General features: G+C 25.0%; 49 protein-coding genes, 3 tRNA genes, 1 rRNA gene and 2 pseudogenes (2 of these 55 running past the window's edge). 29 read left to right on the top strand and 26 right to left on the bottom strand.

All coding sequences use genetic code 11. The annotated features are described in order from the left end of the window. The 4 genes from D9V60_RS01345 to mnmA form a co-directional block, all read right to left on the bottom strand. Nucleotides 1-400: the 5' portion of an enoyl-ACP reductase gene (locus tag D9V60_RS01345; RefSeq protein ID WP_158360563.1), read on the bottom strand. Its footprint begins 383 nt before the window's first position; the window shows 400 of its 783 coding nt (coding positions 1-400); the start codon lies at nt 398-400; the stop codon falls past the left edge of the window. A 91-nt stretch (nt 401-491) separates the two neighbouring features. Continuing rightward, nucleotides 492-1,103, bottom strand: a complete 612-nt coding sequence (locus tag D9V60_RS01340; protein ID WP_158360562.1) for a transglycosylase SLT domain-containing protein — start codon at nt 1,101-1,103, stop codon at nt 492-494. 37 nt (nt 1,104-1,140) lie between these two features. Beyond that, complete coding sequence (purB, locus tag D9V60_RS01335; protein WP_158360561.1) at nt 1,141-2,514, bottom strand: adenylosuccinate lyase; 1,374 nt, start codon at nt 2,512-2,514, stop codon at nt 1,141-1,143. Between the two features lie 94 nt (nt 2,515-2,608). Beyond that, nucleotides 2,609-3,712, bottom strand: coding sequence for a tRNA 2-thiouridine(34) synthase MnmA (gene mnmA, locus D9V60_RS01330; protein WP_158360560.1), 1,104 nt, complete (start codon nt 3,710-3,712; stop codon nt 2,609-2,611). Nucleotides 3,713-3,962: 250 nt separating this feature from the next. Here mnmA and lepA point away from each other — a divergent pair, with 250 nt between their 5' ends. From lepA to acpS, 5 genes and pseudogenes are all read left to right on the top strand, one after another. Beyond that, complete coding sequence (gene lepA, locus D9V60_RS01325; protein WP_158360559.1) at nt 3,963-5,753, top strand: translation elongation factor 4; 1,791 nt, start codon at nt 3,963-3,965, stop codon at nt 5,751-5,753. A 13-nt stretch (nt 5,754-5,766) separates the two neighbouring features. Next, nucleotides 5,767-6,698: pseudogene (gene lepB, locus D9V60_RS01320) on the top strand (signal peptidase I). Nucleotides 6,699-6,806: 108 nt separating this feature from the next. Continuing rightward, nucleotides 6,807-7,487 (top strand): ribonuclease III, encoded by a 681-nt coding sequence (rnc, locus tag D9V60_RS01315; RefSeq protein ID WP_158360557.1) that lies wholly within the window; start codon nt 6,807-6,809, stop codon nt 7,485-7,487. Continuing rightward, nucleotides 7,484-8,320, top strand: a complete 837-nt coding sequence (gene era, locus D9V60_RS01310; RefSeq protein WP_158360556.1) for a GTPase Era — start codon at nt 7,484-7,486, stop codon at nt 8,318-8,320. Before rnc ends, era begins: the two co-directional genes overlap by 4 nt. A 105-nt stretch (nt 8,321-8,425) precedes the next feature. After that, a complete protein-coding gene (gene acpS, locus D9V60_RS01305; RefSeq protein ID WP_158360555.1) occupies nt 8,426-8,806 on the top strand; it encodes a holo-ACP synthase in 381 nt (126 codons plus the stop codon). Nucleotides 8,807-8,815: 9 nt separating this feature from the next. On the opposite strand, the gene tadA is transcribed toward acpS, so the two are convergent. Together tadA and smpB are read right to left on the bottom strand one after the other, a co-directional pair. Further along, nucleotides 8,816-9,274, bottom strand: coding sequence for a tRNA adenosine(34) deaminase TadA (gene tadA, locus D9V60_RS01300; protein WP_158360554.1), 459 nt, complete (start codon nt 9,272-9,274; stop codon nt 8,816-8,818). A gap of 9 nt (nt 9,275-9,283) precedes the next feature. Next, nucleotides 9,284-9,784, bottom strand: coding sequence for an SsrA-binding protein SmpB (gene smpB, locus D9V60_RS01295; RefSeq protein WP_158360553.1), 501 nt, complete (start codon nt 9,782-9,784; stop codon nt 9,284-9,286). A 112-nt stretch (nt 9,785-9,896) separates the two neighbouring features. Here smpB and D9V60_RS01290 point away from each other — a divergent pair, with 112 nt between their 5' ends. Then, the gene (locus D9V60_RS01290) at nt 9,897-10,193 is read left to right on the top strand and encodes an RnfH family protein (protein ID WP_158360552.1); all 297 of its coding nucleotides are present in this window, start codon (nt 9,897-9,899) and stop codon (nt 10,191-10,193) included. Nucleotides 10,194-10,277: 84 nt separating this feature from the next. On the opposite strand, the gene D9V60_RS01285 is transcribed toward D9V60_RS01290, so the two are convergent. The 5 genes from D9V60_RS01285 to dnaQ all read right to left on the bottom strand — a co-directional run bounded on the left by D9V60_RS01285 (nt 10,278) and on the right by dnaQ (nt 12,947). Next, nucleotides 10,278-10,814 carry a nucleotide exchange factor GrpE gene (locus tag D9V60_RS01285; RefSeq protein ID WP_158360551.1) on the bottom strand — a complete coding sequence of 179 codons (537 nt, stop codon included), beginning with the start codon at nt 10,812-10,814 and terminating at the stop codon, nt 10,278-10,280. Between the two features lie 71 nt (nt 10,815-10,885). Next, nucleotides 10,886-11,350, bottom strand: coding sequence for a xanthine phosphoribosyltransferase (gene gpt / locus D9V60_RS01280; RefSeq protein WP_158360550.1), 465 nt, complete (start codon nt 11,348-11,350; stop codon nt 10,886-10,888). A 90-nt stretch (nt 11,351-11,440) separates the two neighbouring features. Further along, complete coding sequence (gene lpcA, locus D9V60_RS01275; protein WP_158360549.1) at nt 11,441-12,025, bottom strand: D-sedoheptulose 7-phosphate isomerase; 585 nt, start codon at nt 12,023-12,025, stop codon at nt 11,441-11,443. A 54-nt stretch (nt 12,026-12,079) separates the two neighbouring features. After that, nucleotides 12,080-12,153, bottom strand: a tRNA-Asp gene (locus tag D9V60_RS01270). A 71-nt stretch (nt 12,154-12,224) separates the two neighbouring features. Then, nucleotides 12,225-12,947: a DNA polymerase III subunit epsilon gene (dnaQ, locus tag D9V60_RS01265; RefSeq protein WP_158360548.1), complete on the bottom strand. Its 723-nt coding sequence runs from the start codon at nt 12,945-12,947 to the stop codon at nt 12,225-12,227. Between the two features lie 36 nt (nt 12,948-12,983). Between dnaQ and rnhA the strand changes: the two genes are divergently transcribed. Both rnhA and gloB read left to right on the top strand, forming a co-directional pair. Beyond that, nucleotides 12,984-13,475 (top strand): ribonuclease HI, encoded by a 492-nt coding sequence (gene rnhA / locus D9V60_RS01260; protein ID WP_158360547.1) that lies wholly within the window; start codon nt 12,984-12,986, stop codon nt 13,473-13,475. Next, the gene (gene gloB / locus D9V60_RS01255; RefSeq protein WP_158360546.1) at nt 13,472-14,239 is read left to right on the top strand and encodes a hydroxyacylglutathione hydrolase; all 768 of its coding nucleotides are present in this window, start codon (nt 13,472-13,474) and stop codon (nt 14,237-14,239) included. Before rnhA ends, gloB begins: the two co-directional genes overlap by 4 nt. Here the strand turns inward: gloB and D9V60_RS01250 are convergent. From D9V60_RS01250 to D9V60_RS01240, 3 genes are all read right to left on the bottom strand, one after another. Then, nucleotides 14,221-14,293: transfer RNA gene (locus D9V60_RS01250), tRNA-Ala, on the bottom strand. The two genes, gloB and D9V60_RS01250, sit on opposite strands and share 19 nt — an antisense overlap. A gap of 37 nt (nt 14,294-14,330) precedes the next feature. Further along, a tRNA-Ile gene (locus tag D9V60_RS01245) sits at nt 14,331-14,407 on the bottom strand. Nucleotides 14,408-14,465: 58 nt separating this feature from the next. After that, a 16S ribosomal RNA gene (locus D9V60_RS01240) occupies nt 14,466-16,011 on the bottom strand. 415 nt (nt 16,012-16,426) lie between these two features. Here D9V60_RS01240 and argS point away from each other — a divergent pair. Then, complete coding sequence (argS, locus tag D9V60_RS01235; protein WP_158360545.1) at nt 16,427-18,169, top strand: arginine--tRNA ligase; 1,743 nt, start codon at nt 16,427-16,429, stop codon at nt 18,167-18,169. 100 nt (nt 18,170-18,269) lie between these two features. Here the strand turns inward: argS and flhA are convergent, their stop codons facing one another. Further along, the gene (gene flhA, locus D9V60_RS01230; RefSeq protein WP_158360544.1) at nt 18,270-20,360 is read right to left on the bottom strand and encodes a flagellar biosynthesis protein FlhA; all 2,091 of its coding nucleotides are present in this window, start codon (nt 20,358-20,360) and stop codon (nt 18,270-18,272) included. Then, nucleotides 20,353-21,504, bottom strand: coding sequence for a flagellar biosynthesis protein FlhB (gene flhB, locus D9V60_RS01225; protein WP_158360543.1), 1,152 nt, complete (start codon nt 21,502-21,504; stop codon nt 20,353-20,355). The genes flhA and flhB overlap by 8 nt, the downstream gene beginning before the upstream one ends. A 217-nt stretch (nt 21,505-21,721) precedes the next feature. Here flhB and D9V60_RS01220 point away from each other — a divergent pair, with 217 nt between their 5' ends. Then, the gene (locus D9V60_RS01220) at nt 21,722-23,434 is read left to right on the top strand and encodes a proline--tRNA ligase (RefSeq protein ID WP_158360542.1); all 1,713 of its coding nucleotides are present in this window, start codon (nt 21,722-21,724) and stop codon (nt 23,432-23,434) included. 38 nt (nt 23,435-23,472) lie between these two features. Here D9V60_RS01220 and dnaE read toward each other — a convergent pair whose 3' ends face one another. From dnaE to rpsB, 9 genes and pseudogenes are all read right to left on the bottom strand, one after another. After that, nucleotides 23,473-26,931 (bottom strand): DNA polymerase III subunit alpha, encoded by a 3,459-nt coding sequence (dnaE, locus tag D9V60_RS01215; RefSeq protein ID WP_158360541.1) that lies wholly within the window; start codon nt 26,929-26,931, stop codon nt 23,473-23,475. Between the two features lie 28 nt (nt 26,932-26,959). Next, a pseudogene (fabZ, locus tag D9V60_RS01210) lies at nt 26,960-27,417 on the bottom strand (3-hydroxyacyl-ACP dehydratase FabZ). Between the two features lie 92 nt (nt 27,418-27,509). Continuing rightward, nucleotides 27,510-29,903, bottom strand: coding sequence for an outer membrane protein assembly factor BamA (gene bamA, locus D9V60_RS01205; RefSeq protein ID WP_258013333.1), 2,394 nt, complete (start codon nt 29,901-29,903; stop codon nt 27,510-27,512). A 180-nt stretch (nt 29,904-30,083) separates the two neighbouring features. Then, nucleotides 30,084-30,830, bottom strand: a complete 747-nt coding sequence (uppS, locus tag D9V60_RS01200) for a polyprenyl diphosphate synthase (RefSeq protein ID WP_158360539.1) — start codon at nt 30,828-30,830, stop codon at nt 30,084-30,086. A 60-nt stretch (nt 30,831-30,890) separates the two neighbouring features. After that, nucleotides 30,891-32,087 carry a 1-deoxy-D-xylulose-5-phosphate reductoisomerase gene (ispC, locus tag D9V60_RS01195; protein WP_158360538.1) on the bottom strand — a complete coding sequence of 399 codons (1,197 nt, stop codon included), beginning with the start codon at nt 32,085-32,087 and terminating at the stop codon, nt 30,891-30,893. A gap of 78 nt (nt 32,088-32,165) precedes the next feature. Next, nucleotides 32,166-32,723 carry a ribosome recycling factor gene (frr, locus tag D9V60_RS01190; RefSeq protein ID WP_158360537.1) on the bottom strand — a complete coding sequence of 186 codons (558 nt, stop codon included), beginning with the start codon at nt 32,721-32,723 and terminating at the stop codon, nt 32,166-32,168. A 98-nt stretch (nt 32,724-32,821) separates the two neighbouring features. Beyond that, nucleotides 32,822-33,547, bottom strand: a complete 726-nt coding sequence (pyrH, locus tag D9V60_RS01185; protein WP_158360536.1) for a UMP kinase — start codon at nt 33,545-33,547, stop codon at nt 32,822-32,824. A gap of 71 nt (nt 33,548-33,618) precedes the next feature. Further along, nucleotides 33,619-34,434 carry a translation elongation factor Ts gene (tsf, locus tag D9V60_RS01180; protein ID WP_158360535.1) on the bottom strand — a complete coding sequence of 272 codons (816 nt, stop codon included), beginning with the start codon at nt 34,432-34,434 and terminating at the stop codon, nt 33,619-33,621. Nucleotides 34,435-34,474: 40 nt separating this feature from the next. Continuing rightward, on the bottom strand, nt 34,475-35,206 hold the full coding sequence (gene rpsB, locus D9V60_RS01175) for a 30S ribosomal protein S2 (RefSeq protein ID WP_158360534.1): 732 nt from the start codon (nt 35,204-35,206) through the stop codon (nt 34,475-34,477). 294 nt (nt 35,207-35,500) lie between these two features. Between rpsB and map the strand changes: the two genes are divergently transcribed. Both map and dapD read left to right on the top strand, forming a co-directional pair. Then, on the top strand, nt 35,501-36,295 hold the full coding sequence (gene map / locus D9V60_RS01170) for a type I methionyl aminopeptidase (protein ID WP_158360533.1): 795 nt from the start codon (nt 35,501-35,503) through the stop codon (nt 36,293-36,295). Between the two features lie 54 nt (nt 36,296-36,349). Further along, on the top strand, nt 36,350-37,174 hold the full coding sequence (gene dapD / locus D9V60_RS01165; RefSeq protein WP_158360532.1) for a 2,3,4,5-tetrahydropyridine-2,6-dicarboxylate N-succinyltransferase: 825 nt from the start codon (nt 36,350-36,352) through the stop codon (nt 37,172-37,174). Nucleotides 37,175-37,225: 51 nt separating this feature from the next. Here the strand turns inward: dapD and degP are convergent, their stop codons facing one another. Further along, entirely contained in the window at nt 37,226-38,656 is a 1,431-nt protein-coding gene (degP, locus tag D9V60_RS01160; RefSeq protein ID WP_158360531.1) for a serine endoprotease DegP, read from the bottom strand. Between the two features lie 269 nt (nt 38,657-38,925). Between degP and D9V60_RS01155 the strand changes: the two genes are divergently transcribed. From D9V60_RS01155 to ftsZ, 17 genes are all read left to right on the top strand, one after another. Further along, nucleotides 38,926-39,963, top strand: a complete 1,038-nt coding sequence (locus D9V60_RS01155; protein WP_158360530.1) for an FAD:protein FMN transferase — start codon at nt 38,926-38,928, stop codon at nt 39,961-39,963. Between the two features lie 234 nt (nt 39,964-40,197). After that, nucleotides 40,198-41,916: an acetolactate synthase 3 large subunit gene (locus D9V60_RS01150; protein WP_158360529.1), complete on the top strand. Its 1,719-nt coding sequence runs from the start codon at nt 40,198-40,200 to the stop codon at nt 41,914-41,916. Between the two features lie 5 nt (nt 41,917-41,921). Further along, a complete protein-coding gene (ilvN, locus tag D9V60_RS01145; RefSeq protein ID WP_158360874.1) occupies nt 41,922-42,395 on the top strand; it encodes an acetolactate synthase small subunit in 474 nt (157 codons plus the stop codon). A gap of 134 nt (nt 42,396-42,529) precedes the next feature. Beyond that, nucleotides 42,530-43,474, top strand: coding sequence for a 16S rRNA (cytosine(1402)-N(4))-methyltransferase RsmH (gene rsmH / locus D9V60_RS01140; RefSeq protein WP_158360528.1), 945 nt, complete (start codon nt 42,530-42,532; stop codon nt 43,472-43,474). Next, nucleotides 43,467-43,715 carry a cell division protein FtsL gene (locus D9V60_RS01135; RefSeq protein ID WP_158360527.1) on the top strand — a complete coding sequence of 83 codons (249 nt, stop codon included), beginning with the start codon at nt 43,467-43,469 and terminating at the stop codon, nt 43,713-43,715. Before rsmH ends, D9V60_RS01135 begins: the two co-directional genes overlap by 8 nt. Nucleotides 43,716-43,796: 81 nt before the next feature. Further along, nucleotides 43,797-45,509 (top strand): peptidoglycan glycosyltransferase FtsI, encoded by a 1,713-nt coding sequence (gene ftsI, locus D9V60_RS01130; RefSeq protein ID WP_158360526.1) that lies wholly within the window; start codon nt 43,797-43,799, stop codon nt 45,507-45,509. 31 nt (nt 45,510-45,540) lie between these two features. Further along, nucleotides 45,541-47,034, top strand: a complete 1,494-nt coding sequence (gene murE, locus D9V60_RS01125; protein WP_158360525.1) for a UDP-N-acetylmuramoyl-L-alanyl-D-glutamate--2,6-diaminopimelate ligase — start codon at nt 45,541-45,543, stop codon at nt 47,032-47,034. After that, entirely contained in the window at nt 47,031-47,846 is an 816-nt protein-coding gene (gene murF, locus D9V60_RS03155) for a UDP-N-acetylmuramoyl-tripeptide--D-alanyl-D-alanine ligase (protein ID WP_258013330.1), read from the top strand. Before murE ends, murF begins: the two co-directional genes overlap by 4 nt. Beyond that, nucleotides 47,822-48,412, top strand: coding sequence for a glutamate ligase domain-containing protein (locus D9V60_RS03150; protein WP_258013328.1), 591 nt, complete (start codon nt 47,822-47,824; stop codon nt 48,410-48,412). The genes murF and D9V60_RS03150 overlap by 25 nt, the downstream gene beginning before the upstream one ends. Continuing rightward, on the top strand, nt 48,396-49,472 hold the full coding sequence (gene mraY / locus D9V60_RS01115; protein WP_158360524.1) for a phospho-N-acetylmuramoyl-pentapeptide-transferase: 1,077 nt from the start codon (nt 48,396-48,398) through the stop codon (nt 49,470-49,472). The genes D9V60_RS03150 and mraY overlap by 17 nt, the downstream gene beginning before the upstream one ends. Beyond that, nucleotides 49,462-50,781, top strand: coding sequence for a UDP-N-acetylmuramoyl-L-alanine--D-glutamate ligase (murD, locus tag D9V60_RS01110; RefSeq protein WP_158360523.1), 1,320 nt, complete (start codon nt 49,462-49,464; stop codon nt 50,779-50,781). Before mraY ends, murD begins: the two co-directional genes overlap by 11 nt. 16 nt (nt 50,782-50,797) lie before the next feature. Further along, the gene (gene ftsW, locus D9V60_RS01105; RefSeq protein WP_158360522.1) at nt 50,798-51,943 is read left to right on the top strand and encodes a cell division protein FtsW; all 1,146 of its coding nucleotides are present in this window, start codon (nt 50,798-50,800) and stop codon (nt 51,941-51,943) included. Next, nucleotides 51,944-53,005, top strand: coding sequence for an undecaprenyldiphospho-muramoylpentapeptide beta-N-acetylglucosaminyltransferase (murG, locus tag D9V60_RS01100; RefSeq protein ID WP_158360521.1), 1,062 nt, complete (start codon nt 51,944-51,946; stop codon nt 53,003-53,005). 20 nt (nt 53,006-53,025) lie between these two features. Beyond that, on the top strand, nt 53,026-54,477 hold the full coding sequence (gene murC / locus D9V60_RS01095) for a UDP-N-acetylmuramate--L-alanine ligase (RefSeq protein WP_158360520.1): 1,452 nt from the start codon (nt 53,026-53,028) through the stop codon (nt 54,475-54,477). Then, the gene (locus tag D9V60_RS01090; RefSeq protein WP_158360519.1) at nt 54,474-55,406 is read left to right on the top strand and encodes a D-alanine--D-alanine ligase; all 933 of its coding nucleotides are present in this window, start codon (nt 54,474-54,476) and stop codon (nt 55,404-55,406) included. The genes murC and D9V60_RS01090 overlap by 4 nt, the downstream gene beginning before the upstream one ends. 355 nt (nt 55,407-55,761) lie before the next feature. Further along, entirely contained in the window at nt 55,762-57,018 is a 1,257-nt protein-coding gene (gene ftsA, locus D9V60_RS01085; RefSeq protein ID WP_158360518.1) for a cell division protein FtsA, read from the top strand. A 49-nt stretch (nt 57,019-57,067) separates the two neighbouring features. Then, on the top strand, nt 57,068-57,671 hold the 5' portion of the coding sequence (gene ftsZ / locus D9V60_RS01080) for a cell division protein FtsZ (protein WP_158360517.1). The gene runs 551 nt beyond the window's last position; only the first 604 of its 1,155 coding nucleotides appear in the window; its start codon is at nt 57,068-57,070; the stop codon falls past the right edge of the window.

The following is a 57,671-nucleotide window of genomic DNA, read 5'->3' as shown; positions in this document are numbered from 1 at the left end:
TATTTTTTGATTCTCTTGCCATACTTAAAAAACTATAGGAACTAATTTCATGAGCTAAATTAAATGATTCTTTAGTGCTACTTTCAACAAAGTCTTGATGCATTTGTTCTTTAGGACAATAAGCAATTGAATGAACAAATCCATCAAACTTATTCCATATTTTTTTTAAATTAAAAAATAGTTCTTTAATGTTTTCATCACTAGAAACATCACAAAAAAAAATAGTATTAACACTCATCGAATTAATTAAATGTTTAATTTTATTAATAATTTTTTTATTTTGGCATACAAAACTTAATTCTGCTTTTTGTTTATATAAAGCCTTTGCTATACCTAATGCAATTGATCTTTCATTAGATATACCAGTTATTAAAATTTTTTTACCTTTTAAAAATCCCATATTAAATTTCCAAAAGCAAAATCTATATGCATAAATTTTTTATAATAGATAATACCTTATTTCTATTAATATATAAAAAATAAAAATATATCTAAATTAGTTTGTAAATTTTTATTACTTTTTTTAAATAATTCAATGCTTGTTTAGAAGGATGTTTCTTTATATATTGAAAAAACTTTTTTATTGTCATGGTATTTATAATTTTTATTGCGGTCTGTTTATCTTTAGAAAATATTTTTAATAACGCGCTAGTTCCATTAACATAAGAAACAATAGTTGCATATCTCATTATTTCTTTGTTTTTGATTCCAATTAGATTTCTTGTTTGTAATAAACGAAGATAAGAAGTTCCAATATTTATATTAATTCTAGGATTATATAATTCAGTTACAGATGGTTGACCTTTTTTTCCAATTAACCGATATATATCTAAACCTGCTGCAGATGGTTTAATTTGCATTAATCCAATTGCATTAGAACTGCTTTTGGCGAAAGGATTACCAGCAGACTCGACATATATAATAGATTTAATTAGTTTTTCATCGATATTATATTTATTTGATGCATTTTTAATAAAATAATTCCAGTGATAAATTCTTTTTTCGATTTGTTTTTTATTTAAAGGAAAAATTTTTTTTATATTTATAGGTTTATTACAACCTAATATAAAGATTATGGAAAAAATAAAAGCTTTTAATATCATAAAGAACAACTCCTTAAAAATAAATTTTAAAATATATTTATGCAGTTGTTTCTTCTATAATTTGAATAGCAGATCCAATATAATTTACTGGTGATATTTTTTTTAAACGTTTTTTTTCTATTTCTGGAATATTTAAACTAGAAATAAATTTATGTATATCAATTTTATTTATTTCTTTTCCTCGAGTTAGCTTTTTTAATTGTTCATAAGAACTTTTAATATTATATCGCCTCATAACAGTTTGTATTGCTTCAGATAAAATTGACCAATTTTGATTTAAATTTCTTAAAAGTTGAGCATGGTTAATTTTTAATTTTTTCATACCATTTAACACTGAATAATATGCAATTACTGAATAAGATAACGCTAACCCTATATTTCTCAAAACTGTAGAATCACTTAAATCACGTTGCCATCTAGAAATTGGTAATTTTTTTATCATATGATGCATTAAAGCATTTGATAATCCTAAATTACCTTCTGAATTTTCAAAATCAATAGGATTTATTTTATGAGGCATTACAGATGAACCTACTTCATGATCTATTGATGTTTGCTTAAAATAATTAAGAGAAATATAACCCCAAATATCACGATTAAAATCAATTAAGATAGTATTAAAAAGAGAAATACATCCAAATATTTCAGCAATATAATCATGAGGCTCAATTTGAGTTGTACACGGATTCCAAATAAGATTTAATGATGTTATAAATTCTTTGCTAATTATATGCCAATTAACATTAGGATATGCTGCTAAATGTGCATTATAGTTTCCAGTAGTTCCATTGAATTTTGCTAATATTTCTATTTTTTTTAATCTAGAAAATTGACGTTGAATACGATAATAAAAATTTAAAATTTCTTTTCCCATAGTAGAAGGAGTTGCAGGTTGTCCATGAGTCATAGATAATAAAGAACTATTTTTGTATTGAATAGAATATTTTTTTAAAAAATTAATTATTTCAGACCATAAAGGTAAAAGAACTTGATTAATAGAATCTTTTATCATTAAAGCATAAGCGACATTATTAATATCTTCTGAAGTACATGAAAAATGTATGAATTCTGATATTAATGACAATTTTTTTGATTTAGAAAATTTATATTTTAAAAAATATTCTAATGCTTTAATATCATGATTAGTTTCTTTTTCTATATTTTTAATATATATTGCATCTTTTATAGAAAAATTTTTTAAAATATTATCAATAAATAATACATCTTTACTTTCTAGCTTACGAATTTCTAATATTTCATACATACTTGTTATTTTCTTAAACCATAAAATTTCTACTTGAAGACGATATCTTAAAAAACTATATTCACTAAATATATTTCGTAATGATTGGGTTAACTTAAAATATCGACCATCAACTGGAGAAATAGCTGTTAATAAACTTAAATCCATATTTTATATTCCTGTATTTAAAAATTTTTTAAAAAATAAACTTAATTCAAATAATTTTATAATTAAAAATTTAGATTGTTTAAAATATAAAAAATTAAAGTAATGGTAATTTACATTTAATAATACCTCCACCAATGCAAGTATCGGATAGGTAAAAAACAACTGATTGTCCTGGTGTCACTGCAATTATAGGAATATCAAATAAAATTTTTATATATAAATTATCTATATATTTTATTTGACAAGAAACTTCATTTTGACGATATCTTGTTTTAGCTTTACAAAAAAATGGTAATTTAAATTTAATATTATTTATCCAATTGATTTTTTCAGCTATTAAACCTATTGACATTAAGTATGGATTACTTAACCCTTGTGCTACAATTAACGAATTTGTTTGTATATTTTTAGAAACTACATACCACGGCATGTTATATTTGTCTTTCATTCCTCCAATTTTTAAACCTTTACGTTGTCCTAAAGTGTAATAAAATAAACCATTATGGCTTCCGATGATTTCTCCATTAATTGTAACTATATTACCTTTTTTTTCTTTAATATAATAAGAAAGAAAATTATTTATATTTTTAGGGCCTATAAAACAAATACCAGTAGAATCTTTTTTTTCTGCAACTTTTAAACCTATTTTTTTTGCGATCATTCTAATTTTATTTTTTTTAAACGCACCAATAGGAAACAAGATTCTTTCTAATTGATGAGATTGCAGAGTGTATAAAAAATAACTTTGATCTTTATTACGATCTATTGCTTTTAAGAGATAATTAATTCCATTTTTTTTTAAAATACGAGCATAATGACCAGTCGCAATATAATCTGCTTGAAGATGTTCAACTGCATAATTAAAAAACAATTTAAATTTAATTTCTTTATTGCATAATATATCAGGATTAGGAGTGTTTCCTTTTTTATATTCATTTAAAAAGTTTTTAAATACTTGCTCCCAATATTCTTGAGAAAAATTTATTTTATGAAGATAGATATTTAATTTTTTGCAAACGTTTTCAGCGTCATATAAATCTTCCGCTGCATGACAATAATTTTCCTTGTCATTTTCTTCCCAATTTTTCATAAACAAACCTTCTACTAAATAATCATTTTTTTTTAAAAACCATGCAGCGACAGATGAATCTACACCTCCAGACATAGCGATTATAACTTTTTTTTTACGCGTTATCATAAAAAATGACATCTTATTTTTTATTAAAAGAAAATTAAATTCAACAACCTTTAAAATACACAATTTATGTATAGTTTTTAAAAAATTATTAAATATAATTAAATAATTAAAATATATTATATAAAAATACCAATAATAAATATATTAAATATTTATACTTTTTAAAAATATTAATATAAAATAAATTTTAAATTTAAATTTTATTAAAATTAAATATTTTTAATTCATTTTAAAATAAGTTAAACAAAAAATGAAACATATAAGAAATTTCTCTATTATTGCTCATATTGATCATGGCAAATCAACTTTATCAGATCGTTTAATTCAGGCATGTGGTGGATTATCTGAAAGAGAAATGTCTAATCAAGTATTAGATTCTATGGATTTAGAAAAAGAAAGAGGAATCACAATTAAAGCACAGAGTGTAATGATTGATTATACAGATATACAAGGAAATATTTTTCAATTAAATTTTATTGATACACCTGGTCATGTAAATTTTTCTTATGAAGTATCTAGATCTTTAGCAGCTTGTGAAGGGGCGTTATTAGTGATTGATTCTACTCAAGGCGTGGAAGCTCAAACATTAGCAAATTGCTATACTGCTTTGGAAATGAATTTATCTATATTACCTGTTTTAAATAAAATTGATTTACCTAGTTCAAATCCAGAGCGAGTTGTAAAAGAAATTGAAGATATCATTGGAATTTCAGCATTAAATGCTGTTAAATGTTCAGCAAAAACAGGTGAAGGTATACCAAAACTTATTGAAAAAATTATTACGCATATCCCTTGTCCTAATGGAAATAAAAATGATCCATTACAAGCTCTTATAATTGACTCATGGTTCGATAATTATTTAGGTGTAGTATCTTTAATAAGAGTTAAAAATGGATTTGTATCTAAAAAAGATAAAATACAAGTAATGAGTACTGGAAAAAGTTATTTTGTTGAACAATTAGGTATATTTACACCAAAAAAAATAAATAAAAATCAATTAAAATGCGGTGAGGTAGGCTGGATTATATGTGGTATTAAAAATGTTTCAGCTGCTCCAGTTGGGGATACTTTAACTAATTATCATAATCCATCAAAAAAAACATTAACTGGATTTAAACAGATCAAACCACAAATTTATGCTGGACTATTTCCCGTAACATCAGATCAATATGAAACATTTAGAGATGCATTAGAAAAACTAAGTTTGAATGATTCTTCTTTATTTTATGAACCAGAAAATTCTAATGCGCTTGGATTTGGTTTTAGATGTGGATTTTTAGGTTTATTACATATGGAAATTGTACAAGCACGATTAGAAAGAGAATATTCTCTTGATTTAATTTCGACAGCACCAACTGTTATTTATCAAATTGAATTAATTAATGGAAAAAAAATTTATTTAGATAGTCCTTCAAATTTTCCTCCTATTAATACAATTAAAAAAATTAAAGAGCCAATTGCTGAATGTAATATTTTACTGCCTCCTAAGTTTCTTGGTTCAGTAATGAAATTATGCATAAAAAAAAGAGGAATACAAATTGACTTAGTTTACCATTCAAATCAAGTTTCATTAAAATATCACATTCCAATGAGTGAAGTTGTTTTAAATTTTTTTGATGAATTAAAATCAATTTCTAGCGGATATGCATCATTGGAATATGATTTTAAACATTTTAAATCAGTTAAAATAGTTCGAATAGATATATTAATTAATTCAGAACGAGTAGATGCATTAACCACTCTTACACATTATAAAAATGCTCAATATCGAGCTCGTGAAATAGTTGATAAAATGAAAATACTCATACCTAGACATCAATTTGATATTAGTATTCAAGCAACTATCAATAACATTATTATTGCTAGAGCTACAATTAAACAATTAAGAAAAAATGTATTAGCTAAATGTTATGGTGGTGATATTAGTAGAAAAAAGAAATTGTTAAAAAAACAGAAAGATGGAAAAAAAAGAATGAAAAAAATAGGTAATGTAAACATACCAAAACAAGCATTTCTTACTATGTTAAACATTAATCATTAAAAAAGAGAAAAAAATGCCTAATATATTAACCTTATTTTTAATATTTAGTATATTATTTACTGGTTCTTTTTGGTTTTTTATTCATATACAATCAATTGCTAATTATTTTTTAAATAAAAAAAAAGAAATAAAATTCTTATAAATAAGAAAACATTTTTCGAAAATCAAAAAAATATTTTTCAATCTATATCATCTTTATTTCCAATGTTGTTTATTGTTTTTATAATACGTTCTTTTATATATGAACCATTTCAAATTCCTTCAGGATCAATGATGCCAACGTTGTTGGTAGGAGATTTGATTTTAGTAGAAAAATTTTCATATGGTATTAAAGATCCAATTACAAATACAACTTTAATAAAAAACAAATATCCAAAACGTGGAGATATAATAGTTTTTAAACATCCTATAGAATCCAATATAAATTATATTAAACGTGTAATAGGATTACCAGGAGATAAAATCGAATATAATAATAAAAAAATTACAATTTGTGTTAACTATACAAATACACATAATTGCAAAAATGTATTACCTATTAGTTATTCAAAAAAACAGTTAACTGAATTTATTCAAAGAATGTATCTATTCCAAGATAATAATCTAAAAAGAGAAAAAGTATATAATTCTATTTACTTTAAAGTAATAGAAGAAAACATTAATAATTTTAAACATAATATATTATTATTAGATGAGTTTAAGGACCAAACAGATAAGTACTATCAACAAGATAGCATATCAAAATTGACTTGGATAATACCAAAAAACAAATATTTTGTAATGGGGGATAATCGTGATAACAGTTTAGATAGTCGTTATTGGGGGTTTGTACCAGAAGAAAATATTTTAGGAAAAGCTTCAATAATATGGATGAGTTTTGAAAAAAAAGAAAATGAATGGCCGACAGGTATACGTATTAATAGAATTGGCAACAAAATACATTAAAAATAAATTATATAAATTTTTAAAATATTTTTTCTAATTCTATCAAATTTTACTGTTTTTCCTGTTATATATAAAAATCAATTAAAATATCATTGAAATTGGTATAACATGAACCACATCGTAACAAATAAAATACAGGAAGTATTAGGATACACTTTTACTCATAAAGATTTGTTAAGACAAGCACTTACACATCGTAGTGCAAGTAGTAATCATAATGAAAGACTTGAGTTTTTAGGAGATTCTATATTAAGCTTTGTAATTGCTAATGCTTTATATCAACATTTTCCATCTATTGATGAAGGAGATATGAGCCGTATGAGAGCAACTTTAGTTAAAGGTAATACTTTAGCTGAAATAGCATATGAATTTGATTTAGGAGAATATTTACAATTAGGTCAAGGAGAATTAAAAAGCGGAGGATTTCGTCGTGAATCTATTCTAGCAAATACTGTAGAAGCATTGATTGGAAGTATTTATTTAGATAGTAACATTAAAACAGTTGAGGAATTAATACTTAAATGGTATGAAAAACGTTTAGAAAAAATAAGCCCTGGAAATATACAAAAAGACCCAAAAACAAGATTACAGGAATATTTACAATCCAAACATTTATCACTACCTACATATTTTATAGTAAAAGTATGTGGAGAGGCACATAATCAATTATTTACTATTCATTGCGAAATAAGCATTAATTCAAAAATGTTTATTGGTAAAGGAACAAGCAGAAGAAAAGCCGAACAAGACGCAGCTAAAAAAGCATTAATTCAATTAGGTGTAGAGTGAACAAAAAACAAGAATATTGTGGATATATAACTATTGTCGGAAAACCAAATGTTGGAAAATCAACTTTAATCAATGAAATAGTTGGAAAAAATATCTCTATTACTTCAAAAAAGAAAAATACAACACAAAGTAATATCATAGGTATTAAGAATAATGAAATTTATCAAGCTATTTATATAGATACACCTGGAGTATATTGTCATGATATAAAAAATTTAAAAATGATAAAAAATACAAATTTAATTTTGTTTATTATAGATCGAAATATATGGGAAAAAACAGATGAATTTATTTATAATCAAATAAAAAAAACTAATATTCCAATAATTTATGTTATCAATAAAATGGACAAATTATCAAATAAAAAAAATATTTTATTATATATTGATATGCTTTCAAAAAAAACTAATTCAACAGAAATTATTCCCATTTCAGTAAAAAAAAGACAAAACATTATTTCATTAGAAAAAATTGTACAAACATATTTAACAAAAAATAAACATATTTTTCCTAAAAGCTATATCACTACAAATTCTTTTTATTTTTCTATATCTGAAATTATTCGTAGACAATCAATATTTTTTTTAAGAGATGAATTACCATCAATATTACAAGTAAAAATAGAATCAATTAAGTACGATGATAAAAAACTACATATTAATGCAATTCTTTATGTAAATAATAAAAGACAAAAAAAAATTGTTATCGGCGAGCAAGGGAGAATAATTAAACAAATTAGCATGTCATCTAGATATTATTTAGAAAAAGAAAATAATAAAAAAATACATTTATTAATATGGGTAATAGAAAAACCACAAATTAGAAAAAATTAAAAATAACTTTATTTTTTAAAATTAGTTAAAATACTTAAAATATTTTAACTAATTTTAAAAATAAAATTATATTTTTTATTAAAAATATTAAAGGAAAGTTAGCTAATGACTATTATAGGTATAGGAACAGACATTATAGAAATTTCACGTATTAAAAGAATTTTTTTTAAATTTGGAAATAAGCTAGCTAAAAAAATTTTATCCATACAAGAATGGAAAGAATATATTATATCTAAAAATAAAATTCATTTTATTGCTAAAAAATTTGCAGCTAAAGAAGCTGCTTCAAAAGCATTAGGAACTGGTATAAATTATGGGATAACCTTTAAACAATTAGAATTATATAATAATTCTCTAGGAAAACCGTATTTACGTTTTTTAGATCATGCTTTTAAAAAATGTAAAGAAATAGAATGTAAATTTATACATGTTAGCATAACTGATCAAAAATTATATGCACATGCTATAGTAATTTTAGAAAGTTAAGTGGTAAAATTATTTTCTTTTATTTTTAAAAAAATCAATTAATATTCGAGAACATTGAGGTTCCATAATATTTTTTTGGACTTTTAGTTTATATTTTTTTTGTAATTCTAAAAAAATATTCTTAAAAGGGCATTTTTTGTCTTTTTTATAACCAGCTCCGAACACTAATCTTTCAATACGACTATGTATAATCGCTCCAAAACACATTATACAAGGTTGTAATGTAACATATAATGTAGTGTTTTTTAATCTATAATTTTTTATATGTTGTCCAGCTTCACGTAAAGCTAAAATTTCAGCATGAGCAGTTGGATCATTTTGACCAATAGAACTATTCCATCCTGTTCCAATAATTTGTTTTTTTAAAATTAATATTGCACCTATAGGTATTTCTCCTTTTTTTTCAGCATAATATGCGTTTTTTAGAGCAATTTTCATCCAATATTCATCTTCATCATTAGTTTTCATGAAATATTTTTAATTTATATTAGTTTTTTTTAATATTCTTAGTTTTTCTTTTTTCCATGTGTTTTGTTTATTTTCTTCTCTTTTATCTATTTTATTTTTACCTTTTGCTAATCCAAAACTTAATTTACACCAAGATTTTTTCCATAACAAAGAAAGTGCAATTAAAGTATATCCTAATTGATTTTTTTTTAAAGATAAATAATTTATTTCATTTTTATGTAAAAGTAATTTTCTTTTTCTTGTTGAATCACAAGAAAAATGATTTGAAGTAGTTTTTAAAGGTTGAATAATAGAATTACAAAGATACATCTCATTAGAATGATTATTATTTGGATAATTACTAATATAACTTTCGGAAATATTTATTTTACCTAATCTAATAGATTTAATTTCCCATCCCTTTAATACTAATCCCGATTGAAAAATTTCTTCTATAAAATAATTATAATATGCTTTTTTATTTGTACAAATTATAGATAATTTTAAATTATTTTTTTTTTTATTTAACATAATAAGATATAACCCAAAAATTTGTTTAAATATTTTTTAATAAATTATAGATTGATTTTTTAAGAAAATTTTGTTAATACACTTTTATGAATAATATAAAATTTAAATTTTCATGGAAATAATTCAAGTAACAGTAATTTATGCTTTATCAGAAGTACAATATATTAAAAAAGTTCGCATTAAATCCAACTCTACTGTAAAAGATGCTATATTAGCATCAAATTTAATTAGTATAGAAAAAAATATTCAATTTTATAAAAATAATGTAGGAATCTATAATAAATTAGTTCATTTAAATAGAAAAATAAAAAATGGAGATCGTATTGAAATTTATAGAAATTTAATAATAGACCCAAAAGAAAGAAGAAGAAATAAGTATCAATCCTTAAAGAAATCGTTAAAAATTTAAACAAAAATCTAGATTAAATAAATAATATATAATTTCAAAATTATTACTAAATTTAAAAAAATAATATTTTAATTTTATAATATTCTAGGAATAATTAACTTTATTTGTTGATACAACAACCATTGCGGGACGTAATAAACGAGAATGATAAGTATAACCAGATTGCATAACTTCAAGTACTCGATTAGATTCAATCTCATTGTTATATCTAATAGATATTGCTTGATGAATATTAGGATCAAATATAACTTTTACATCATTTATTTTAGATACTTTAAATGCATTCAGCATAGTTTTTATCAAGGATAAAACATATTCAATGTTTTTTAAAATTTTAATATATACTTTTTCTTTTTTTTGTTGCATTAAATTAAAAGCACGTTCGATATTATCTATAATTGGAAGAAATTCAATAATTAATTTTTCTATAGAAAACTGTTGATATTTCTCAACTTCGCTATTTAACCGGTTTTGTATTTTAAAAATTTCTTTATTTTGATTTAAAATTGTTTCTTTTATTTTTTCTTCAGATATTTCTAATTCTTTTTTAAAATTATTAATTAAATCGATATTTTCATCTACTGTATTTTTTTCATTTATTGGTTTTATTTTATTTATCATAACAAATATCCTTTTTCATATATTTTGACAAATATACTTAATAATTATTTTCATGAAAAATTTAAAATATTTTAATTGTTTTTAAAAAGAGGGGGAATATAAGATATTGACATATCCCAAGGTTGTTCGATCCATATATTTTGATCAACATCAATAATATAATCATCTACTAATAATTTACCCATTGGTTTTGCAAAAATAGTTACAAAATATGCTTGCGGGTATAATGTTCGAATGATATTTGCAGTTCCACCTGTGTCAACAAGATCATCTACTACAATTATTTTTTCACTATTAATTTTCGTTTTTTTTATAATTTTTCTATTTTTTTGCAGACAATCATAATTGTAACTTGCAATACATATTGTATCAACATAGCGAATACCTAATTCTCTTGCTAATAAAGAAGCAGGAACTAAACCACCTCTACTAACAGCAATGATTGCGTTCCAGGAATTGATTTTAAGTAATCGTTTAGCTAGTTTTCTAGTATAAATTTGAAGCATATCCCAAGTGACAATATATTTCTCACTCATAAAAAAATTCCAAAACTATAAAATAGTATTTATTAGAAAGTGGAAATAATTTGTAGTTATTTAGGATTTTAAACTATTGAAATAAAACTATTAATTATTTTTTTTCATTTCTTTTTCAATAATTAAGATTAATATATGAATAATTTTTATATGCATTTCTTGTATTCGATCTGAATAACCACAATATGGTATACAAATTTCGATATCAGATAATTTTTTAATTTTTCCTCCATCGTTTCCTGTTAAAACGATTATTTTCATTTCTTTTTTACGTGCAGATTTTATTGCATTAATAATATTATTAGAATTACCTGAAGTAGAAATTGCTAATAATATATCACTGGAGTTTCCTATACTTTCAATATAACGTGAAAAAATATAATCATATCCAAAGTCATTTCCTATCGCTGAAATATGCCCAACATCAGAAATAGGTATTGCTGGATATCCAGGTCTTTTTTTTCTGTAAAGACCAGTAAGCTCTTCTGCAAAATGAACAGCATCGCAATTTGATCCTCCATTTCCACAGGAAATTACTTTTTTTTTATTTTTAAATGCTTCTGAAATTAAAATAGCAGCTTTTTCAATACTTTTTATTTGATTTTTGTTTTCTAAAAATTCTTTTAAAATATTTAAGGCTATATTTAATTCAGAACAAATAGTTTTTTTATACATCGTTATGACTTAAATTTGAAAAAAGTAAAAATTTTTTTAAAATATATTATTTTTCGGTGCGGACGGGACTCGAACCCGTGACCCCCGGCGTGACAGGCCAGTATTCTAACCAGCTGAACTACCGCACCTTTTTTTTACTTCTATTATTGTACATATTTTAAAAAAATCAGTCAATCATCTTTTTATAGTTATGGGTAATTTAATATTTATAAATTAATTTTTTATTTTTTATATAGTTAACATATTTTTCATGAAGTTTTAATTCTTGATTATTTGCTTTCAGTATTTTTAAAGATTTTTTTTTATTTATAATTAATTTACCACAAGATTCTAAACTTTTCGTATTTTCAATGTTATTATAAAATGACATAGATTCTTGACCACTAGTCATTAAAAGATATAATTTACCTAATAAAAAAGCATCTAAAAGAGCGCCATGTAAAACTCTATGAGAATTTTTTATTTTATATCGATTACAAAGCGCATCTAACGTATTTTTTTTACCAGGAAATAATTTTCTTGAAATTTTTAAAGTATCAATAATACAACAAAAATTTGATATATCTATTATTTTATTTTTTAATAAAGAAAATTCTTGATTTATAAATCCTACATCAAATGGTGCGTTATGAATAACCAATTTAGAATCTTGAATATATTGAAAAAATTTTTTAGCTATATTTTTAAACAACGGTTTATCTGATAAAAAATCATTAGTAATACCATGTACTTTTAAAGCATTTGAATCTATTAATCTATTAGGTTGAATATATACATGAAAATTGTTGCCTGTAAAACGACGATTAATAATTTCAACAGCTCCAATTTCAATAATTCTATGATTAATAAAAGGTTTTCCAAAATTATTCATACCAGTAGTTTCAGTATCTAATACAATTATTCTTTTTTTATTATTTATCATTGTTAATTTAACTAGTCTTTTGGAATATTGAATATAATGTCAAAATTAGTCAAAATCTTTACAGATGGTTCTTGTTTAGGAAATCCAGGATCTGGTGGATATGCAACTATATTACGTTATGAAATAAAAGAAAAAATATTAACTTCAGGTTTTTTTTTAACTACTAATAACAGAATGGAACTCATGGGTGTAATCGCAGGATTAGAAATTTTAAAACAATCTTGTACTGTAGAAATTTTTACGGATAGTCAATATGTAAAACTAGGAGTAACAAAATGGATATATCAGTGGAATAAAAAAAAATGGAAAACAACTAATAAAAAATTAGTAAAAAATATAGATTTATGGTTACGTATTAATAATTTATTAAAAAAACATTTTATTACATGGTTTTGGATAAAAGCACATGCTGGTCATATAGAGAATGAACGATGTGATCAAATTGCACGAAAATCTGCAAATAATCCAACAATTCAAGATCAATTTTATGAAAATATTTTCTATAATAAATTAATGGAGAAATTATGATTTTAACAAATATATTTGCATTAAAAGATAATTACATTTGGATTCTGTATAATAAAAGTAATTCTTGTATAATTATTGATCCGGGTATATCAAATCTTGTAATAAAAAAAATTAGTGAAAAAAAATTAAATCCTAAAGCGATTTTAATAACTCACTATCATAAAGATCATATAGATGGGGTAAATGAAATTTTAAAAAAGTATCCTAAAATTACTGTTTTTGGCCCTAAAAATACAAAAAATTATAATATTCATAAAATTGTTAAAGGAGGGGATAAAATACATTTATTAGCAAATGATATTGATGTTATTTCTACCCCAGGTCATACATTAAATCATATTTCATATTACTTAAAACCATATTTATTTTGCGGAGATACTATTTTTTCAGCTGGGTGTGGTCGAGTTTTTAAAAATAATTATTTAAATATGTATCATTCTATACAATTAATCAGATTATTTCCGGGTAATACTATTTTATGTTGTTCTCATGAATATACGTTATCTAATTTAATTTTTTCTATGAATTTATTACCAAAAGACCATAATATTAAGCGTTATTACAAGAAAGTTCAAAAAAAAATTTTTTTAAAAAAAAACATTTTTCCATTCTATCTCTATAATGAGAGAAAAATTAATATATTTTTAAGAACAGATGATTTTTATTTGAAAAAATGGATTGGTTTTAAAAAAAATAAAGATTCTTTTGAGATATTTTGTTATTTAAGAAAAAGTAAGGATCTTTTTGGAGCTAAGCGGGATTGAACCGCTGACCTCCTGCGTGCAAGGCAGGCGCTCTCCCAGCTGAGCTATAGCCCCATATTAATATATGGTCTATAATATTAGCTTATTAAAATGGTAGGCCTGAGTGGAGTTGAACCACCGACCTCACCCTTATCAGGGGTGCGCTCTTACCATCTGAGCTACAAGCCTTTCTAAGAAAGTTTTATTAGATAATTTGTGTGGGCACTTCAAAAAAAGTATATATTTTTAAGGAGGTGATCCAACCGCAGGTTCCCCTACGGTTACCTTGTTACGACTTCACCCCAGTCATGAATCACAAAGTGGTAGACGCCTTCCGTTTAAGGTTAGGATATCTGCTTCTTTTGCAACCCACTCCCATGGTGTGACGGGCGGTGTGTACAAGGCCCGGGAACGTATTCACCGTGGCATTCTGATCCACGATTACTAGCGATTCCGACTTCGTGGAGTCGAGTTGCAGACTCCAGTCCGGACTACGATTTACTTTATGAGGTTTGCTTGTCTTTGCAGATTTGCTTCTCTTTGTATAAACCATTGTAGCACGTGTGTAGCCCTGGTCGTAAGGGCCATGATGACTTGACGTCGTCCCCACCTTCCTCCGGTTTATAACCGGCAGTCTCCTCTGAGTTCCCGGCCGAACCGATGGCAACAGGGGATAAGGGTTGCGCTCGTTGCGGGACTTAACCCAACATTTCACAACACGAGCTGACGACAGCCATGCAGCACCTGTCTCACAGTTCCCGAAGGCACTTTCTTATTTCTAAGAAATTCTGTGGATGTCAAGACCAGGTAAGGTTCTTCGCGTTGCATCGAATTAAACCACATGCTCCACCGCTTGTGCGGGCCCCCGTCAATTCATTTGAGTTTTAGCCTTGCGGCCGTACTCCCCAGGCGGTCGACTTAATGCGTTAGCTTCGGAAGTCACTTCTCTTGGAAACAACCTCCAAGTCGACATCGTTTACGGCATGGACTACCAGGGTATCTAATCCTGTTTGCTCCCCACGCTTTCGCACCTCAGTGTCAGTATTCGTTTAGGAGGCCGCTTTCGCCACGGGTATTCCTCCAGATATCTACGCATTTCACCGCTACACCTAGAATTCTACCTCCCTCTACGATACTCTAGTATTTCAGTTTCAAATGCAGTTCCTAGGTTAAGCCCAGGGATTTCACATCTGACTTAAAAAACCACCTACGTGCTCTTTACGCCCAGTAATTCTGATTAACGCTAGCACCCTCCGTATTACCGCGGCTGCTGGCACGGAGTTAGCCGGTGCTTCTTCTTCGGGTAACGTCAAGAAATAAAATTATTAGTTTTATTTTTTTCTTCCCCGCTGAAAGTACTTTACAACCCTAAGGCCTTCTTCATACACGCGGCATAGCTGCATCAGGCTTTCGCCCATTGTGCAATATTCCCCACTGCTGCCTCCCGTAGGAGTCTGGACCGTGTCTCAGTTCCAGTGTGGCTGGTTATCCTCTCAGACCAGCTAGAGATCGTAGCCTTGGTAAGCCTTTACCTTACCAACAAGCTAATCTCGTCTGGGCTCATCCAAAAGCATGAGGCCTATTATGGTCCCCCACTTTGGTTTTTCAACTTTATGCGGTATTAGCTACCATTTCTAGTAGTTATCCCCCTCTTTTGGGTAGATTCCCAGATATTACTCACCCGTTTGCCGCTCGCCGACAAGAAAGCAAGCTTTCTTTCGATGCCGCTCGACTTGCATGTGTTAGGCTTGCCGCCAGCGTTCAATCTGAGCCATGATCAAACTCTTCAATTTTTAAAAACATCTCTTAAATAAATTTAAGAGATTTAAAACTAAATAAGTTTATTTGTACTTAATTTTCTGTGCCCACACAGATTATCTAATATTTTTTTAAAGAGCGTTTTGTTTATTTGAAGATTTAAGTAAGAGATTACATTTTTTTTTATATCTTGTCAACCTTTTAATTGAATTAATTATAACTTTAATTATTAAAATATTCTAAATAAAATTTATTTAAAAATTTATCATTTATATATAATTTTAAACATTTTAAAATCATCTAAAAATTAATACTTCATTAAAAATATATTATAATATACGATAAAATAAATTTATTGATTAATAAAAGATTTAAATGATTTAAAATAATTTTATTAAATTGTTAATATAACAAGTAAAATAATAAGTCAAACAAACAATAAGGTTGTAAATGAATATAAAATATATAATAAAAAAAAATATTGAACAAGCTTTAATTAATATTGGTTTGGAGAAATATTATGAGCCATTAATTGTTTCTAGTAAAAAAATAAAATTCGGAAATTATCAGGTTGATAACTTAATAAAAATAGCTAATAAAAACCAAATAGAACCATATGAATTATATAAAAAAATAATTTTTATTATTAAAACAAAAAATATATACCAAAAAATAACATTTTCTTACCCTGGTTTTATAAATATTTTTATTAGTAAAAAATGGTTATCAAAAAAACTAGAAGAGTTGTTTATTTCGCCTCGTTTAGGTATAAAATATGTTTCTCCTAAGCAAACAATAGTAGTCGATTATTCTTCTCCGAATATAGCTAAAGAAATGCATATAGGACATTTAAGATCAACAATTATAGGAGATGTTACAGCAAGAACTTTAGAATTTTTAGGATATAATGTAATTAGAGCTAATCATATTGGGGATTGGGGTACTCAATTTGGAATGTTAATTGCATATTTAAAATATAAAAAATTAGAAAAAAAATTAAAAGAAAATCTTATTTCTCTAAAAGAAATTGAAGAATTTTATTGTAAATCAAAAGAAAAATGTGATTTAGATAAAGATTTTGAACGTGAATCAAGAAAATATGTAGTTAAATTACAAAATGGTGATGATCATTGTCATTATATTTGGAAAAAATTAGTTTCGATCACAATGAAGTATAATTATAATATATATAAAAAACTTAATGTAACATTAAATAAAGAACATACTATGGGAGAAAGTTTATATAGTAAAATGCTCCCAGAAATTGTTAAAGATCTTAAAGAAAAAAAAATAGCTATAGAAAAAAATGGAACTACTATTATTTTTCTAGATGAATTTAAAAATAGATTTGGACAGCATATGGGAGTAGTTATTCAAAAAAAAGATAAAGCTTTTTTATATGCAACAACTGACATTGCTTGTTTAAAATATAGGTACGAAAAATTAAACGCTGATCGCATAATATATTATACTGATTCTCGTCAAAAACAACATTTACTACAAATATGGGCTATTTCTAAAAAGGCTAATTATATACCTCAAAATTTATTATTAGAACATCATACATTTGGAATGATGTTATATAAAAATAAACGTCCTTTTAAAACTCGCGATGGAAATACTATTAAACTTATCGAACTACTTGAAGAAGCAATTAACAGAGCTAAAATTTTAATCAAACAAAAAAAACCTAATTTAAATAAAAAAAAACTTATTAAGTTGGCAAATATTATAGGTATAAGTGCAGTAAAATATGCTGATTTATCTAAAAATAGAAATACTAATTATATATTTGATTGGGATACCATGTTAAGTTTTGAAGGAAACACATCTCCGTATATACAATACGCTTATACAAGAATTATGTCTATAATAAAAAAATCTAAAATTCCAATAAACAAAATTTCAGAAAAAATTGATTTAACTGAAGAAACTGAAGTTAAATTGGCAATTAAACTATTAGAATTTGAAGAAATTATTTTAATTATAGAGAAAAAAGGAACTCCACATATTATGTGTAACTATCTTTATCAATTAGCAACGCATTTTTCTACTTTTTATGAAAATTGTTCAATCTTGTTTTCTAAAAAAATTAAAACTTGCAAAAGTAGATTAAAACTATCTTTTTTAACAGCAAAAACATTAAAAAAAGGACTTAATATTTTAGGAATAAAAATATTAAAAAAAATGTAAAATAGAATTTTCGCTAAAATATCAGTACGGTGGGCAATAATGCAGTACTAATAAAAACGTACTACTTAAAACCGCACCAATCTGTATTTTTAAAAAATTATCAATTTCCAACAATATTAGTAACTTTTATATTATTTGCTTCAGTTATTTCAAGTTGAGATAAAACAGTTAATTCTGTAAAATGCACACGCAAAAATTTAGATAAAAATAGTCGTAAAGTATGAGGTACTAATAAAACAATAGGAGCACTTATTGCATTTTGTTTTTCAATTGCTTCTTTTGTTTTAAATAATAACACTTCAGACAATCCTGGTTCTATATTGATAGTTTCTCCTTTTAAACTATCTAATAACAACTTTTCTAAACTTGACTCTAAAATCATAACTTCAATAATATTTTTTTTATGAAATAATTTTTGAAGTATAAGTTTACTTAAAGAAATACGAACAATACTAGTTAATTCATTTGAATCTTTTTGATTAATAGCATGTTCTGATAATGTTTCTAAAATAGTTCGCATATCTCGTATTGGAACTTTTTCTAAAAGTAAATTTTTTAAAATTTTATGTAAAGTTGTTAAATCAATTATATTAGGTATTAAATCTTCAGTTATCTTAGGTATTTCTGAATTAACGCGATCTAATAACTGTTGAGTTTCATAACGACCAAATAACTCATTAATATTCTGAGAAATTAAAAAGTTTAAATGTGTTGCAATAACAGAACTTGAATCAACAACAGAATATCCTTTTTGTTCTGCTTCTTTTTTAAATGATTGATCAATCCAATAACCAGATAAACCAAAAGTAGGTTCACTGATTTTCTTGAAAGGTAATGATTCTATTTCTTGACCAGTGGCGATCGCTATTAATTTTCCATGAAAACATTTTCCATTTCCTACTTCTATACCTTTAATAAAAATACGATATGAATTTTTAATTAAATTGATATTATTTTTAATATGTACTAAAGGAGGAAGAAATCCAATTTCTTTTGCAATTTTTTTCCGAACAATTCTAATTTTTTCTAATAAATCACCATTTTTTTTAACATCTAATATAGGAATCAAATTTGAGCTTATTTCTATTCTTATAGGATCTTCTAATTCAACGTCATTCCAAGAAGCTTCAGAGGTTGAGTTTAACACAGGTTTATATTGCTCTTTAGAAATTGATGAAATACTATTTTTAAAGATATGCTTTTTTTGATTTAACCACCAAGAAAGAGCAAATAACAAAATTGTAAATACTAAAAATATTATATTTGGCATTCCAGGAACTAAACCAAGTACACCTAAAACTACTGCACTCAACAGAATTACTTGAGAATTGCAAAATAACTGACTAATCATTTGCTCACCAACATTTTGATTAGTACTAACTCTCGTAACAATTACGCCAGCCGCGGTCGAAATTACTAAAGCTGGTATTTGAGCAACTAAACCATCCCCTATAGTTAATAATGTGTAAACTTCTGCTGCTTTAGTTAATAGCATATTATGTTGAAATACGCCAATAATCAACCCACCACATATATTAAGAATCATAATTAAAATACCAGCAATTGCATCTCCTCGTACAAATTTGCTTGCTCCATCCATAGAACCATAAAAATCAGCTTCTTGTGTAATTTGAAATCGACGTTTTCTAGCTTCTGATTCTCCAATTAAACCTGCATTTAAATCAGCATCAATTGCCATTTGTTTACCAGGCATTGCATCTAAAATAAATCTTGCCCCAACTTCTGCAATTCTTCCTGCTCCCTTTGTTATTACCATAAAATTAATAATAACTAAAATAATAAATACAACTATGCCAATCGCAAAATTCCCACCTACTAAAAAATGACCAAATGATTCAATTACTCTTCCTGCGGAATAAGTTCCTGTATGACCATTTAAAAAAATTACACGAGTAGACGCAACATTTAATGCCAATCTTAATAAAGTTGAAAATAATAAAACAGTTGGAAAAGCAGCAAAATCTAAAGTTTTTCTAGTAAACATAGAAACAAGCAAAATTATTATTGATAAAGCAATGTTAAAAGTAAAAAAAACATCTAAAATAAAAGGTGCCAATGGTAAAACCATCATTGATAAAATAATTAAAATGAGTATTGGACCTGCTAATACTTTCCATTGAATATTTTTAAAATTTTTTATAATATGAAAAATAGAAGAAAAATTAAACATTTCTTTTGCTTTCTCCTGTAAAGTTTAATTCTGATGGAACAAATATGTTTTTTGGTTTTTCTGGAAATTTTCCACCTTCTTTTTTCCATTTTCTTACTTTCCAAACCCATGCTAAAATTTCAGCAACAGCTTTGTAAAGAGGACCGGGAATATATTGTCCTATTTCTGAATAACGATATAATGAACGAGCTAATGCAGGAGCAGAAATGATAGGAATATTATTTTTACTTGCAATATTTTGTATTTGAACAGCCATATCACCTATACCTTTTGCTATCACTTTAGGTGCGTTCATTTTTTTTTCATCATATCTTAGAGCTACTGAATAATGTATTGGATTAGTTATAACAACATCAGATTTAGGAACATTTAAAATCATTCTTCTTCGAAAATTTTCTTTCATTTGACGACGAATTCTTATTTTTAAATGCGGATGACCTTCTTGCTCTTTAAATTCATCTTTTATTTGTTGATGAGTCATTTTTAATTTTTTATAATATTGAAATTGCTGCCAAAAAATATCAAAAACTACAATTGGAATTAAACCTATTATTACTAAAATACAACAAAATATAATAGTATTAAATCCATAAGAAAAAGCAGAAAAAATATCTTTAATATTAAAAAATAATATTTCAAAAAAATGTAATGATAAATACCATAAAACTATACTTCCAATCAAAAGCAACTTTAACATGTTTTTAAAGCACTCAAAAAATATTTTTAAAGAAAAAACTCTTTTTAATCCATCTATTAAATTTAATTTTTTCAAATTGAATTTTAATGATTTTAAATTAAATTTAACACCGCTAAAAAAAATAGCAGGTACTATAATTATAAAAAGCAAAGAACCTAAAAATGGAGTAAAAACAATAAAAATTTTTTTTAAAGAAATCAAAATATTTAACAAAATATTTTGTTCATTAATAATGATACTATTATTAAAATGAAAACTATTAGATAAAATTTTACTAAATTCAAGTACAAGTAAATCTCCAAACCACCATAAGTTTAACAATCCAACTATCAAAATTAACAAAGAATTTAATTCTCGAGAATATCTTGTTTTTCCTTTTTTTCGAGATTTTTTAATATGATGTTCAGTTGGTTGTTCAGTTTTTTCTTCATGCGTATCATGATTCATTTTAAATATTTTTAACCATTATAATTGTTTTGTTCAATAAAGAATTAATGAGACATTTATTTAAAAATTTTATTAATACAATCTCATTAATACTAAAAATTAAAGTATTAAAAAAATATCTTATAAAATATTTTATTATATAATAGAATTAGTATTAAAAAATTAAAATACTTTTGATTTTTTAAATAACTTTTTATTTCTATTGAGATTTTAATATATGCGCGCAAGTAAATATTTATTAGCCACTTTAAAAGAAACTCCTCATGATACTAAAATAATTAGTCATCAACTTATGCTTAGAAGCGGAATGATTAGAAAATTATCTTCAGGTTTATATATTTGGTTGCCAACAGGTCTAAAAGTACTAAAAAAAATAAATAATATTATTATAAATGAAATGGAAAAAATAAATGCTTTAGAAATTTCCATGCCTATTATACAACCAGAAAAACTATGGAAAAAAAGTGGACGTTTAAATATATATGGAAAAGAATTGTTACAGTTTTTTGATCGACGTAATCAAAAATTTATATTAGGCCCAACTAATGAAGAAGTTATAACTTATTTGATTAACAATGAAATCCGTTCATATCAAGAATTGCCGTTAATTGTATATCAAATTCAAACTAAATTTAGAGATGAAATACGTCCGCGATTTGGAATAATTAGAACTCGTGAATTTACTATGAAAGACGCTTATTCGTTTCATATTAATAAAAACTGTTTAGAAAATACTTATCATAATTTTTATCAAAGTTATATTAATATATTCAATAAAATACAGCTTCAATTTCGAGTAGTTAGTGCTGACTCTGGATCAATGGGTGGAAAAATTTCTCATGAATTTCAAGCTTTATCTGAAAACGGAGAAGATGAAATAGTATTTTCAAAAAATACATCATACTCTTCTAATATTAATACAGCTCAATCAATAGAGTCTATTAATTTTTTTAAAAAGTCTAATAAAAATATCCATAATAAAATTGAAAGTATAAAATCTGTTAAAAGTATTTATGAAATTAAGCATCCTATTCAAAATTTAGTCAAAACTATTTTAGTTCAAACAGAAAACAGTTTAAATTTTACATTTGCCGCTTTATTAATACGAGCAGAACATGAATTAAATTTATTTAAAGTAGAAAAAATTAATATTTTAAAAAAACCATTAAAATTTATCGATGAAAAAGAAATTATGACATTAATAGGAGTTGAAAAAAAATTTTTAGGACCTTTCAACTTAAATGTTCCTATATTTGCTGATGTTTCAGTATACTGTATGAAAAATTTTACTATTGGAGCTAATATTAATGAAAAATTTTTTATTAATGTAAACTGGGATGTAGATATACCAACTCCAACAGTTGTTGATATTAGAAATATTACAAAAAACGATTTAGGACCAGATGGATTAAAATCCTTAGAGATTAAAAAAAGCATTGAAATTGGACATATATTTCAGTTAGAGAAAGAGTATTCCAAAAAAATGAATATGTTAGTAAAAGATAAATTTGGAAAACAAAAAAATTTGTATATGGGATGTTATGGAATTGGAATAACACGAATTATTGCAGCTGTAATTGAGCAAAATTATGATAATAAAGGTATTATTTGGCCAAATTGTATTGCTCCTTTTGAAGTAGCTATTTTACCTATTAATATAAACAACTGTCAAAAAACTAAAACAATTACAGAAGAACTATATAAAAAAATTAAAAATGAAAAAATAGATGTAATTTTAGATGACCGTGAAAAAAGACCAGGTATCATGTTTAATGAAATAGATTTACTCGGTATTCCTCATCAAATTATTATTAGTCCACGTCATATAGATAAAAAAAATATTGAATATCGAGAAAGAAAAAGTAAAAAAAATATACTTATTAATATCAAAGATGTTATTTTTTTTCTAAAAAAAAAGTTAAAACGATAAAATTTTTTAATAAATTTATTTATTTTTGAAAATGTTATTTAACAAAATTTTAATTTTACATTATCTGATCCAACTAAAAATTTTAATTCATTTAAAAATTTATTGTTAACAGTAATATAAAAATTCTTTTTTTGTATTAAACTAAAAGAACACTTGATTGTATCAAAATCAATTAAAATATTTCCTTTATCTTGTTTTTCTAATAATTGATACAACTTTTCTAAAAAAAATTTATCTTTATTTTTCGTGAATATAATAATTAACTTTTTTACATATTTTTCTCTTGCTAATGTTAGATTCATAATATCACATGCTATTATTTTTGAGTTTTTATTTGATTCTATAATACCTTTAACTATTAAAATTTCATTTAATTGAATTAAATGCTCAAATAAATTAAACACTTTTTTAAAAATTACAATTTCTGAGCGACGGGTATAATTGTCTAATATTAATATAGCTATTTTATTATTATTTTTTGTTGTTTTTACTTTAATTGAAACTACAACGCCCAAAGTTATTTTTTCTTTATTAATAAGCTTTAACTCTGAATTTTTTAAATTATTTATATAATATTTTAGTTCTTTTTTATATTGACTAATAGGATGTCCTGTTAAATAAAAACCTAAAACTTGATATTCGTTTTGTAATTGATCTTGTTTGCAATAAGATGATTCAAATAAATGATTTTTTTTTATTATGTTTAATTCATCTTTAAACGAACCAAAAAGACTTGCTTGTCGGTTATTTTTAATTCTCATATGCTCTTTTGAAATTTTAATAGCATTTTCAATTAAATTCAGCAAATAATTTCTATCCTCATTGATAGAATCAAAACTACCTGACATAATTAATTTCTCTAATATTCTACGATTAATTTTATTAGGATCGCAACGTGTACAAAAATCAAATAAATCATAAAAATAACCATTTTTATCTCTTTCTTCAATAATACTTTTTATTGAATTTTCACCTATTCCTTTTATCGCCCCAAGACCATAAATTATATTGTTAAAATTATCAACATAAAATTCATATTTACTTAAATTAATATTAGGAGAAATAATTTTTAATTTCATATTAAATGTTTCGTGTACTAAAACAATAATTTTTTCTATGTTATCTATATCTGAATTCATAGTAGAAGCTATAAATTCCGCAGGATAATATGTCTTTAACCATAATGTTTGATAAGATACTAATGCATAAGCTACAGAATGAGATTTATTAAATCCATATCCTGCAAATTTTTCTAATAAATCAAAAATTTTTATTGCTAATTTCATATTGATACCGTTTTTTTGAGATCCTTCTAAAAAAACTTTTCTTTGTTTGGCCATATCTTTTAAGTTTTTACTACTCATAGCACGTCTTAAAATGTCAGCTTTTCCTAAGGTATAACCTGCTAAAATTTGGGCAATTTTCATTACTTGTTCTTGATATAAAATAATTCCATAAGTTGATTCTAATACCGGTTTTAAAAGTATATGTTGCCATTTGTGATCAGGATACGCAATTTTTTCATATCCATGTTTTCGATTTATAAAATTATCCACCATACCAGATTGTAATGGTCCAGGTCTAAATAGCGCTAAAAGTGCAATAATGTCTTCAAAACAATCTGGTTTTAATCTTTTAATTAAATCTTTCATTCCATGAGATTCTAATTGAAAAATAGCTGTAGTTTTACATGCTTTTAATAAATCAAAACATTTTTGATCATCTAAAGATATAGAGTTAATATTAATTTCTTTTTTGTTCAGCAACAATTTTGAGTTAATCATATCTACTGTACAACTAATTGTTGTCAATGTACGTAAACCAAGAAAGTCAAACTTTAATAAACCAACATACTCAATATCATTTTTATCAAATTGAGTTACTGGATTATTTCCATTTTCATCGCAATATAATGGGCAAAAATCAGTAATTTTAGTAGGAGAAATTACAACACCGCCTGCATGTTTTCCAACATTGCGATTTACTCCTTCTAATTTTTTAGATATATCAATTAATTTTTTTACATCTTCATCATTTTTATAAAGATTATATAATTCTGATTTTTTAGAAAAAGCTTCATTTAGTGTTATCCCTGGATCTAAGGGGACTAATTTAGATAAATTATTAATAAATCCATAAGGATAACCTAAAACTCTTCCTACATCTCTAATTACAGCTTTTGCTGTCATTGTTCCAAAGGTAATAATTTGGGCTACTGCATTTCTACCGTACATATCTGCAACATGTTCGATTACTTTATCTCTTTTTTCCATACAAAAATCAATATCAAAATCAGGCAAAGAAACACGTTCTGGATTTAAAAATCGCTCAAATAACAAATCAAATAACAAAGGATCTATTTCTGTTATATTCAATGCATATGCAACTAAAGAACCTGCACCTGAACCTCGCCCAGGTCCTACTGGAATATTATTATTTTTTGACCATTGTATAAATTCCATAACAATTAAAAAATAACCAGGAAAACCCATTTTATTTATTATATTTAATTCAGTTATTAAACGATTTTTATATTTTAAATATATTTCCTTATCTATTTTAGTATTAGAAAAACGAATTTTTAAACGTCTTTTTAATCCTTTTTTAGCCTTGATAATTAAATAATCTTGCACACTTGTTTGGCCAGTTTCGAATTGAGGTAAAAAATATTTTCCAGAAGATATAAAAACGTTACAACGTTTTGCAATTTCTACACTATTAACTAATGCTTCAGGAATATCAGAGAAAAGATTAGATATTTCTTCTTCACTTTTTAAAAATTGATGTTTACTATAATTATTTTGAATTTTAGAATTTTTTAAGGTTTCTCCTTCATAAATAGCAATTCTAATTTTATGAATTTCAAAATCTTTTTGTTTTAAAAAACAAACGTCATTAGTTGCAACTACTGGAATTCCTTTAGAAAAAGATAAATCTACAGCTAGATGTAAATATTTTTCTTCATTTTTTCTACCTGTTCGTATTAATTCTAAATAATAAGAGGAAGGAAAATATTTTTCATAAAATTTTAAACAAGAAGATATTGATAATGATTGATTACGTAATAAAATTTTTCCAATTTCACCTTGACATCCTCCAGAAAGTAATATTAATCCATTATTCAGTTCTGAAAGCCATTTTTTTTCTATTGTTACAAATTTATTATTAACATATCCTTTTTTATAAGCGCGAGAGATTAATGAAATTAAATTTTTATATCCTTCCTGATTTGAAGCTAATATAGTCAATTCTACTAAATCGTTTTTTATAAATTCTGAAATAAACTTTACTGTTGCACCAATAATTGGTTTTAATCCAAATTTATGTGCAGAATTATAAAATTTTATTACACCATATAAATTACTATAATCTGTAATTGCTAAAGCCATCATTCTTAAAGAAACTGCTTTTTTTACTAAATCTTCTGGTTTTGATAAACCATCAAACATTGAATAGTCACTATGTACATGAAGATGTACAAATTTTGGTAAATTCATTTATCTTCCAAATTTAATATAAAATATTTTACTTAATATCAATTTTTTTATAAAATAAAATAGTAGAATGACAAACATTTTTATTATTTACTATTGCAATAGCTTTAAATTTAATTAAATTTCTTTTTTTTTAAAAAAAAATACTTCAATTAATATTTGATCTCCAGGAATAATATTTTTTTTAAATCGAGCATTCTCAATGCCGACAAAATAATATAATTTATTAATATTTAATATTCCTGTGCTTTTATATATTAAAATAGCAGCTGCCTGAGCCATAGTTTCGATAATTAAAATACCTGGAAAAATAGGTTTTTTTAAAAAGTGCCCTTGAAAAAAAGGTTCATTTACAGTGCAATTTTTTAGTGCTTTTAAATAATAAAATTTTTTAAAATCTAAAATTCTATCAATTAATAACAAAGGATATCGATGTGGTAAAATTTTTAAAATTTTTGTAATATCTAAAAAATCATAATTAGAATTCAAAATATTCACCTTTTTAAAATAATAAATTTTAAAAAATATATTTTTTAAAAATAAAATGTATTTTATTTAACTAAATAAAAAAATAATTTAAATTACCAATTTTTACCAATGTTAAATTGAAACGCTTCTAATTGACTATTTTCATTTTTTTGAATAGGATAAGCATAAGAAAAAACTAACGGACCAATAGGAGAAAACCATTGTAAAGAAAAACCGATTGAAGAATAAATACTTTTTAAAATATTTGAATCTGAAAGATCTAAAGAAACATCTTTTTGTTGTTTCCATCTAGTATCCCAAATATTACCAGCATCTAAAAAAAATGAAGATCTAAGAAAGTTTGTATACTCTTCTTTAATAAATGGAATTGGTACAATTAATTCTAAGTTAGTAATAACCATAGCATTCCCGCCAACTGAATCTAAAGATTCGCAAAAATGGTTATTTTTTTCTCCAGAACATTCTGTTAAGTTTTTAATGTTATAACTTTTTTTTGGGCCAATAGTATTAACCCGAAATCCACGAATATTATTTGAACTGTTTGTGTGAAAATTTTCATAAAAAGGCAGTTTTTCTTGGTTTAAACTATCTCCAAAACCTGCTCGAAAATGAGTTAAAAATATAAATTTTTTTTGTTCATCTAGTGGTATATATTGTTCAGTATCTAACAAAAATTTATAAAAATTATTATCAGAACCAGGAATAGTATTTTTTCCGCTTAAATAAGTTTGATTACCAGAAATAGGGAAATAAAAATTTTTTAAAGTATCATGCAAAAATGAATAATTTAAAGTAAAATCATTCACCAAGCTATTTTTTAAAAATTCATCCTGAAATATTTCGTTTTTATTATTTATAAAATCTTCTTGATTAAGAAGATCATTTTTTTTAATTAAACCATTATTATTAATTAAACTATTTCGAGTATATCCAAAACCTAAATTAATCCTGTTAAAATCATCAATTAAAAAACTTAAATCACTCTCAAATCCAGCTGTTTTTTTAATAAGTGTTGATATACCATTGAGATGGTATTTAAAATCGTTATAAAATAATCTAGTGTTTAAATTTGTACCATTTTCAAAAAAATATGGATATGTAAGTAATAAATCTGCATATTTTTGATTATCATTTTTAATAATACTTGTCTTTAAAGAATTTCCAGATCCAAATAAATTATCTTTTGAAAGAGAAGCATTGAAACTTAACCCACTATCTTTTCCATAACCTAGTCCAAAATTTATAGTACCAGTAGGGCGTTCTTTTAATTCATAAGTAATATCAACTGCATTTTTTTTATTATATAAAAAATCTTTTGTAATTGTTATATCATACAAATATTTTATTTTTTCTAATGATTCTTTGCCTAAATCAATTAACTTTAAGTTAAACCATTCACCTTCTATTTGCTTTATTTCACGACGTAAAACTGTATCTTTAGTTAACTCATTACCTCTAAAAAATATTTTATTAACAAAATAACGTTGATTAATATTTATATTAAAATTTAAAGTTATAGTTTTTTTTTGAAAATTTACTTTAGAATTAATTAAAACTTGAGAATTAATATACCCATTTTCAGATAAAAAATATTTAATTTTTTGAATTATTGAATCAATTTTCTCTTGATTATAAAATTCACCATTATTAATGGTAATACAACTTTTTATTTTTTCATGATATTTTAATAAATTTCCATTAATAAAAAAATGATCAATTTTATATCTATTTCCTTCAGAAATTTTTAAAAAAATATTTACTTTATTTTGAGTTTTTAAAAATTTAACTATTTTTTTATCTATGTGAAAATAATAGTATCCTTTATTTAAATAAAATTTTCTTAAATTCTTTATGTCTTTTTCTAATTGATCAGAATAATAAATATTTTTTTCTAAAAAATTCCACCAAGGTTTATAATCTTTTAACTTAAATAACGAAATAATTTCATTTCGAGAAAAATTTTTATTTCCAAGAATTTTAATACTATTTACTTGAAATAAATTTCCTTCATCAATGAATATTTTTAAATTAATTCTATTATTTGAAGAAAAGGTTGTTAATAATTTAATTTTTGATTGATATCTTCCGATATGAAAATAAAACTCTTGTATATTTTTTATAAAAACGTCTTTTAAATACGGATTATATTGTTTTCCTACTTCAATGCCTAATTGACTAAGATATTTATTAAAAACAGTATTTTTAATTATATGATTACCTGAAATATTAATATGATAAATTAAAGGTCGTTCTCTCATTTTAAAAATGAGTGATTTATCTGAAAAAAAAACTTTAATATCTTCAAATTTTCCTGTTTTAAATAAAGATCTAATACTTTTTTGAATATCGTTTTCAGATATTTTACTACCAACATTAAATAAAATATTTTTTAATGCTTCTTCTTGTGAGAAATATTTTAATCCTTGAAATTCAATGTTTTTTATAGTCCATAAATTTTTTGAATAAATATTCATACTAAAAAACATTAAAAAAACCATAAAAAATTTTTTAATTAACATTATTGCAATTTTTCCTGCAATAGATCTAATACTTTGTATGTTTTTATGCCATACAATCTAAAAGAAATTAAGAAATAAAAATAAAATTTTAATAATTTTTATTATTAAAAAAGTATTTATAATATTTTATTAATATTAAAAATATTTTTAATCTTTAATAATTCTTCCAAAACGACGTTCTCGAGAACTAAAGCAATTAATTGCATCTTGGAAAATAAATTTATTAAAATCAGGCCATAAAACATCAGTAAAATATAATTCAGAATATGCTATTTGCCACAATAAAAAGTTACTAATTCTTTTTTCGCCTCCAGTTCTAATTACTAAATCTACTGGCAATAAACCATGAGTGCACAAATATTGAGAAAATATTGTTTCTTTAATTTTATTTATATCTAAATATCTATTTTGAACCGCATTAACAATTTTTTTTACACCTTCTAGTATATCCCATCTTCCACCATAATTTGCAGCAATGTTTAAAATTAATCCACTATTATTTAAAGTAATTTTTTCTACATTATAAATATAAGATTGTAACTCTTCATTGAATACAGTTAAATCACCTATGACTTTAAGACAAATATTATATTTATTTAAATTTTTAACTTCATTTTTTAATGCAAATAAAAATAATTTAAGTAAAGATGCTACTTCAAATTTCGGACGCTGCCAATTTTCACTACTAAAAGTATATAATGTTAATACTTCTATTTTATTTTGAATAGCAAATTTAACTGTCTTCTTAACTGCTTTTAAACCTGCTTGATGACCAAAAGCACGTATTTCGTTTCTTTTTTTTGCCCACCTCCCATTTCCATCCATAATTATAGCAACATGACGAGGTGTATTTTTTTTTAATTTTTTTTTAAGTGGTGTATATTGATATAACATTAAATATATATTTCTCTTAAAAATAAAACTCATTTAAAAATAAAAAATATTATTAACTGTTTAATAAATTAAAGATGATATTTTTTTTTTCGTTTTTATTCTAGTTTTTTTATCAATTTCTAAAATTTCTTCAATAGAAGTAGGTTCTAAAAAATCAGAAGATATTAACATATCACTATTTATTTCAGAAATTTTATCAAATCTAATTTTTGAATTTAAAAAAGCAGATACGGAAACTTCATTAGCAGCATTTAAAACCGTCATTGCTGATTGACCAGAAGCAAAAGCATCAATTGCTAATTTTAAACATGGAAATTGCGCAAAATTTGGTTCAAAAAAATTTAAGCACTTTAATTTTTTAAAGTTCAAAAAATTAGATCCAGAAACAATACGCTTAGGAAATGCCATCGCATATGAAATAGCAACTTTCATATCTGGAACTGAAAGTTGAGCTAATACTGAACCGTCAACATATTCTACCATAGAATGAATAATTGATTGAGGATGAATTAAGATATCAATTTCATTATCTGAAGCATTAAATAACCATCTAGCTTCAATATATTCTAAACCTTTATTTATCATTGTTGCTGAATCTACTGATATTTTTTTTCCCATTGACCAATTTGGATGAGTACATGTTTGCTTAGGCGTCACAAAAGGCAAATCTTCTTTTTTAAGATGATATAATGGACCTCCTGAACCAGTTAAGATAATAGATTTAACTCCATTTTCTTTTAAACTAACTTTTCCTAAATTTTTTTGCAAAAATCGAGGTAAAACTTGAAAAATAGCATTGTGTTCACTATCGATAGGAATTATCCTAGCACGATTGTAAGATAAAGCTTTCATAAACACACAACCACAAGCAATTAGAGATTCTTTGTTAGCTAATAAAATTGTTTTTCCAGCGCATATAGCAGATAAAGTAGGTAATAAACCTGCCATTCCAACAATGGCAGATACTACATAATCATTTTCTTTTAAAGAAGCTAGCGCACAAATTTCTTTAGTTCCTGACAAAACCTGTGTTTTAATTTTTTTTTCTTTTAACTTTGTTCTAAGTATATTTGCAGATTTTTCATTTTTCATAGCCACCCAATCAGGTGAGAAAAATACACATTGCTCTAACATAGTAGAAAAATTTTTATTTGCAACCAATGCAACTATTTTAAATAAATCAGGATGTTTTTTAATGATAGATATTGTATTGATACCAATTGAACCAGTTGATCCTAAAATTGTTATTTTTTTCATAAAATTTTTATTATAACAAATATTTTAATTAGTTATTTAAGATATAAATATTAAGTTTTACTTTTAGTTATCTTTAAATTAAAATTTCATGAGTTCTTTTTCTTTTAAAGTTAAAATGATTTCTACTTGCTTAATATACTCATCTGTCATTTTTTGAATTTTATTTTGTGAACTACGTTCTTGATCTTCTCCAATAATCTTATTTTTTAAATAAACTTTAATTTTTTCGTTAGCATCTCTTCGAATGTTTCGTATGTAAATACGAGTGTTTTCTGCATTACTTTTAATAATTTTAATAAGATGTTTTCTTCTTTCTTCTGTTAGACTAGGTATTGGCACAATAATATCTTTTCCATGCACAATTGGATTTAAATCAAAATTTGAATTCAAAATAGCTTTATTAATTAAAGATGTATTAGAACTGTCAAATACATTGATTCTAAGAGTATGATAATCTTCCACTATTATATTAGATATTTGTCGAAGTGGTATTTTAGAGCCAAAATATTCAACGTATACACTATTAAGTAGTTCTGGAGATGCTCTTCCAGTTTTAATATTATTTACTTGAATTTGAAAATTTTTAATACAAACTTCCATTTTTTTCTTGATTTTAATATAAAGCTGATTGATCACATAATTACCTATATAATATATTAAGTTTAATATTAAATTTATTTTGTGAGATGTTTTATATGTATTATAAAATATTTGTATATTTTATACTGTAATAATTATACTGTAATAATAGTACCTTCATCATACCCTGTAACAATACGATATAAAGATTGAGGTTTATTAATGTTAAAAATTCGAATAGGCAAATTATGATCTCTAGCTAAAGAAAAAGCAGATAAATCCATAACTTTTAATTCTTTTTTAAGTACATCTTTATATGTTAATTTTTTGTAAAAAATTGCATGCGAATACTTTTTTGGATCTTTCGAATATACTCCATCAACTTTTGTTCCTTTTAAAATAATATCTGATTGCGTTTCAATTCCACGTAAACATGCTGCAGAATCAGTTGTAAATAAAGGATTTCCTATACCAGCAGCGAAAATTACTACGCAATTACCAGATAAAAGCTTAATCGCTCGCTTATAAGTATAAGCTTCACATATACCATTTATTGGTATAGCTGACATTACATAAGAGCGAATAGAGTAATAATGCATTATATCATGCATTGCTAAGCTATTAATTATTGTAGATAATATACCAATATGATCAGATGCTATTCGATTTATACCAATTTTAGATAAAGTTGAACCACGAAACAAATTTCCACTTCCAATCACCAAGCCTACTTGTACACCAAGGTTTAATACTAATTTTATTTCTTTTGCTATTTTTTTTAAAGAATTTATATCAATACCAAATTTATTAACTCCTTGTAATACTTCTCCACTGATTTTTAGTAAAATACGGGGGTATATAAATTTTGTATTGGTAGACATGTTTTTAATCCGAAAATATTTTTTATATTAAAGATAAATAATTTTGTTTAAAAAAATTATATTACTATTAATTAAACACTTATATTATTAGTTATATTTTCTCCAATTTCAAATCTGATAAATGATATAATACTGCCATTATTCTCTTTTAATACTTGACCCACTGTTTGACTTGGGTCAATTATAAAATTTTGACCAATTAGAGAAATATTGTTAACAAATTTATTCATTCGACCATCTACTATTTTTTTTAATATATTAGCAGGTTTTTTATAATTTTTTACTAATTGCAATTGAATATTATACTCTCTTTCAAAAACAGATTTAGGTACTTCATTAGGATTTATATATTCAGGTTTGCTAGCTGCTATATGCATAGCAATGTTTTTTAATACACTTTCATTTAAATTATGAGCACTAACTAAAACTCCAATACGACCAGCGTGTATATAGGAGTGTAAATTCTCATTCTCAATAACTCCAAATCGATTAATTTTAATATTTTCACCAAATTTAACAATTAATTCTGTTATTTTTGATTCAAAATAATTTTTTATATCAAGAATGTTTTTTATTTTCTTAGACAATGCTGTTAAAATTATTTCATTTCCTAAAGAAACAAATAAACTATCTTTTGCTACAAAATCAGTTTGACAATTTAACTCAATTATAACTCCAAAATTATTTTTAATTTTTGCAAATATTAAACCTTGATTTGTAGTATTTTTTAGCTTTTTAAAAGCTTGCATTTTTCCTGATTTTCTTAGATTATCAATTGATAATTCAATATCTCCATTTTCTTCTGTTAAAGCTCGCTTACATTCCATAAGCCCAACACCTGTACGTAATCTTAATTGTTTAACCAATTCAGCAGTAATATCAGTCATAAATATTTTCTCTTATAATTTTTTAATAAATACATATTTATTAAATATGTATATTTTCTTTAGAATTTATCGATACTTCTGTTAATGGATTTTGATGATTAATTTTACTAATACTCATTGTGACAGCTTTCAAATATAATGCCACAGATCTAATTGCATCATCATTTCCGGGTATTATATAATCAACACCATCAGGATTCGAATTAGTGTCTACAACAGAAAAAACAGGAATACCTAAATTATTCGCCTCTTGAATTGCAATATGTTCATGAGCAGCATCAATAACAAATAAACAGTCTGGAAGACCTCCCATATTTTTTATACCACCTAAACTATTTTCTAATTTAGATAATTCCCGTGTTCGTATTAATGCTTCTTTTTTCGTTAATTTTAAAAAAGTTCCATCTTTAGATTCAATCTCTAAATCTTTTAAACGCTTGATAGACTGACGTACTGTCTTCCAATTAGTCAGCATACCTCCTAACCAACGATGATTGACATAAAATTGATCACAATTTATTGCAGTTTCTTTAATTTTTTTACTAGCCGCTCTTTTTGTTCCAACAAATAATATTTTACCTTTTTTAAAAGATATTTTTTTTAATTCTATCAAAGCAAAATTAAACATTGGAAGAGTTTTTTCTAAATTAATAATATGAACCTTATTTTTAGAACCGAAAATAAATGGTTTCATTTTTGGATTCCAATAACGAGTTTGATGTCCAAAATGTACTCCTGCTTTTAACATATCTCTCATTGACACTATTTCCATAACAACTCCTTAATAAATAAAAAAATAATAAATTTTTACAAAATTAATAATTTTCAAACTTTTATTTAAATTAAAAAAGATAAATGTTTTTAATTGTTTATATCATATTCAATATATTTAATAAATTAAATAAAATATATCATATTCAATATTTAAGATCAGTAATAATTGTTAATGTATTTTGTTTTTTTTATATTAATAAAAAATATTAAAATAAAAAATTTTTACAACCAAATTTTATAAACTATAATTTAAATGAATTAAATTTAATATATCTAAAATTGGTTAAATATTATGAATTGTATGATAAAAAAAGAATCAGAAATAGAAAAAATAAGAATATCTGGAAAACTAGCTGCAAAAGTACTAGAAATGATTGAAGAATATGTTCAACCAGATATAAGTACAGAAGAACTAAATAATATTTGTCACGATTTTATTAACCAAAATAATGCTATTCCAGCTTGCTTAGGATATCATGGTTTTCCAAAATCTGTTTGTATTTCTGTTAATGATGTTGTATGCCATGGTATCCCTAGTAAAAACCAAATTCTAAAAATAGGAGATATAGTTAACATTGATGTTACAGTTATTAAAGATAATTATTACGCTGATACTTCAAAAATGTTTTTTGTAGGAAAGACAAATATTTTATCTAAACGTTTATGTAAAGTAACACAAGAAAGTCTTTATGCGGCTTTAAATATAATCAAATCTGGTATTCCTCTGTTTAAAATTGGCGAAACAATTGAAAATTATGTTGAAAATCATGGTTTTTCAGTCGTAAAAGAATATTGTGGTCATGGAATTGGTTCATCATTTCATGAAGAACCGCATGTATTACATTATAAAAATAACAACAAATTAATTTTAAAGGAAGGCATGATTTTTACTATTGAACCTATGGTAAACGCAGGAAAATCAGAAGTAAAATGCATGAAAGATGGATGGACAGTAAAAACAAAAGACCATTCATTATCTGCTCAATATGAACATACTATATTAGTGACAAATTATGGATGTGATATTTTAACATGGCATAAACAAGACAAAATATTACCTAGTCTTACTACTAGCCTTACTAAATAAAACAAAAATTTTTATTTTATAAATATAAAATATAATAAATTAGGTTAATTTAAAATGAAAAAATTTAAAAAAATAATTGAAAACGCTTACGAACATAAAAATGAAATTAATTTTAAAAATATTGATATAAAAACTTATGAAACGATTGTTTATATAATAGATATGTTAAACAAAGGAGAAATTCGTATTTCAGAAAAACAAGATAATATTTGGATTACTCATCAATGGTTAAAAAAAGCAATTTTATTATATATATATTTTACAAGAAATAATATTTTTTTAGGAAAAAATACTAATTATTACGATAAAATACCACTTAAATACAATAAATATACTCAAGAAAATTTTGAAAAAGAAAAAGTTCGTATAGTACCACCAGCTACTATTAGATATGGTGCATTTATTAATCAAAATACAGTAATTATGCCTTCATATATTAATATAGGTGCCTACATAGATCAAGGAACTATGGTAGACACATGGGCTACTGTAGGATCATGCGCTCAAATTGGAAAAAATGTACACTTATCTGGAGGGGTTGGCATAGGAGGGGTATTAGAGCCTTTACAAAACAATCCTACTATCATTGAAGATAATTGTTTTATTGGTGCTCGCTCTGAAATTGTAGAAGGAGTTATTGTAGAACAAGGTTCTGTAATATCTATGGGTGTTTTTATTGGACAAAGTACTAAAATTTATAATAGAGAAACAGGCGAAATTTCTTATGGAAGAATACCTGCTAATTCTGTGGTAGTTTCAGGAAGTTTGCCATCAAAAAATGGAAAATATAATTTATATTCTGCAATCATTGTAAAAAAAGTAGATCATAAAACAATGAGTAAAGTAGAAATTAATCAAATGTTACGTCGCTTAAAATAATAGAAAACCGCCCGTATCTAAAAAAATCGGGCGGAATTACATAACAAAAAATTAATTAGTTACTAAATAAATATTAGCAGTTCCTCTTTTTACCCTAAAAATTAATAGATCTGATCTGTTATCTAATGCGCGTTTTAAGTCGTCTAAATTATTTATTAAATTTTGATTTACTTGTATAATAATATCATCTTTTTTAAAACCAATTTTTGAAGCTGGAGTATTTTCTTTTACATTTTCTACTTTTACACCTTTTTGTTGATCTAAATAATTAGATAGATTAGCACCTTCAAGGCCTGTATAAATATCTCCGAAATTCATATTATGTTGAATAGATGGTTTTAATTCAACGAATATATCTTTAATTTTTCCCTCCCGAAATACTCCTAATATCATTTTAGTAGTAACTGGCAAAGATCCGATTTCAGCTCGTAATGCTGCAAAACTAAAAATAGGTTTTTTATTTAAAGATATAATAATGTCTCCAGCTTTAATTCCTGCTTGAAACGCAGAAGAATCAGGTAAAACCTGACTGACAAAAGCTCCTTTTTGAGTATTTGTTTTCATTAAACGTGCTAAATCAGAATTTAATTCCATTCCTATTATACCTAATTCACCACGTCTTACCTGTCCAAATTCAGCCATTTGTGCTGTAAGATTTTTAACCATATTACCAGGAATGGCAAAACCAATACCTATATTACCTCCATCTGGGGCTAATATTGCAGTGTTAATCCCTATTAACTCACCATTTAGATTTATTAATGCCCCACCAGAATTTCCTCTGTTAATAGCAGCATCAGTTTGAATAAAATTTTCGTAGTGTTCAATATTTAATCCACTTCGTCCTAAAGCAGAAATAATACCGGATGTAACAGTTTCACCAAGGCCATAAGGATTACCGATAGCTACAGTGTAGTCACCCACTCTTAAAGTGTCAGAATCTGCAATTTTTATTGCACTTAAATTATTTGCATTTTTTAATTGTATTAAGGCAATATCAGAACGTGAATCTTTCCCAATTACATAAGCTTCATAACGACGTCCATCACTTAATTGTGCTTGTATTCTATTAGCATTTTCTACAACGTGATTATTAGTTACAGCATACCCTTTTTCAGCATCAATAATAACACCTGATCCTAGTGCACGAAACTTTTTATTTGCATTATCAGAATTTGGATTAGAACGGCAAAAAGGAGAATTCCTAAATGGTGAATTACCTTTACAAAAAGGAGAATTTTTACCAAAAAATGGTTGAAATTGATGAGGTAAACGAGAAGTTGGAATTATAGTGCTTCCTTCAATACTAATACTAATTACTGAAGGCATAACTTTTTCCAACATAGGCGCTAAACTCGGCATAACAAGTGCAGAAGAAACATTATTGGAAATGGAGTTTTTATCTCCCCAAGACATTCCTAAACTTAGTAATAGAGTCAAAATAAATACTGTTCCGCCTAATACTATATTTATTCTTTTCATTATTGCTTTCTCATAAATTACAATCTAATCTTATATAGATAAAACGACTAAAAACCAAAATTTTTAATTAAAATAAAATTTTAGTATACACTCCATAATTCATTAACTCCATCGATGCTTAGTAGATAAATAAAAAAATATTTTGGATCAATACTGTTAAAATTACAATTTTATAAATGTTATTTATTTATTAACTTTATAAAAATTTTTATAAAAAATATATTTTTCTATATAATATTTTTCTTATCAAAAATAATGGTTTTATATTTATGATATTAAATAAGATAATCAATATTCTTTTATGTTCCTTAATATTTTTTTATATAATATATAGAAATACAAATGAAAAAATAGCAGAAATAATAGAATTAAAAGGAAAAACAATGGGAACATACTGGCAAGTAAAAATTCCCAATGTAAAAATAAAAAATAAAAAATATTTAAAAAGACTCATACAAAATAATTTAGATGCAGATGAAAAATTATTATCTCCTTGGAAAAAACAATCTTTAGTTTATAAATTTAATCAATTAAAAAAATATCAATTATTAAAAATTAATAAAAACTTTTTAAAAATTATTTTGACAGCACTAACTATTCATCAAAAAACTCATGGAAAATTAGATATAACTATTGGGAGTTTAATTAATATATGGGGATTTGGAACTGAAAAAAAACCTCGTAATTACCCTTCACCAAATATAATAAAAAAAAATATAAACCTTACAGGTATTCAATATTTAAAAATTATTAATAAATCCAGTGGAGTATATTTAAAAAAAAATATAAATGGTATGAAAATAAATCTTTCTACACTAGGCGAAGGATTTGCTGTTGATCATTTATCTTGTATACTAAAAAAAAAAGGAATAAAAAATTATATTATTTCTATAGGAGGTACAGTTTTAGTTAAAGTAAATAATAAACAAAAACCTAAAATAATTGCAATTCAAAAACCCACCGACAAAAAAAAATCAGCTCAATTGCTTCTTAAACTCAAAAACAAATCTATTAGTACAGCTGGAACTTATATCAATTATTATTTTATTAATGGTAAAAATATTTCACATATTATTAATCCTCAAAATGGCATTCCTGTGGAAAATAATTTAGTATCTGTTAGTGTTGTTGCTCCAACCGCATTAGAAGCAGATGGTTGGGACACTGGACTGCTTTTATTAGGTTTTAAAAAAGCAAAAGCATTATCTATCAATGAAAATTTAGCTGTTTGTCTGATAACTAAAGAAAAAAATAATTTTTTAACATGGATATCGCCTCAATTTAAAAAACTTTTAATTTTAAAATAAACATTTTAAAAAATAAATTTTAATCAAATATATAATTATTTAATTTATTTCAATTTATTGATAATATTTAATATATTTGTAATAATAAAAGAACATTTAGTTGACACTAATAAATGACAGATCTTTATTTATATTTTATTTAACTGTTCTTATTTTATCTAGATAAACTATCAGGATAAACTACAAATAAAAAACTAGGAATAAACCTAATAAAATAGCATCCTGGAGGAAAAAATGGAAATATTATCAGGAGCCGAAATGGTTATTAGATCATTAATTAATCAGGGAATACAACATATATTTGGTTATCCTGGTGGTGCAGTACTAGATATTTATGATGCTCTAAAAACTGTTGGTGGAATTGAACATATTTTAGTAAGACATGAACAAGCAGCAACTCATATGGCTGATGGATATGCGCGATCTACTGGAAAAACAGGTGTAGTATTAGTAACTTCTGGACCAGGTGCTACTAATGCGATTACTGGAATTGCTACAGCCTATATGGACTCTATTCCAATGATAGTAATCTCTGGTCAAGTAGCATCATCTTTAATTGGATACGATGCGTTTCAAGAATGTGATATGATCGGTATTTCGCGTCCTATAGTAAAACATAGTTTTTTAGTAAAAAAAACTGAAGATATACCGATGATTTTTAAAAAAGCTTTTTGGATAGCCTCTACAGGTCGTCCTGGTCCAGTAGTTATTGATTTGCCTAAAGATATTTTAAAACAAAAAATTAAGTCTGTATTTACATGGCCTAAAAGTATACATATACGATCTTATAATCCAACTACCAAAGGTCATCAGAAACAAATTAAAAAAGCATTAAGTATATTATTAAAAGCAAAAAAACCTGTTATTTATGCAGGTGGAGGAGTTATTAGTTCTAATAGCAACAATGAACTACTAGAATTCGCAGAAAAAACTCATTGTCCTGTTACAACATCTTTAATGGGATTAGGAGCCTTTCCAGGTAGTCATCCTCAAAGTATTTCTATGTTGGGTATGCATGGTACATACGAAGCTAATATGGCAATGCATAACGCAGATGTTATATTTGCAGTTGGAGTTCGATTTGATGATCGAACAACAAATAACTTAAAAAAATACTGCCCGAATGCTACTATTTTACATATTGATATCGATCCTACATCTATTTCTAAAACTGTTTCTGCAGATGTTCCGATAGTTGGAGATGCTAAACATGTTTTAAAAAAAATAATAGAGTTAATAAAACAAGAAAAAAAAATTCATTCTTTAGATCAATGGTGGAGTACTATAAAAGAATGGAGACAAACTAAAAGTTTAGAATACAATAAAAAAAGCATCCAAATAAAACCCCAAAATGTTATTCAAACACTTTTTAAATTAACAAAAGGCAAATCCTATATTACTTCTGATGTAGGCCAACATCAAATGTTTACGGCATTATATTATCAATTTAATAAACCCAGACATTGGATTAATTCTGGGGGATTAGGCACTATGGGTTTTGGATTACCTGCTGCACTGGGTGTGAAATTAGCAATACCCAAAGCCACTGTAATTTGTATTACTGGTGATGGCAGTATTCAAATGAATATTCAAGAATTATCAACTGCAAAACAATATAATTTAGCAGTTCTTATACTAAATTTAAATAATTCTTCTTTAGGTATGGTTAAACAATGGCAAGATATGATTTATTCTGGAAGACATTCTCATTCATATATGGACTCGCTTCCGGACTTTGTAAAATTAGTAGAATCATATGGACATATTGGATTACGTGTAGATACAACAGAAGAATTAGAAACAAAATTAATATTGGCATTAAAAAAATTATCTGAAGGAAATTTAGTTTTTTTAGATGTTCAAATAGACAATTCTGAACATGTTTATCCTATGCAAATTCAAGGAGGAGGTATGAATGAAATGTGGTTAAGGAAAAAAGAGGTTTCCGAATAAAAAATATGCGAAGAATTTTATCTATTCTCTTAGAAAATGAATCAGGTGCATTATCACGTGTAATAGGCCTCTTTGCACAAAGAGGCTATAATATAGAAACAGTTACAGTAGCACCTACAGAAGATCCTTCTTTATCAAAAATGACTATACAAACAGTAGGAAATGAAAAATCGATTGAACAAATCGAAAAACAACTGCATAAATTAATTGATGTTTTAAGAGTTATTAAAATTGAACAAATATCACATATAGAACGTGAAATTATGTTATTAAAAGTTCAAACAAATAATTGTAAAAATGATATTAAACATATTACTGAAGTTTTTCGAGGGCAAATTGTAGATATTACATCTACTACCTATGTATTACAACTTGCAGGAACTACAAAAAAATTAGATTCTTTTCTTAAAATAATCAGAAATATATCTGAAATTATTGAGATGACTCGTTCTGGAATAGTAGGAATTTCTCGGGGATGAATTAAATAAAATTTATTTGTGTTACTTTAAAACGAAAACTAACAATATATTAAAAATTTTATTATTCATTAAACATGATCATTTTAAAATATAGATGATCATGTTTCTTTTTCATGATATCAAAAAAATTCACTATGAATCAAAATATAAAACATATTCCTGTTATGACAAAAGAATTAATTGACTCTTTGCAAATTCAAGACAATGGTATTTACATTGATACTACATTTGGATTAGGCGGACATTCCATTGAAATTCTAAAAAAACTTGGTAAAAATGGAAAATTATATGCTATTGATAAAGATTTAAACTCTGTATTAATAGGAAAAAAAATTACAGACCAACGTTTTTGTATAATTCATGATAGCTTTTCAAAAATTTTAAATTATGCTAAATCTAACAAAATTGTAGGAAAGGTGGATGGAATATTATTTGATTTAGGAGTATCTTCATTACAAATAGAAGACTATAAAAGAGGTTTCTCATTTAAAAAAAACGGGCCTCTAGATATGAGAATGAATCAAACTTGTGGAATTACAGCTTCAGATTGGATTAATAAAAGCGATACTAAAAAAATTATTTTTGTTTTAAAAAAATTTGGAGAAGAACGTTTTGCAAAAAAAATTGCACACGAAATAAAAGACTATAAAAGAAAAAAAAAGATAAAAGAAACTTTAGAATTAGTGAATATCATAAAAAAATCAATACCAATAAAAAATATATTTAAACACCCAGCTAGACGAACTTTTCAAGCAATTAGAATCTATATTAATCAAGAATTAGAAGAAATTCAAAGCGCATTAGAAGACACGTTAAAAATATTAAAACCAGGAGGACGTATCACAGTTATTAGTTTCCATTCATTAGAAGATAGAATAATCAAAAAATTTATGACAAAACATAGTACAAAAGCACAAATTCCATGTGGAATGGCTATAACAGAAAAAGAAATAAAAAAACTTAAAATATGTAAATTAAAAATTATAAATCGATTATTTCCCACTTATGAAGAAATTCAAAAAAATCCTAGATCTCGGAGTTCTATACTACGTACAGCAGAATTAAAAAAATATGAATAAAAAAGAACATTATGATTTACCGAATATTATTAAAAATGATTTTTTTTTATATGGAAAGATACATTTAATTTTATTATTTGCAATAATATTATCTGCAAATTCTATTGTGATTGTAGTTTATAAAACCCGTATGTTAATTGCTGAAGAAGAAAAATTACGTATAGAATACAAAAAAAAAAATGATGAATGGAGAAATTTAATTATCGAAAAAAATACTCTTGCTACGCCCCCAATTGATTAATCAAAAACATTTAATTATTTTAATAATATATAAATTTCATTAATTTTTTTAAAAAAATCATAAAAACAAGATAATTATAAAATGTATACCAAAAAAAAAATAAAGTTATTTAAAGAAAAAAAAACAAGAAAAACGATTTATATAAACTGGCGTTTTATAGCATTATGTATTATTGTTTTTTCATTTTTGATTATCTTAACATTACGTATAATATTTCTTCAAGTTATTGATGCCAAAAAACTATCATATGAAGGAGATCGTAGAACGTTAAGAATACAACCTGTTATAAATACCAGAGGAATTATTAACGATCGTTTGGGGTACCCATTAGCTGTTACTGTTCCAGTAAATGCAGTTTTTATAGACCCTAGTATGATCCATCAAAATAGTATAGATATTGAAAATAATATAAGATGGCAAGCATTATCTAACATTCTTTCTATTCCATTAAAAAAAATTATTTTTCATGTCAATTATGATAAAGATTTAAAATTTATTTATTTAGCGCGTCAAGTTGCCCCAGAACTTGGTGAATACGTTAAAGCACTAAAATTACCTGGTATATATTTAACAGAAGAAGCAAAACGCTATTATCCTTCTGGTAAAATCGCCGCGCAACTTATTGGATTTAATAATATAGATGACGAAGGTATAGAAGGTGTAGAAAAAAGTTTTAATGACCACTTAACGGGTAAACCAGGTAAAAGAAAAATAAGAAAAGATAATCAAGGTCATGTGATTGAAAATGAATCTTTAATTAATAAATCTAGCTCTAAAAATTTAGTATTAAGTATTAATAAAGAACTTCAAACTATTACTTACCAACAATTATGTGAAGGCGTAAGTAAAAATAAAGCAGATTTTGGAATTGCTGTTTTAATTGATATCAAAACTGGGGAAGTATTATCAATGGCTACTAGTCCTGCATATAATCCAAACGAAAGACAATATACAGTTTCAAAAAATTTTCGAAATAGAGCTATTACAGATGTTTTTGAACCAGGTTCTACAGTTAAACCTATAGTTATCATGGAAGCTTTAAAAAAAGGATTGATTAAACCAAATTCAATAATAAACACAAAACCTTTTTTTATTAGAAAACATCAAATTAAAGATGTATCATATCATGAAAAATTAAATATTGCAGGAATATTGCAGAAATCTAGTAATGTTGGAGTATCAAAAATCGCACTTTCTATGAATAGTGAAGATTTAATTAATACATATTTAAAGTTTGGATTAGGGCAACCAACTAACTTAGGATTAATTGGAGAAAACAAGGGATTTTTACCTAAAAAGAAAGTGTTATCAAATTTAGAAAAAGCAACTTTTTCTTTCGGATATGGGTTAATGGTAACACCTCTGCAATTAGCTAGATTATATACCACTATTGGAAGTTATGGAATTTATCGGCCACTTTCTATTGTTAAAATAAATCATCCAGTATACGAAAAAAGAATCTTCCCTCAAGAATATGTCAAAAAAGTACTTAATATGATGGAAAAAACTGTTCAACCAAATGAAATTGATAATCAATCAGGCATAAAAAAATATCGTATTGCTATTAAAACAGGAACAGCAAAAAAAGTTGGTATTCATGGATGTTATATTAAAAAATATATAGCTTACACTGCAGGTGTTGCTCCTGCTAGAAATCCAAAATTTTCTTTAATCATCGTAGTTGACAACCCTAAAGGAAATCAATATTACGGAGGTGCAGTTTCTGCTCCAATTTTTAGTAAAATAATGACTTTAGTATTAAAAACAATGAAAATTAAACCAGATAACTTATAAAAATAATAGTAATAAATTTAAATAAAATTTAATGAAAGAAAATAACTTAAAATATTTTTTATTACCTTGGATTAAAAATCTTCCAAAAAAAAATATAAATAATCTAGTTCTAGATAGCAGAAAATTAAAATCTAAAGATATCTTTATTGCTATTAAGGGTAAAAAAAAAGATGGACATGATTTTATTTTTGAAGCGATCTCTAAAAAAGTAGTAGCAGTTTTATCTGAAACGACAGAAAAAAAACAACATGGGAAAATAAACTATATTAACAATATTCCTATAATATCTTTTTTTAAATTATCTCAAGAACTTTCAAATTTAGCTGAAAGATTCTATCATAAACCAAGCAGTAAATTAAAAGTAATTGGTATTACTGGAACAAATGGAAAAACTACAGTAACACAGCTAATTAATCAATGGAGTGAATTATTAGGAAATAAAATTGCAACAATGGGGACCCTTGGAAATGGGTTTTATAAATCATTAAAACCTACAAAAAATACAACTTCATCAGCTATCGATATACAATCATTTCTACATTCAGTATTAGATAAAGTTAACTTCGTAACTATAGAAGTATCTTCACATGGTTTGTCTCAAAATCGTGTTAAAAATATTTTTTTTCATACTGCAATATTTACTAATTTAACACAAGATCATTTAGATTATCATAAAAATATGAAAAAATATGAATTAGCTAAACGTTCACTTTTTACAGATCATAAAGTAAAAAAAATAATATTAAATGCTAATGATACATATGCAAAGAATTGGTTAAAAACTTTTTCTAATAAATATACAGTTGCAGTCACAATTAAAGATCATAAACAAAAAAAATATTCTACAAAATGGATAAATGCTATTCATATTAAAGTTTATAATGAAAAAACTGATGTAAAATTTGAATCTAGTTGGGGAAGTGGAATTTTATCTACTTGTTTAATAGGAAAATTTAACATAGAAAATTTATTATTAGCACTAGCATGCATGTTAGAAATGAATCATAAATTATCTGATCTCATTAAAACATCTATTCAACTTGCTCCGGTATATGGGCGAATGCAAAAATTTCATCTTATTAAAAAACCAATTTGTATAATAGATTATGCTCATACCCCCGATGCATTAGAAAAATCTCTAAATGCTATTAAATTACAATATTCACAAAAAAAAATATGGTGTATATTTGGTTGCGGAGGAGAAAGAGATAAAAAAAAACGTCCTTTAATGGGAAAAATTGCTGAAAAAATAGCAAATAAAGTAATTATCACTAATGATAATCCAAGAAATGAAAATCAAAATCAAATTATTCAAGAAATTATTAGCGGATGTATAAAAAAAGAAAAAATAATAATTATTCCAAATAGAAAAAAAGCTATTTCTTATGTATTTTTTCGAGCAAACATTAATGATATAATTTTTATTGCTGGAAAAGGACATGAAAATTATCAAATAATTGGAAATCAGTATATTTACCAATCAGATCAAGAAATAGTATCAAATTTATTGGAAAACACAACATGATTCCTATTTCGTTAAAAAAAATTGCAAGTATTACAAATGGTTTGTTATTTGGAAAAAACATTATAATAGATAATATTATCACTAATACTAAAAATATAGTACCAAATAGCTTGTTTATTGCGTTAAAGGGTAAAAAGTTTGATGCACATTCTTTTATCAAAGAAGCTATAAAAAATGGATGTTCAGCAATAATAGCTGATAGACAAATAATATCTTGTATTTCTTATGTTATAGTTGAAGATACTACTATTGCTTTAGGACAAATTGCTGCTTGGCTTCGTAATATAATTGACCCAAAAATATTAGCTATCACTGGATCTTGCGGGAAAACTTCAGTAAAAGAAATGACTGCTTCTATACTGAAAAAAAAACATAATATCATATATACTACGAACAATGAAAATAATCACATAGGAGTCCCTATTACTTTATTAAAGTTAAAAAAAATAGATAAATATGGGATAATTGAGTTAGGATCCAATAATCCAGGTGAAATCCATTATATTTCAAAAATTGCTCAACCAAATATTGCGCTAATAAATAATATTTATTATTCACATTTGGAAGGATTCAAATCATTATTGGGAATATCAAAAGAAAAATCAGAAATATTATCTTGTTTAAAAAATAAAGGCACAGTTATTATTAATTTAGACAGTCATCATTTATCGCAATGGAGAAAAAAAATTCAAAATAAAAAAATATTTTATTTTTCTGTTAAAAAAAAAAAGAAAGTGATTTTTTTGCTACTAATATTAAAATTTATGCAAATCAAACATGTTTTATTATGCATACACCATCTGGTACAATAAATATTGTATTACCTTATTTGGGTTATCAAAGTATATCTAATGCCTTAGCTGCTAGTGCTCTTGCATTTTCTATTCATACACCACTAAAACAAATTCAAATTGGACTATTAAAATCTCCTATTATACCTGGACGATTAGAACCTATTCAATTAAATAAAAATACAATTTTAATTAATGATACATATAACTCGAACGTTGCTTCTATGATTATAGCAATTAAAATTTTAGAAAAAATGCCAGGTTATAAAATATTAGTCATAGGAGATATGGCAGAATTAGGTGAAAAAAGTATTTTATACCATAAAATCATAGGAAATATTGCTAATGTATCAAATATTGATTATATTTTTACTTTTGGAAAATATAGTAACGAAATTTTTAAAATCTGTAAAAATGGAAAACATTTTTCAGAAAAACATAAAAATATGTTAACTAAAAAATTAAAAGAAACAATGTTAAAACAAAACAAAAGTACAATTTTAATTAAAGGTTCACGTCATATGAAAATGGAAAAAATCATAGAATATTTAATAAAAGAGTATAAAAAAAATGATATTTTTAATTAATAAATACTTGAATTTTAAAACATTTACTTTTATTTCTTTTCGAATAATATTTAGTTTATTAACATCATTTTTTATTAATTTATTTATTGGACCATATATTATATCTTATTTTAAAAAATTACAAAAATTTCAAGTTATAAGAACTGATGGACCTATTAAACATTTTGATAAAAATAATACTCCTACTATGGGAGGAGTATTTATCATTATTTCAATATGCATATCTACTTTTCTTTATTGTGATTTAAATAATATATATATTTGGTACGTTCTTGCGATTATATTAGGATACGGCTTAATTGGGTTATTAGATGATTATAAAAAAATTAAATTTAATAATTCAACTGGATTAAAAATATCATATAAATTTTTTTTGTTGTCAATAATTGCTATATTCATTATTTATATAATGTATTCTGAAAAAAATAATAATATTTCTATTGAACTAATAATTCCTTTTTACACTTCTATACCTGTAAAAATAAATTATTTTTATGTATTTTTCTCTTACTTTGTTATTGTAGGTACAAGTAATGGAGTGAATTTAACAGATGGATTAGATGGATTAGCGATTATGCCAGTAATTCTTTTATCATTTGGATTTGGTTTAATTGCTTATTTTAGTTCTGATATTAATTTGTCTAGTTATATAAATATTTCTTATTCAGAAAAAGCAAATGAATTAAGCGTATTATGTGGAGCAATTGTTGGTTCTGGATTAGGATTTTTATGGTTTAATACTTATCCAGCTAAAATATTTATGGGAGATGTTGGATCTTTATCACTAGGCGGTGCATTAGGAATAATATCTATATTGCTACATCAAGAGTTATTATTGTTAATAATGGGTGGTGTTTTTGTTTTTGAAACTATGTCTGTAATATTACAAATAATCTACTTTAAAATTAGAAAAAAAAGAATATTCAAAATGGCCCCGATTCACCATCATTACGAAATAAAAGGATTATCAGAACCTTTAATTACTATTAGATTTTGGATAATATCGTTTATATTATTATTATTAGGAATTATATCTTTAAGGATACATGATGCCGTATAAGAAGTATTCAAAGAAAAAAATATTAATTTTAGGTTTAGGTTTAACTGGTATATCTTGTATGCGTTTTTTTTTAAAAAGAGGAATAATTCCTAAAATAATTGATGAATCTAAAAAACCTTATTATTTAAATAAAATTCCTAAAGTTGTTCAATATAAAGTAGGATATTTAGAAAAAACATGGATTTTAGAATCAGATTTAATTATTATTAGTCCTGGAATATCTTCTTTTAAACCTATTTTAATACAAGCTCGGACATTGGGTATTGAAATAATTAGTGACATTGAGCTATTTTGTAGAGAAGCAAAATCTCCAATTATTTCTATTACAGGAACTAATGGAAAAAGCACCGTAGCTACAATGGTTAAAAAAATTGCAAAAAAATCAGGATATAAAGTGCATTTAGGAGGAAATATTGGATTTCCAGCATTAGAAATGTTAGAAAAAAAAACTGATTTATATATACTAGAACTATCTAGTTTTCAACTAGAAAATATATTTAGCTTAAAATCAAAAATAGCTGTAGTACTTAATATTAACGAAGATCATTTAGATAGATACCCAAAAGGATTTCAGCAATATAAAAAAATAAAATTATCTATTTATAAAAATTCAGAAATATGCTTAGTAAATTTGAAAGAAAAAATTTTTCATTTAAAGAATCAACATAAAAAATATATTACTTTTGGAACAAAAGATAGTGATTATTATATTGATAATATTGAAGGTAATGTTTTTTTGTATTGTAAAAAAGAAAAAATACTTGATATATCGAAAACATCACTATACGGATATCAAAGCTATGAAAATGCTTTAGTATCATTAGCAATTTCAGATGCTATGAATTTTCCTCGGGAAAAAACTAAAATAGTACTTAGTAGTTTTTTAAATTTACCACACCGATTTCAAATAATACATAAACGCAATAATATATCTTGGATTAACGATTCAAAATCTACAAATGTTAATAGTACTAAAGCTGCTTTAGAAAATATTAATATTCAAGGAACAATAAGATTATTATTAGGAGGGGATAAAAAATCTGCTGATTTTAATGTTCTAAAAAATTATTTAGAAAAATTAAAAATTAAAGTATATTGTTTTGGAAAAGATGGTGCAAATATAGCAAAAATATGTCAAAAAAAATCTATTTATGTTGAAGATTTAAAACAAGCTATAACTTTAATTTCTAAAGAAGCAATATCAGGTGATGTAGTGCTGTTATCTCCAGGATGTAGTAGTAAAGATCAATTTAAAAACTTTGAAGAAAGAGGTGATCTTTTTATAACATTATCAAAGGAAATAAGTTAATGTTTTTAAAAAAAAAATAAAAAAAAGTAAAAAAAAATATATCATATTATATGACAGACTACTAGTATGGTTAACTTTAGCTTTATGTGTTACCGGATTAATAATGGTGATATCTACATCTATACCTATAGGACAAAGTTTGTACAAAGATCCCTTTTTTTTTGCAAAAAGAGAAATATTTTATTTTATTTTAATATTTTTATTATCTTTTGTTTTTTTACGTATACCTGTGATTTCTTGGAAAGAATATAGTAATATTATACTAATATTTTCAGTATTATTGCTTATTTTTGTATTATTAATAGGAAAATCAGTACATGGATCTTATAGATGGATAAGTATAGGTATATTACATATACAACCTGCTGAAATATGCAAAATTTCTTCTTTTCTTTATATATCTAATTACCTTTCTAGAAAAATCAAAGAAGTACATAATAACTTTTGGGGATTTTTCAAGCCCATGGGTATTATTACTATTCAATCGATCCTTTTATTAGCAGAGCCTGATTTAGGAACAGTTGTTGTTTTATTTCTTACTGTTTTATCAGTTTTATTTCTTTCCGGTGCAAAAATAAAACAATTTTTTTCAATTATTTTATTAGCATTATTAATGGTAATATTTTTAATATTAATAAAACCATATCGTATGAATAGAATATTATCGTTTTGGAATCCTTGGAAAGATCCATTTGGCAACGGATATCAATTGACACAATCGTTAATTGCTTTAGGAAGAGGTCATTTTTTTGGACAAGGATTAGGAAATTCAATACAAAAACTAAATTATTTACCAGAAGCACATAGTGATTTTATATTTTCTATTATAGGAGAAGAATTGGGATATATAGGTTGTTTCTTAATATTGTTAACTATTTTCTTAATTTCTTTTCGAGCTATGTATATTGGACAAAAATCTTTAGAAAAAAAACAAATTTTTTCTGGTTTTTTAGCTTGTTCCATTGGTTTATGGTTTAGTTTTCAAACTTTAATTAATATTGGAGCTGTTACTGGTATATTACCAACTAAAGGATTAACTTTGCCGTTAATTAGTTATGGAGGTTCAAGTTTAATTATTAATTTAATGGCTATTTGTATTTTATTGCGAATTGATTTTGAACTAAGGTTAAGCGAAAACCAAGCCCTACCTAAGGAAAATTAAATGAGTGCTAAAAAAATTATAATTATGGCAGGAGGTAGTGGCGGTCATGTTTTTCCAGCTATTACTATAGCAAATTATTTAATTCAAAATGGATGGGATGTAAATTGGATAGGAACAAAAAATAAAATAGAATCTGATGTTGTTCCTAAATATAACATTAAAATGCATTTTATTAATATAAATGGATTAAGAAATGCTAATTTTAAAACCGTAGTTTCTTCTCCAATACATATATTAAAATCATATTTTAAAATAAAAAAAATTATAAATAATTATTTACCAAATATTATATTAGGTATGGGAGGATATGTATCTGGTCCTGGAGGATTGGCAGCGTGGACTTCAAAAATTCCTTTTGTTTTACATGAACAAAATAAAATTCCAGGTATTACAAATCGATTACTTTCTAAAATATCAACAAAAAATATGCAAGCTTTTCCAGGTTCTTTACCAAATGCTGAAGTTGTAGGAAACCCAATTCGTGAAGATATTATAAAAATTCCATCTCCTATATATCGTTTTAAAAATAGATTCGGTCCTCTAAGAATATTGATTGTTGGAGGCAGTCAAGGTGCATCTATTTTTAATAGAATCTTGCCTAAGATATCATTATTTTTAAAATCAAAAGTTATTATTTGGCATCAAGCTGGAAAAAATGAACTAGAAAAAACAAAAAAAAAATATCAAAAATATGGATTACATCAACACATAATTAATTGTTTTATTGAAGATATAGCTTCTGCATACACATGGGCTGATGTGATTATATCTCGTTCTGGCGCATTAACTGTAAGTGAAATTGCTACTGTTGGGCTCGGAGCAATTTTTATACCATACCCGCACAAAGATCAACAACAATTATTAAATGCACAAGATTTAAAAAATAATGGTGCTGCAAAAATTATTGAGCAATCTAAATTTAATATAAAATCCATATTAAACATATTGAACTCTTTAGATCGAGAAAAATTATTTGTAATGGCAAAAAAAGCATTTTCTCTTAGAGTGAAAAACTCTACAATGAAAATTTTTAAAATAATTAATAATATTTCTAAAAAATAGATTCTTGAAAAATATAAAAAATGAATATAAAAAATATAAAACAAAATGATTTCTTTAAAAATAAACTATTAAATAAAATTCATTTCATAGGAATTGGAGGCTCTGGAATGAATGGAATTGCTTTAATTTTATTACAATTGGGATATAAAATAAGTGGTTCAGATATATCAAAAACTTTAATTACACAAAAACTAGTGAAATTAGGAGCAATTATTTATTTTCAACATTCTAAAAAAAATATTGAGAATATTGATTTAATTGTTATATCTAGCGCTATTTCATTAACTAATCCAGAAATAATAGAAGCAAAAAAAAAAAATATTCCTATATTATTAAGAGCAGAAATGTTACAAATATTAATGCAATATAAATTTGGAATAGCTATTTCTGGGACACATGGAAAAACAACTACTACTGCAATGATTTTTGATATATTTCATGAAAATAAATTAGATCCTACTGCTATCAACGGTGGTTTAATAAAATCAATCAATTCTTATTCCAAACTAGGATATTCTAATTATCTTATTGCAGAAGCAGATGAAAGCGATGGTTCATTTCTTTATTTAACTCCAAAAACTATTATTGTGACTAATATTGAACCTGATCATATGAATTATTATAATAATGATTTTAATTTACTAAAAAAATCATTTTTAAAATTTATAAACACCATCCCATTAAATGGTACTGTTATATTATGTATAGATAATAATGCTATAAAAGATATAATCCCAAAAATAAAATGCAAAATAATTACATATGGATTTGATAAAACTGCAGAAATTCACATTTCTTATTACAAACAAAATAATTTTATTTCAAATTTTACTTTAGTCCGAAAAAATCAATCCAATTTAAAAGTTATTTTAAAAATACCTGGAAAACATAATGCTTTAAATGCAGCAGCTGCAGTAGCGGTAGCGATAAACCAAAACATATCCGATCAAAATATTCTTAAATCATTGAAAAATTTTCAAGGAACTTGTAGAAGATTTGAATATCTTGGAAAAATCTCAATCAAAACAAAGAAAATTTTTAAAAAAAATATTATGTTAATAGACGACTATGGTCATCATCCAACTGAATTATTAGAAAATATTAAAACAATAAGAACTAGCTGGCCTAAAAAAAATTTAATAATGATATTTCAACCTCATCGATATACAAGAACATATAATTTATATAACGATTTTATTAAAGTTTTATCTCAAGTAGATACATTATTAATATTGAACGTTTATTCTGCAAATGAAAATATTATTTCTGGAGCAAATAGTAAATCACTATATAATGACATTAAAAAAACAAAAAATATGAACATAGTTTTCGTTGAAAATTACAAACTCATATTAAATTTTATTGTTCATTATTTGAATGGAAATGATATTATTTTGATACAAGGTGCTGGAAATATAGAAAAGTTAGCTAATAAAATTTTTATTCAAAAAAATAAAAAAGTGATAATATGAAAAAAAAAGTAGCAGTTTTATTTGGTGGTAATTCTACAGAAAGAAAAATATCAATAGCATCAGGATATGCAGTTTTAAAAAGCTTGATTCGATCTGGTATTAATGCACATCCGTTTGATACACGTGATTTTCCTATTATGCAATTAAGAAAACAAAATTTTAATACTGCATATATTGCTCTTCATGGGAAAGGAGGTGAAGATGGGAGTATTCAAGGTATACTAGAATATTTAAATATTCCTTATACTGGTAGCGGAATCATGACATCTTCTATTGCTTTTGATAAGAAAAAAACTAAACTATTATGGAAATCATCTGGTCTTCCGGTATTGCCTGATATATATATTAAAAAAGCAGATATGTTAAAAAATTTTAATTTTTTATCAACAAAAAATTTTTGTACATTAAAATATCCTCTTGTAGTAAAACCAAACAATCAAGGCTCCAGCATAGGAATAAAATTAGTTAACTCAAAAGATCAGCTAAAAAATGCGATTGAAATAACATTTAATTATAGCGATACTATTCTAGTAGAAAAATTTATAAAAGGCACAGAATATACAGTTTCAATTCTTGATAAAAAAATATTACCTGCTATTAAAATTATCACAAAAAATCATTTTTATGATTATGCTGCAAAATATCAATTATCTTCTACTAAATATGTATGTCCAAGTGGATTAAATTTAGAGCAAGAAAAAGAATTAAAAAAAATAGCAAAAAAAGCTTGGAGTATATTAGGATGTAATGGATGCGCTAGAATTGATCTAATATTAGATAATAATAATAAATTTTGGTTATTAGAAATAAATACTATTCCTGGTATGACAAATCGTAGTTTACTTCCAATATCTGCAAATGCCATAGGTATATCATTTGATGAGTTAGTATTGAAAATTTTAAACACAACTATTACACCAACTATTTAATAAAAAATTATTCATATTATAATTTAAAATATATTATAAATGCTAAAGTATTTTAAAATCAAACTTTTATTATTACTAAATAAATTTATTAAAAATAAACACATTTTATTACTTATGAAAAATAAAAATATTATTTAATAATATTTCTATATTTTAATAAATTTATTTTTTTAAGAAAGATCATGAAATATTATATAAAAAATTTTTAAAAAAATTAAATTTTTAAAAACTTATTTCTGTCTAAATAAACAATTTTAAAAATATTGTTGATGTCAAACAACTATAACATAAAATATCATAAATCCTGATTTACAATGAAAGCAATAATTTAAAATATAGTACAGGCTAAGAAATAATGATTATATCAACAAATAAAAAATTGGTAGTAGGACTAGAGGTAGGGACTACTAAAGTAGTTACTTTAGTAGGTGAAATTTTAATAGATAGCACAATAAAAATAATTGGAATTGGAATATGTAAATCAAAAGGCATAGATAAAGGTAGAATTGATAATTTAGATGCAGTTGTCTCATGTATACAAGAATCTATTTATCAAGCTGAAATTATGGCTAATTGTAACATTACTTCTGTATATTTATCTTTATCTAGTAAATATATTAATTGTCAAAATGAAATTGGAATAGTACCTATTTCTGAGGATGAAGTTACAAAAGAAGATATAGAAAATGTAATACATACTGCAAAATCAGTTAAAATTCCTAATGAACATCATATATTGCATGTTATCCCACAAGAATATTCAATTGATCAACAGTCTGGAATAAAAAATCCAATAGGTTTATCTGGAACAAGAATGCAAGTACGAGTTCATTTGATCACTTGTTATCAAAATATAGCTAAAAACATCATTAAAGCAGTAGAAACATGCAATATAAAAGTTGATCAAGTGATTTTTTCAGGTCTTGCATCTAGTAAAGCTGTATTAACCGAAGAAGAATGTAAACTAGGTGTATGTATGATTGATATAGGAGGAGGAACAATAGATTTTACCACATATATCGATGGATTTATACAGGATAGTCAAGTTATTCCATATGCAGGAAATATTGTAACTAAAGATATTTCCTATGCATTTAGTACTTCTTATGCTGATTCAGAAATTATAAAAACAAATTACAATTATTCATTAAAAAGTCCTATAGAATCATCGATTGATAGTAAATCGTTTGAAAAATACCAAAATTTGCTTAAAAACATACAACCAGATACGATTTCAGAAGTAATCGAATCAAGATATAATGAACTGTTAACTTTAATTAACAATAGAATTATTCATATACAAAATCAACTTTATAAAGAAGGCAGGAAATATCAATTATCAAGTGGTATAGTATTGACAGGAGGTGCTTCAACTATTGCATTATTAAATAAATATGCAGAAAAAATTTTTCAAAATAAAGTTCGAATTGCTAAACCTATAAATATTTCAGGACTAATAGAAAATATAAGTGAACCACATTATTCAACCGTAGTCGGATTATTACACTATGGAAAAGAATTTTACTTACAATCTAAAAATATCAAAAAAGAAAGTTCTTTTATTGAAAGATGGTTTAAACAAATTAATAACTGGTTTAAAAAAGAGTTTTAAATCAATTTTAAACATCTCTAAAATTTAAGATAGATAATGGAATTAAATTATGTTTGAACCTGTAGAATTAAGTAATAATGCGATAATTAAAGTAGTTGGTGTTGGTGGAGGTGGTGGTAATGCAGTGGAATATATGGTTAGAGAACGTATTGAGGGTGTTGAATTTTTTGCCATTAATACTGACGCCCAAGCTTTAAGAAAAATAGAAGTAGGTCAGACTATTCAAATAGGAAACAATATCACTAAAGGGCTGGGAGCTGGAGCAAATCCAGAAATTGGACGAAATTCAGCAGAAGAAGATAAAGAATTATTAAAATCAGCATTAGATGGTTCTGATATGGTATTTATAGCTGCTGGTATGGGAGGAGGAACTGGAACAGGAGCTGCACCGGTAGTAGCAGAGATAGCAAAAGAATTAGGTATTTTGACTGTAGCTGTAGTAACTAAGCCCTTCAATTTTGAAGGTAAAAAAAGAATGATTGTAGCCGATCAAGGTGTTATTGAGTTATCAAAATATGTAGATTCTTTAATTACAATACCAAACGATAAATTACTCAAAGTACTTAGTCGGGGTATTTCTTTATTAGATGCTTTTGGCGCTGCAAATAATGTACTAAAAGGAGCTGTACAAGGTATTGCAGAACTAATTACAA

Source organism: Buchnera aphidicola (Aphis craccivora), assembly GCF_005082145.1.
GTDB lineage: Bacteria > Pseudomonadota > Gammaproteobacteria > Enterobacterales > Enterobacteriaceae > Buchnera > Buchnera aphidicola_U.
This window is presented reverse-complemented; position numbering and strand designations above follow the sequence as displayed.

Bases quoted from the DNA above. Each gene is read 5' to 3' on its own strand.
- D9V60_RS01340 (WP_158360562.1), bottom strand. From the start codon at position 1,103: ATGATATTAAAAGCTTTTATTTTTTCCATAATCTTTATATTAGGTTGT.
- purB (WP_158360561.1), bottom strand. From the start codon at position 2,514: ATGGATTTAAGTTTATTAACAGCTATTTCTCCAGTTGATGGTCGATAT.
- mnmA (WP_158360560.1), bottom strand. From the start codon at position 3,712: ATGATAACGCGTAAAAAAAAAGTTATAATCGCTATGTCTGGAGGTGTA.
- lepA (WP_158360559.1), top strand. From the start codon at position 3,963: ATGAAACATATAAGAAATTTCTCTATTATTGCTCATATTGATCATGGC.
- rnc (WP_158360557.1), top strand. From the start codon at position 6,807: ATGAACCACATCGTAACAAATAAAATACAGGAAGTATTAGGATACACT.
- acpS (WP_158360555.1), top strand. From the start codon at position 8,426: ATGACTATTATAGGTATAGGAACAGACATTATAGAAATTTCACGTATT.
- tadA (WP_158360554.1), bottom strand. From the start codon at position 9,274: ATGAAAACTAATGATGAAGATGAATATTGGATGAAAATTGCTCTAAAA.
- smpB (WP_158360553.1), bottom strand. From the start codon at position 9,784: ATGTTAAATAAAAAAAAAAATAATTTAAAATTATCTATAATTTGTACA.
- D9V60_RS01290 (WP_158360552.1), top strand. From the start codon at position 9,897: ATGGAAATAATTCAAGTAACAGTAATTTATGCTTTATCAGAAGTACAA.
- D9V60_RS01285 (WP_158360551.1), bottom strand. From the start codon at position 10,814: ATGATAAATAAAATAAAACCAATAAATGAAAAAAATACAGTAGATGAA.
- gpt (WP_158360550.1), bottom strand. From the start codon at position 11,350: ATGAGTGAGAAATATATTGTCACTTGGGATATGCTTCAAATTTATACT.
- lpcA (WP_158360549.1), bottom strand. From the start codon at position 12,025: ATGTATAAAAAAACTATTTGTTCTGAATTAAATATAGCCTTAAATATT.
- dnaQ (WP_158360548.1), bottom strand. From the start codon at position 12,947: ATGATAAATAATAAAAAAAGAATAATTGTATTAGATACTGAAACTACT.
- rnhA (WP_158360547.1), top strand. From the start codon at position 12,984: ATGTCAAAATTAGTCAAAATCTTTACAGATGGTTCTTGTTTAGGAAAT.
- gloB (WP_158360546.1), top strand. From the start codon at position 13,472: ATGATTTTAACAAATATATTTGCATTAAAAGATAATTACATTTGGATT.
- argS (WP_158360545.1), top strand. From the start codon at position 16,427: ATGAATATAAAATATATAATAAAAAAAAATATTGAACAAGCTTTAATT.
- flhA (WP_158360544.1), bottom strand. From the start codon at position 20,360: ATGTTTAATTTTTCTTCTATTTTTCATATTATAAAAAATTTTAAAAAT.
- flhB (WP_158360543.1), bottom strand. From the start codon at position 21,504: ATGAATCATGATACGCATGAAGAAAAAACTGAACAACCAACTGAACAT.
- D9V60_RS01220 (WP_158360542.1), top strand. From the start codon at position 21,722: ATGCGCGCAAGTAAATATTTATTAGCCACTTTAAAAGAAACTCCTCAT.
- dnaE (WP_158360541.1), bottom strand. From the start codon at position 26,931: ATGAATTTACCAAAATTTGTACATCTTCATGTACATAGTGACTATTCA.
- bamA (WP_258013333.1), bottom strand. From the start codon at position 29,903: ATGTTTTTTAGTATGAATATTTATTCAAAAAATTTATGGACTATAAAA.
- uppS (WP_158360539.1), bottom strand. From the start codon at position 30,830: ATGTTATATCAATATACACCACTTAAAAAAAAATTAAAAAAAAATACA.
- ispC (WP_158360538.1), bottom strand. From the start codon at position 32,087: ATGAAAAAAATAACAATTTTAGGATCAACTGGTTCAATTGGTATCAAT.
- pyrH (WP_158360536.1), bottom strand. From the start codon at position 33,547: ATGTCTACCAATACAAAATTTATATACCCCCGTATTTTACTAAAAATC.
- tsf (WP_158360535.1), bottom strand. From the start codon at position 34,434: ATGACTGATATTACTGCTGAATTGGTTAAACAATTAAGATTACGTACA.
- rpsB (WP_158360534.1), bottom strand. From the start codon at position 35,206: ATGGAAATAGTGTCAATGAGAGATATGTTAAAAGCAGGAGTACATTTT.
- map (WP_158360533.1), top strand. From the start codon at position 35,501: ATGAATTGTATGATAAAAAAAGAATCAGAAATAGAAAAAATAAGAATA.
- dapD (WP_158360532.1), top strand. From the start codon at position 36,350: ATGAAAAAATTTAAAAAAATAATTGAAAACGCTTACGAACATAAAAAT.
- degP (WP_158360531.1), bottom strand. From the start codon at position 38,656: ATGAAAAGAATAAATATAGTATTAGGCGGAACAGTATTTATTTTGACT.
- D9V60_RS01155 (WP_158360530.1), top strand. From the start codon at position 38,926: ATGATATTAAATAAGATAATCAATATTCTTTTATGTTCCTTAATATTT.
- D9V60_RS01150 (WP_158360529.1), top strand. From the start codon at position 40,198: ATGGAAATATTATCAGGAGCCGAAATGGTTATTAGATCATTAATTAAT.
- ilvN (WP_158360874.1), top strand. From the start codon at position 41,922: ATGCGAAGAATTTTATCTATTCTCTTAGAAAATGAATCAGGTGCATTA.
- rsmH (WP_158360528.1), top strand. From the start codon at position 42,530: ATGAATCAAAATATAAAACATATTCCTGTTATGACAAAAGAATTAATT.
- D9V60_RS01135 (WP_158360527.1), top strand. From the start codon at position 43,467: ATGAATAAAAAAGAACATTATGATTTACCGAATATTATTAAAAATGAT.
- ftsI (WP_158360526.1), top strand. From the start codon at position 43,797: ATGTATACCAAAAAAAAAATAAAGTTATTTAAAGAAAAAAAAACAAGA.
- murE (WP_158360525.1), top strand. From the start codon at position 45,541: ATGAAAGAAAATAACTTAAAATATTTTTTATTACCTTGGATTAAAAAT.
- murF (WP_258013330.1), top strand. From the start codon at position 47,031: ATGATTCCTATTTCGTTAAAAAAAATTGCAAGTATTACAAATGGTTTG.
- D9V60_RS03150 (WP_258013328.1), top strand. From the start codon at position 47,822: ATGCATACACCATCTGGTACAATAAATATTGTATTACCTTATTTGGGT.
- mraY (WP_158360524.1), top strand. From the start codon at position 48,396: ATGATATTTTTAATTAATAAATACTTGAATTTTAAAACATTTACTTTT.
- murD (WP_158360523.1), top strand. From the start codon at position 49,462: ATGCCGTATAAGAAGTATTCAAAGAAAAAAATATTAATTTTAGGTTTA.
- murG (WP_158360521.1), top strand. From the start codon at position 51,944: ATGAGTGCTAAAAAAATTATAATTATGGCAGGAGGTAGTGGCGGTCAT.
- murC (WP_158360520.1), top strand. From the start codon at position 53,026: ATGAATATAAAAAATATAAAACAAAATGATTTCTTTAAAAATAAACTA.
- D9V60_RS01090 (WP_158360519.1), top strand. From the start codon at position 54,474: ATGAAAAAAAAAGTAGCAGTTTTATTTGGTGGTAATTCTACAGAAAGA.
- ftsA (WP_158360518.1), top strand. From the start codon at position 55,762: ATGATTATATCAACAAATAAAAAATTGGTAGTAGGACTAGAGGTAGGG.